Annotated in this window: 56 protein-coding genes and 1 riboswitch (2 of these 57 running past the window's edge); of the genes, 45 read left to right on the top strand and 11 right to left on the bottom strand. The window is 42.2% G+C overall.

Annotated features, from left to right (window positions below):
- From lacD to LFUMFP_RS06410, 4 genes are all read left to right on the top strand, one after another.
- On the top strand, positions 1-228 hold the 3' end of the coding sequence (lacD, locus tag LFUMFP_RS06425; RefSeq protein WP_025082444.1) for a tagatose-bisphosphate aldolase. The gene continues 750 nt to the left of window position 1, outside the view; only the last 228 of its 978 coding nucleotides appear in the window; the start codon falls outside the window, past its left edge; the stop codon is at positions 226-228.
- Between the two features lie 92 nt (positions 229-320).
- The gene (locus LFUMFP_RS06420; protein WP_025082443.1) at positions 321-998 is read left to right on the top strand and encodes a DUF4867 family protein; all 678 of its coding nucleotides are present in this window, start codon (positions 321-323) and stop codon (positions 996-998) included.
- 20 nt (positions 999-1,018) lie between these two features.
- Positions 1,019-1,882, top strand: a complete 864-nt coding sequence (locus LFUMFP_RS06415; protein ID WP_025082442.1) for an aldose 1-epimerase family protein — start codon at positions 1,019-1,021, stop codon at positions 1,880-1,882.
- A gap of 109 nt (positions 1,883-1,991) precedes the next feature.
- A complete protein-coding gene (locus tag LFUMFP_RS06410) occupies positions 1,992-4,061 on the top strand; it encodes a DNA topoisomerase 3 (protein ID WP_106483278.1) in 2,070 nt (689 codons plus the stop codon).
- A gap of 43 nt (positions 4,062-4,104) precedes the next feature.
- Here the strand turns inward: LFUMFP_RS06410 and LFUMFP_RS06405 are convergent, their stop codons facing one another.
- Positions 4,105-5,097 carry a LacI family DNA-binding transcriptional regulator gene (locus LFUMFP_RS06405; RefSeq protein ID WP_025082440.1) on the bottom strand — a complete coding sequence of 331 codons (993 nt, stop codon included), beginning with the start codon at positions 5,095-5,097 and terminating at the stop codon, positions 4,105-4,107.
- Positions 5,098-5,236: 139 nt separating this feature from the next.
- On the opposite strand from LFUMFP_RS06405, the gene LFUMFP_RS06400 reads away from it, so the two are divergent.
- The 7 genes from LFUMFP_RS06400 (at position 5,237) to LFUMFP_RS06370 (ending at position 13,459) form a co-directional block, all read left to right on the top strand.
- Positions 5,237-6,403, top strand: a complete 1,167-nt coding sequence (locus LFUMFP_RS06400) for a galactokinase (RefSeq protein WP_025082439.1) — start codon at positions 5,237-5,239, stop codon at positions 6,401-6,403.
- Positions 6,404-6,421: 18 nt separating this feature from the next.
- Entirely contained in the window at positions 6,422-7,414 is a 993-nt protein-coding gene (gene galE, locus LFUMFP_RS06395) for a UDP-glucose 4-epimerase GalE (RefSeq protein ID WP_025082438.1), read from the top strand.
- A gap of 10 nt (positions 7,415-7,424) precedes the next feature.
- On the top strand, positions 7,425-8,912 hold the full coding sequence (gene galT / locus LFUMFP_RS06390) for a UDP-glucose--hexose-1-phosphate uridylyltransferase (protein WP_025082437.1): 1,488 nt from the start codon (positions 7,425-7,427) through the stop codon (positions 8,910-8,912).
- Between the two features lie 12 nt (positions 8,913-8,924).
- On the top strand, positions 8,925-9,965 hold the full coding sequence (locus LFUMFP_RS06385) for an aldose epimerase family protein (protein WP_025082436.1): 1,041 nt from the start codon (positions 8,925-8,927) through the stop codon (positions 9,963-9,965).
- Between the two features lie 98 nt (positions 9,966-10,063).
- Positions 10,064-10,264: a cold-shock protein gene (locus LFUMFP_RS06380; protein WP_025082435.1), complete on the top strand. Its 201-nt coding sequence runs from the start codon at positions 10,064-10,066 to the stop codon at positions 10,262-10,264.
- A gap of 343 nt (positions 10,265-10,607) precedes the next feature.
- Positions 10,608-11,867: a tyrosine--tRNA ligase gene (gene tyrS, locus LFUMFP_RS06375; protein WP_025082434.1), complete on the top strand. Its 1,260-nt coding sequence runs from the start codon at positions 10,608-10,610 to the stop codon at positions 11,865-11,867.
- Positions 11,868-12,013: 146 nt separating this feature from the next.
- Positions 12,014-13,459, top strand: a complete 1,446-nt coding sequence (locus tag LFUMFP_RS06370) for an MFS transporter (RefSeq protein ID WP_025082433.1) — start codon at positions 12,014-12,016, stop codon at positions 13,457-13,459.
- Positions 13,460-13,540: 81 nt separating this feature from the next.
- On the opposite strand, the gene LFUMFP_RS06365 is transcribed toward LFUMFP_RS06370, so the two are convergent.
- Both LFUMFP_RS06365 and LFUMFP_RS06360 read right to left on the bottom strand, forming a co-directional pair.
- Positions 13,541-14,746, bottom strand: a complete 1,206-nt coding sequence (locus tag LFUMFP_RS06365; RefSeq protein ID WP_025082432.1) for a toxic anion resistance protein — start codon at positions 14,744-14,746, stop codon at positions 13,541-13,543.
- Positions 14,730-15,416, bottom strand: coding sequence for a 5-bromo-4-chloroindolyl phosphate hydrolysis family protein (locus LFUMFP_RS06360; RefSeq protein ID WP_106483277.1), 687 nt, complete (start codon positions 15,414-15,416; stop codon positions 14,730-14,732). Before LFUMFP_RS06360 ends, LFUMFP_RS06365 begins: the two co-directional genes overlap by 17 nt.
- Positions 15,417-15,600: 184 nt before the next feature.
- On the opposite strand from LFUMFP_RS06360, the gene LFUMFP_RS06355 reads away from it, so the two are divergent.
- From LFUMFP_RS06355 to LFUMFP_RS06335, 5 genes are all read left to right on the top strand, one after another.
- Complete coding sequence (locus LFUMFP_RS06355; RefSeq protein ID WP_025082430.1) at positions 15,601-16,143, top strand: NUDIX hydrolase; 543 nt, start codon at positions 15,601-15,603, stop codon at positions 16,141-16,143.
- A gap of 12 nt (positions 16,144-16,155) precedes the next feature.
- A complete protein-coding gene (locus tag LFUMFP_RS06350) occupies positions 16,156-16,443 on the top strand; it encodes a hypothetical protein (RefSeq protein WP_025082429.1) in 288 nt (95 codons plus the stop codon).
- 33 nt (positions 16,444-16,476) lie between these two features.
- Positions 16,477-17,166, top strand: a complete 690-nt coding sequence (locus LFUMFP_RS06345) for a 5'-methylthioadenosine/adenosylhomocysteine nucleosidase (protein ID WP_025082428.1) — start codon at positions 16,477-16,479, stop codon at positions 17,164-17,166.
- Positions 17,167-17,182: 16 nt separating this feature from the next.
- On the top strand, positions 17,183-17,449 hold the full coding sequence (locus tag LFUMFP_RS06340) for a zinc ribbon domain-containing protein (protein WP_025082427.1): 267 nt from the start codon (positions 17,183-17,185) through the stop codon (positions 17,447-17,449).
- 118 nt (positions 17,450-17,567) lie between these two features.
- Positions 17,568-18,035, top strand: coding sequence for an ASCH domain-containing protein (locus LFUMFP_RS06335; protein ID WP_025082426.1), 468 nt, complete (start codon positions 17,568-17,570; stop codon positions 18,033-18,035).
- 164 nt (positions 18,036-18,199) lie between these two features.
- Here the strand turns inward: LFUMFP_RS06335 and LFUMFP_RS06330 are convergent, their stop codons facing one another.
- From LFUMFP_RS06330 to LFUMFP_RS06315, 4 genes are all read right to left on the bottom strand, one after another.
- Positions 18,200-18,925, bottom strand: a complete 726-nt coding sequence (locus tag LFUMFP_RS06330; protein WP_025082425.1) for an energy-coupling factor ABC transporter ATP-binding protein — start codon at positions 18,923-18,925, stop codon at positions 18,200-18,202.
- Entirely contained in the window at positions 18,925-19,734 is an 810-nt protein-coding gene (locus LFUMFP_RS06325) for an energy-coupling factor transporter transmembrane component T (protein ID WP_025082424.1), read from the bottom strand. The genes LFUMFP_RS06330 and LFUMFP_RS06325 overlap by 1 nt, the downstream gene beginning before the upstream one ends.
- Complete coding sequence (cbiM, locus tag LFUMFP_RS06320; protein ID WP_106483276.1) at positions 19,715-20,722, bottom strand: cobalt transporter CbiM; 1,008 nt, start codon at positions 20,720-20,722, stop codon at positions 19,715-19,717. The genes LFUMFP_RS06325 and cbiM overlap by 20 nt, the downstream gene beginning before the upstream one ends.
- 95 nt (positions 20,723-20,817) lie before the next feature.
- A complete protein-coding gene (locus tag LFUMFP_RS06315) occupies positions 20,818-21,483 on the bottom strand; it encodes a Crp/Fnr family transcriptional regulator (RefSeq protein ID WP_056950754.1) in 666 nt (221 codons plus the stop codon).
- A gap of 228 nt (positions 21,484-21,711) precedes the next feature.
- Between LFUMFP_RS06315 and larA the strand changes: the two genes are divergently transcribed.
- The 17 genes from larA to LFUMFP_RS06230 all read left to right on the top strand — a co-directional run bounded on the left by larA (position 21,712) and on the right by LFUMFP_RS06230 (position 39,589).
- Entirely contained in the window at positions 21,712-22,986 is a 1,275-nt protein-coding gene (gene larA / locus LFUMFP_RS06310; RefSeq protein ID WP_025082422.1) for a nickel-dependent lactate racemase, read from the top strand.
- 22 nt (positions 22,987-23,008) lie between these two features.
- Positions 23,009-23,779 carry a nickel pincer cofactor biosynthesis protein LarB gene (gene larB, locus LFUMFP_RS06305; protein WP_025082421.1) on the top strand — a complete coding sequence of 257 codons (771 nt, stop codon included), beginning with the start codon at positions 23,009-23,011 and terminating at the stop codon, positions 23,777-23,779.
- Positions 23,779-24,582: a nickel pincer cofactor biosynthesis protein LarC gene (gene larC / locus LFUMFP_RS06300; protein WP_025082420.1), complete on the top strand. Its 804-nt coding sequence runs from the start codon at positions 23,779-23,781 to the stop codon at positions 24,580-24,582. Before larB ends, larC begins: the two co-directional genes overlap by 1 nt.
- Positions 24,564-25,034 (top strand): nickel pincer cofactor biosynthesis protein LarC2, encoded by a 471-nt coding sequence (gene larC2 / locus LFUMFP_RS06295; protein WP_106483275.1) that lies wholly within the window; start codon positions 24,564-24,566, stop codon positions 25,032-25,034. Before larC ends, larC2 begins: the two co-directional genes overlap by 19 nt.
- Before the next feature lie 22 nt (positions 25,035-25,056).
- Positions 25,057-25,770 (top strand): D/L-lactic acid transporter LarD, encoded by a 714-nt coding sequence (gene larD, locus LFUMFP_RS06290; RefSeq protein ID WP_025082418.1) that lies wholly within the window; start codon positions 25,057-25,059, stop codon positions 25,768-25,770.
- 14 nt (positions 25,771-25,784) lie between these two features.
- A complete protein-coding gene (locus LFUMFP_RS06285; protein WP_106483274.1) occupies positions 25,785-26,090 on the top strand; it encodes a hypothetical protein in 306 nt (101 codons plus the stop codon).
- 16 nt (positions 26,091-26,106) lie between these two features.
- Positions 26,107-26,943 (top strand): ATP-dependent sacrificial sulfur transferase LarE, encoded by an 837-nt coding sequence (gene larE / locus LFUMFP_RS06280; protein ID WP_025082416.1) that lies wholly within the window; start codon positions 26,107-26,109, stop codon positions 26,941-26,943.
- A 266-nt stretch (positions 26,944-27,209) separates the two neighbouring features.
- Positions 27,210-28,376: a cysteine desulfurase family protein gene (locus LFUMFP_RS06275; protein ID WP_025082415.1), complete on the top strand. Its 1,167-nt coding sequence runs from the start codon at positions 27,210-27,212 to the stop codon at positions 28,374-28,376.
- A 61-nt stretch (positions 28,377-28,437) separates the two neighbouring features.
- The gene (locus LFUMFP_RS06270; protein WP_025082414.1) at positions 28,438-28,779 is read left to right on the top strand and encodes a DUF1831 domain-containing protein; all 342 of its coding nucleotides are present in this window, start codon (positions 28,438-28,440) and stop codon (positions 28,777-28,779) included.
- Positions 28,780-29,127: 348 nt separating this feature from the next.
- Positions 29,128-30,273 carry a tRNA 2-thiouridine(34) synthase MnmA gene (mnmA, locus tag LFUMFP_RS06265; protein ID WP_025082413.1) on the top strand — a complete coding sequence of 382 codons (1,146 nt, stop codon included), beginning with the start codon at positions 29,128-29,130 and terminating at the stop codon, positions 30,271-30,273.
- 254 nt (positions 30,274-30,527) lie between these two features.
- Positions 30,528-31,283, top strand: a complete 756-nt coding sequence (locus LFUMFP_RS06260; protein ID WP_025082412.1) for an ABC transporter ATP-binding protein — start codon at positions 30,528-30,530, stop codon at positions 31,281-31,283.
- On the top strand, positions 31,284-32,903 hold the full coding sequence (locus LFUMFP_RS06255) for a hypothetical protein (protein ID WP_106483273.1): 1,620 nt from the start codon (positions 31,284-31,286) through the stop codon (positions 32,901-32,903).
- Positions 32,904-33,030: 127 nt separating this feature from the next.
- On the top strand, positions 33,031-34,365 hold the full coding sequence (locus LFUMFP_RS06250) for an FAD-dependent oxidoreductase (protein WP_106483272.1): 1,335 nt from the start codon (positions 33,031-33,033) through the stop codon (positions 34,363-34,365).
- Positions 34,366-34,476: 111 nt separating this feature from the next.
- Positions 34,477-35,136, top strand: a complete 660-nt coding sequence (locus tag LFUMFP_RS06245; RefSeq protein ID WP_106483271.1) for a histidine phosphatase family protein — start codon at positions 34,477-34,479, stop codon at positions 35,134-35,136.
- Between the two features lie 11 nt (positions 35,137-35,147).
- Entirely contained in the window at positions 35,148-35,807 is a 660-nt protein-coding gene (locus LFUMFP_RS06240; protein WP_106483270.1) for a tetratricopeptide repeat protein, read from the top strand.
- Between the two features lie 5 nt (positions 35,808-35,812).
- Positions 35,813-38,329, top strand: coding sequence for an SF1B family DNA helicase RecD2 (gene recD2, locus LFUMFP_RS06235; RefSeq protein ID WP_106483269.1), 2,517 nt, complete (start codon positions 35,813-35,815; stop codon positions 38,327-38,329).
- Positions 38,330-38,377: 48 nt separating this feature from the next.
- Positions 38,378-39,589: a GNAT family N-acetyltransferase gene (locus tag LFUMFP_RS06230; protein WP_408609864.1), complete on the top strand. Its 1,212-nt coding sequence runs from the start codon at positions 38,378-38,380 to the stop codon at positions 39,587-39,589.
- Positions 39,590-39,645: 56 nt separating this feature from the next.
- On the opposite strand, the gene LFUMFP_RS06225 is transcribed toward LFUMFP_RS06230, so the two are convergent.
- The 3 genes from LFUMFP_RS06225 to LFUMFP_RS06215 form a co-directional block, all read right to left on the bottom strand.
- On the bottom strand, positions 39,646-40,611 hold the full coding sequence (locus tag LFUMFP_RS06225; RefSeq protein ID WP_025082405.1) for a diacylglycerol/lipid kinase family protein: 966 nt from the start codon (positions 40,609-40,611) through the stop codon (positions 39,646-39,648).
- A 273-nt stretch (positions 40,612-40,884) separates the two neighbouring features.
- Positions 40,885-42,573 (bottom strand): ribonuclease J1, encoded by a 1,689-nt coding sequence (gene rnjA, locus LFUMFP_RS06220; RefSeq protein WP_025082404.1) that lies wholly within the window; start codon positions 42,571-42,573, stop codon positions 40,885-40,887.
- Between the two features lie 3 nt (positions 42,574-42,576).
- Positions 42,577-42,789, bottom strand: a complete 213-nt coding sequence (locus LFUMFP_RS06215; RefSeq protein WP_025082403.1) for a DNA-directed RNA polymerase subunit epsilon — start codon at positions 42,787-42,789, stop codon at positions 42,577-42,579.
- A 197-nt stretch (positions 42,790-42,986) separates the two neighbouring features.
- Here LFUMFP_RS06215 and LFUMFP_RS06210 point away from each other — a divergent pair, with 197 nt between their 5' ends.
- The 3 genes from LFUMFP_RS06210 to LFUMFP_RS06200 are packed head-to-tail and all read left to right on the top strand — an operon-like array spanning position 42,987 to position 46,986.
- Complete coding sequence (locus LFUMFP_RS06210) at positions 42,987-43,466, top strand: hypothetical protein (protein WP_025082402.1); 480 nt, start codon at positions 42,987-42,989, stop codon at positions 43,464-43,466.
- Positions 43,467-43,502: 36 nt separating this feature from the next.
- On the top strand, positions 43,503-45,242 hold the full coding sequence (locus LFUMFP_RS06205; RefSeq protein WP_025082401.1) for an ABC transporter ATP-binding protein: 1,740 nt from the start codon (positions 43,503-43,505) through the stop codon (positions 45,240-45,242).
- Entirely contained in the window at positions 45,229-46,986 is a 1,758-nt protein-coding gene (locus LFUMFP_RS06200) for an ABC transporter ATP-binding protein (RefSeq protein ID WP_025082400.1), read from the top strand. The genes LFUMFP_RS06205 and LFUMFP_RS06200 overlap by 14 nt, the downstream gene beginning before the upstream one ends.
- A 53-nt stretch (positions 46,987-47,039) precedes the next feature.
- On the opposite strand, the gene def is transcribed toward LFUMFP_RS06200, so the two are convergent.
- Positions 47,040-47,594, bottom strand: a complete 555-nt coding sequence (def, locus tag LFUMFP_RS06195; protein ID WP_025082399.1) for a peptide deformylase — start codon at positions 47,592-47,594, stop codon at positions 47,040-47,042.
- 116 nt (positions 47,595-47,710) lie between these two features.
- Positions 47,711-47,876, top strand: a riboswitch (M-box (ykoK) riboswitch).
- A 223-nt stretch (positions 47,877-48,099) separates the two neighbouring features.
- On the opposite strand from def, the gene LFUMFP_RS06190 reads away from it, so the two are divergent.
- The 9 genes from LFUMFP_RS06190 to LFUMFP_RS06150 all read left to right on the top strand — a co-directional run.
- Positions 48,100-48,777: a hypothetical protein gene (locus LFUMFP_RS06190; protein WP_025082398.1), complete on the top strand. Its 678-nt coding sequence runs from the start codon at positions 48,100-48,102 to the stop codon at positions 48,775-48,777.
- A gap of 295 nt (positions 48,778-49,072) precedes the next feature.
- Entirely contained in the window at positions 49,073-50,182 is a 1,110-nt protein-coding gene (gene pdhA, locus LFUMFP_RS06185; RefSeq protein ID WP_025082397.1) for a pyruvate dehydrogenase (acetyl-transferring) E1 component subunit alpha, read from the top strand.
- 1 nt (position 50,183) lies between these two features.
- Positions 50,184-51,161 carry an alpha-ketoacid dehydrogenase subunit beta gene (locus LFUMFP_RS06180; RefSeq protein ID WP_025082396.1) on the top strand — a complete coding sequence of 326 codons (978 nt, stop codon included), beginning with the start codon at positions 50,184-50,186 and terminating at the stop codon, positions 51,159-51,161.
- Positions 51,162-51,191: 30 nt separating this feature from the next.
- Positions 51,192-52,802: a dihydrolipoyllysine-residue acetyltransferase gene (locus LFUMFP_RS06175; RefSeq protein WP_025082395.1), complete on the top strand. Its 1,611-nt coding sequence runs from the start codon at positions 51,192-51,194 to the stop codon at positions 52,800-52,802.
- A 7-nt stretch (positions 52,803-52,809) separates the two neighbouring features.
- Complete coding sequence (gene lpdA, locus LFUMFP_RS06170; protein ID WP_025082394.1) at positions 52,810-54,216, top strand: dihydrolipoyl dehydrogenase; 1,407 nt, start codon at positions 52,810-52,812, stop codon at positions 54,214-54,216.
- A 154-nt stretch (positions 54,217-54,370) separates the two neighbouring features.
- Entirely contained in the window at positions 54,371-54,652 is a 282-nt protein-coding gene (locus LFUMFP_RS06165; protein WP_025082393.1) for a UPF0223 family protein, read from the top strand.
- Between the two features lie 19 nt (positions 54,653-54,671).
- Positions 54,672-55,457, top strand: coding sequence for an inositol monophosphatase family protein (locus LFUMFP_RS06160; RefSeq protein WP_025082392.1), 786 nt, complete (start codon positions 54,672-54,674; stop codon positions 55,455-55,457).
- Between the two features lie 156 nt (positions 55,458-55,613).
- Positions 55,614-57,449, top strand: coding sequence for a translational GTPase TypA (gene typA / locus LFUMFP_RS06155; protein ID WP_025082391.1), 1,836 nt, complete (start codon positions 55,614-55,616; stop codon positions 57,447-57,449).
- A 134-nt stretch (positions 57,450-57,583) separates the two neighbouring features.
- Positions 57,584-57,671, top strand: the 5' end (the start) of a protein-coding gene (locus tag LFUMFP_RS06150) for a DUF1507 family protein (protein WP_025082390.1). 191 nt of this gene lie beyond the right edge of the window; only the first 88 of its 279 coding nucleotides appear in the window; its start codon is at positions 57,584-57,586; the stop codon falls past the right edge of the window.

The raw sequence follows: 57,671 nt of genomic DNA, 5'->3' as shown, positions 1-57,671 counted from the left end.
GTGACCGCCGCATTATTCCAAGCAACACTTGAATTGGCGCACGAAGCAGATGCACAGTTTAATGGGGTGCTTTGTGGACGAGCAACTTGGAAAAATGGCATTGAACCTTTTGCCAGTAGTGAAGCAGCAGGCCGTCAATGGTTGCAAACCACTGGTAAGCAGAATATTGAAACGTTAAATTCAGTTTTAAATAGAACGGCAACATCTTGGTTTAGTAAAGTGCAATAAGGACAGTTAATTGTCACTAAAAACGGCACCTTGATAGGTCAAAGGCGTCGTTTTTTAGTGAAGTAATTGTTTGAGAAAGGGATGCGTTGGACATGACATTAGCGGCTTTAAAACAAATTAATCCAGATTATCAGATTTTAAGCATCAATGATCCGCGCTTCGCTCAATTTGGACTTGTTTATTCTCAATATGATTTAACTGAAATTGAACAATGGATGGGCCAAAATGTGCGGGTTGATCCGCAAGATAATCAATATGTGCCGAGCAATCCAGCATTAGAATCATTAGCGATGATTCAGCAAATTGGTCGGGATGTCTTTGCGGGGATGCCGATTGAAGCGGGTGAATGTACGGGCCAGACAAGCGACTTTTCAGCGATTGAATACCATCAAGGTAGTGAGGTTAACGTTATATTGACTGATGTCGTGATGGTGTTAGGCAAACGGGCTTCTTTGGAAAAAACGGGTCAATTTAACCCACGACAAGAAGGACTCCTGTTTTATATTCCGGCGGGCACCGTTGTTGAATTTTATAGCGATACGCTACATTACAGTCCAATCAAAGTCTGGTCAACGGGATTTAAGATGATTGTAATGTTACTGGCAGGGACCAACCAACCGTTCGAACAATCGTTAAACACGACCAACCAGCGAATCGTTAAACAAAATAAATTTCAATTGGTTCATGCGTCGCGGACTGATAAAATTAAACAAGGCATTCAAGTGGGCGTCGTTGGTGAATTGATTCGACTAAACCCATTAAAAATATAGAGATTAAGAGGATAAGTAATATGTTAAAAATTGAATCTGATCATTTTTTGGTCACCATCAATCCTAAAGGCGCTGAGTTAACGCAAATTACGGATAAGAAGAAAGAACTCGATTATTTGTGGCAAGGAACGGCTTGGAAAAGACACGCGCCCATTTTATTTCCATCAATTGGGCGCTCAAACGATGATCATTATTTGATTGATCAAAAAGAATGGCCAATGCCCCAACACGGTTTTGCACGCGATTACGATTGGACGGTTGTTGAACAAACCGCGACTGAAATCACGCTAAGTTTTGTTGGTAATCATGAGACGGCGACCCTTTTCCCCTTTAAATATACGTTGCAGGTCACTTATGCGTTAACGGCGACCGGTTTAAATTGTCACTATGAAGTGATTAATAATGATCAACAAGCGATTAGTTTTGCGTTGGGCAGTCATCCTGGCTTTAACGTGCCATTAGTGCCAGATACTAAATTTGACGATTATTATTTAGATTTTGGGGAAGCGGCTGAATTAGCGACGTATTTAATTGATCCAGCACCATTCAGATCCGGCCAACGGGGGCGTCTAGCACTTGAAGCGGGCCAACTCGCGTTGAATCATCGGTTGTTTGATAATGGTTTGATTTTATTTGATCGCCCTAGTACAACTGTGACGCTTAGAAATCGGAAGACGACCGATAGTATCAGTTTAAAAACAGCTGATTTTCCTTACATGGCCTTATGGACGTTGGAAAATCAGACTGAGGATTTCTTATGTATTGAACCGTTTGCCGGTTTGCCAGATCAATATGGGCAACAACAAGCGATTAATACCAAATTAGGCAATCAGACGGTTGAAGTCGGTCAGCGCCAGCAGTTCGACTATCAAATGATTTTTTAATGATAATACTAAAGCGTACCGCTATCTGGTGAATCAGATGGCGGTACTTTTTTAGTGGAAATAGGCTATACTAGTAAAGAATAAATCAATAACGATGAGGATTTTATGCATGACTAAAAAATTAGTAATTACCGAAAAACCGAGTGTGGCCAAAGACCTAGCCAAAGTGTTGGGGACTACACAAAAAACTAAAACATATTATGAAGGCAATCAATACGTGATCACGTGGGCGTATGGTCACTTATTATCCCTTAAATTACCGGAAGACATCAAAAAAGAATGGCAACAATGGCAGTTAGAAACTTTGCCGATTATTCCCAAACAAATTGGGCTAAAACCACTCCCTAAAACGACGGGCCAATTAAAGGCAATCAGTCATTTGGCTAATCGCAAAGATATTAGTGGCGCAATCATCGCGACGGATGCGGGACGCGAGGGGGAAGCTGTTGCCCGCTATATTTTGGAATGGATCAAGTTTGATAAACCGGTCGAACGGCTTTGGATTTCATCGCAAACTAATAAGGCGATTCAGGATGGTTTTGCCCATTTGAAACCAGCTAAACAATTTGATAACCTCTACGCTTCAGCGCTAGCACGGGGGAAAGCCGATTGGTTAATCGGTTTGAACGTGACGCGCGCGTTGACCACTAAATATGAAGATAGCTTATCGGCGGGCCGGGTTCAAACACCGACGCTGGCTTTTGTGCGCGAAACTGAGGACCAAATTAACCGGTTTAAACCGCAAACCTACTATACAATTCAGTTGAACTATCAAGGTCAGAACGCGACATTGCAATTGGCTAATCCCCAACAATTAACGAGTCGGGAACAGGCTGATCAATTAGTTACAGAATTAATGCAACAACCAGGCCAAGTGATGGCCGTTCAAACTAAAAAACAATCACAAAGTGCACCGTTACCCTATGATTTAACTGAATTACAACAAGTGGCTAATGCCAAATATGGTTTGTCCGCTAAAAAGACGTTGTCATTGGTTCAATCTCTGTATGAAATGCACAAAGCCGTCAGTTATCCGCGGACTGATTCCAAATACCTCTCAACGGACATCAAGGCGACTTTGAAGGACCGTTTATCGGCACTCGTTAAATTTGACCCACGTGCGAAACACTATTTAGGCCAAGGGGCTAAAGTGTTACAACCAGCGGTTTTTAATGATCAAAAAGTCACCGATCATTACGCGTTGATTCCAACTGAAGAACCAGCCCGGGTCGCTAAACTATCAAACGATGAATTAAAAGTTTATCGGTTAATCGTCGAACGATTCTTAGGCTTATTCGCAGCACCCCACGTTACCGCGGTCACCAAAGCGACGGTTCAATTTGGCAAGCACACATTTAACTTCAAACAAACTCAAATCATCGAAGCCGGTTGGAAGGCCACTGAAGAAACGCCAACTAAACCTTTTGATTGGTCAAAAGGTGCGACGATTCCTGGTCAATTTAAGATTAAGGAACAGCTGACGAGTGCGCCTAAGCCACTGACCGAAGGAACTTTACTCGGTAAAATGGAGAAATATAGTTTAGGGACACCAGCAACGCGGGCAGAAATTATCGAAAAATTGGTGAAGACTGAATTGGTGACCCGTAATGGCAATCACTTAGCGACGACCCCTAAAGGCCAACAGTTATTAAAATTGGTCAATAAAAGCCTGGTATCGCCTGAATTAACGGGTCAGTGGGAACAATCACTCGAAGCGATTGCCCACGGTCAGAAGAAACCTGAGGCCTTTATTCAAGAGATTGAAACGGCGACGAAACAACTAGTTACGGAAATTAAGACGAGTCAAACTGAATATCACGATTTTGCGTTGACCAATAAAAAATGTCCGGAATGTGATCATCCACTAAAGGAACGCAATACCCGCGATGGCAAGATTTATGTTTGTACCAATTGTCATTATCGACGCCGCAAAGATCCGAAGATTTCCAATCATCGTTGTCCACAATGTCATAAGAAAATGGCGATTGTTGAAGGCAAAAATGGTGCCTTCTTCCGCTGCTTAACGTGTGGGACGACAGAAAAAATGATGGATAAGAAAGATCGTAAAAAGAAAATTTCAAAACACGAAGAACAACGTTTATTGAAACAGGTTAATCAAGAAGATGAGCCTGCTGAAAGTCCGTTAGCAGCCGCATTGCGGAAAGCGATGGAGAAGTAAAAAATAGCACGCCACCAGAAATATATCTGGCGGCGTGCTATTTTTATTTCGAACTATTGCGCAAGGTTAACGTTGTGCCAATCGTAATCACTTGGGGAATGACTTGGTCGGCGTTGAGTTGTTTGATTAACAATTCAGCGGCGGCTTGGCCCATTTGATCGGTGTAGACTTTTACCGAGCTTAAAGTCGGGAAGGTGTATTGGCAAATTGACGTATCGTTAAAGCTAATCAAACTGAGTTGTTCTGGAACTTGAATCCCAGATTCATGTAAAGCGCGGAGGGTCCCGACAGCCATCGCATCGTTAGCGATAAATAGGGCTTCAGGTAAACTAGCCGCATGTTCCTTTAAAAGCTGCATCGTTAATTGATAACCAGATTCCGGTGTGAAATCGCCCGTTAGAATCCATTCGGGATGATACAGGTTTTTAGTGGTTAAATAAGTTTCAAAATGGGTTAGTCGTGGATCGACACCGAGTTGAACTTGATCGGCGGTACTTTCTTGACCGGTCAGCATGCCAATTTTAGTGATTTTTTGAGCGATGAAATGGTCAAGCACACTTTTTATCGGTGATTTAAAATCGGTCATGATACAGCTGATTTCATAATCCAAGGTATTCATATCAACAAAAACCAAATTAGGGTTTAATTTCTTTAAACGTTGGATTTGAGCTGGGCTGTATTTACCAATCACAATCACGCCGAGCGCGTCAGAAAGGGTGTTGAAGGGGTCGTTTTGGAAGAAACGGGTGACTTCATAACCCAATTCCTGTAATTTAGTTTCGACGCCTAAGCGAATCGACAAATAATAGAGATCTTCCAACTCTTCTTTGGCGGTATACCATTCAACGATGGCAATCCGACCGTGTTGCGGATTATTTTTTTTAGGACTCTTCGTGTAATTTAATTGTTCCGCCGCTTCAAAAATACGTTGGCGCGTTTCGTCGCCAACTGATAAAGTTTGATCATAATTTAAGACGCGAGAAACAGTTGCGTTCGAAACGTTGGCTAATTGGGCGATATCTTTAATGGTTGCCACAGGCGCACCTCTCAATTCGTTGTTTACCTATCTAGTTTAGCATATTAAAACCAATTAAAACGTTCTTTTTAAAAAAATAGTTTGATTTTTTAGTAAATGTTTAGTAAAATGAAAGCGATTAATAAAGGAGGAAATTACGATGAACATGACAGACTTGAAAAACGCATTTAAAGAAACTTATAAAACTGACGCTGAGGCCAGCTATTTTGCACCCGGCCGAATTAATTTGATTGGTGAACATACTGATTACAACGGTGGCCACGTTTTTCCAACGGCGATTACCTTAGGGACTTACGCAACGGTTGCGAAACGCGACGATCAAACTTTTAACTTAATTTCCGGTAACTTTGAAGAAGCCGGTGTGATTTCATTTGATTTAAGTGATCTTTCTTATCAAAAAGCGCATAACTGGGCGAATTATCCAAAAGGGATGATTGTTTATCTTCAAGAACAAGGCTATACAATCAATCACGGCTTGGATATTTATTTAAAGGGTAACATTCCCAATGGTGCTGGTTTATCATCATCAGCCTCAATCGAATTATTAATGGGTGTGATTCTTGAAGATCAATTTAACTTAGACATTGATCGCGTTGATTTAGTTAAGACTGGTGTGATGGTCGAAAACAAATTTATCGGCGTTAACTCTGGCATTATGGATCAATTCGCAGTTGGGATGGGCAAAGCCAACCACGCAATTTTATTAGATACGAATACGTTAGATTATGATTTGGTCCCAATTGATTTACAAGACAACGTGATTGTCATCATGAATACCAACAAACGCCGTGAGTTAGCGGATTCCAAATATAACGAACGTCGTAGTGAATGTGAAGCTGCACTTGCGATTTTACAAACTAAAAATGATATTCAATCATTAGGCGAACTCGATAATGAATCATTCGATTTACAAGCTTATCTGTTACAAAACGAAACGTTATTGAAACGGGCGCGGCATGCTGTTTCTGAAAATCAACGGACGATGAAGGCCCGTGAAGCCTTGAAAGATAACGACCTTGAACGTTTTGGTAAATTAGTCAACGCTTCACACGTGTCATTGCAATTTGATTATGAAGTAACCGGTATTGAATTGGATACCTTAGTTCAAACCGCATGGGAACAACCTGGTGTCTTGGGTGCCCGGATGACTGGTGCTGGTTTTGGTGGTTGTGCAATTGCGATTGTAGCTAAAGATCAAGTTGAAAATTTTGAAGCCAACGTTGCGAAAGTTTACACCGCTAAAATTGGTTACGCACCAAGCTTCTACATCGCAGAAATTGCGGATGGCGCAAAGAAATTAGATTAATTTAAGGGGGAATCTTTAATGTCAATTTTAGTTTTAGGTGGGGCCGGTTATATCGGTTCACACACCGTCGATCAATTAATCAACCAAGGTTTCGATGTCGCCGTTGTCGATAGCTTAATCACTGGCCACCGTGCTGCGGTTAATACCCAAGCCCGTTTCTACGAAGGCGATATTCGCGATAAAGATTTTATGCGGACCGTCTTCGACCAAGAAGACGTTGAAGGTGTGATTCATTTCGCGGCTTTCTCAATCGTCCCAGAATCCATGAAATCACCGCTTAAATATTTCGACAACAACACTTATGGCATGACCGCTCTGCTTGAAGTCATGACCGAATTCGATGTCAAGAAGATTGTCTTCTCATCGACTGCGGCGACTTATGGCGAACCGAAAACCATTCCAATCAAAGAAACTGATCCACAAATCCCCACCAATCCTTACGGCGAAAGTAAGTTGATGATGGAAACGATGATGCGTTGGGCCGACAAAGCTTACGGTATCAAGTTCGTCGCATTGCGTTACTTCAACGTCGCTGGCGCTAAAGCGGACGGTTCAATTGGTGAAGATCACCATCCTGAAACCCATTTATTACCCATCGTCTTACAAGTCGCTGCCGGCGACCGTGACGAACTCTCAATTTTCGGCGACGATTACGATACACCAGATGGTACCAACGTCCGCGATTACGTCCACGTGTTGGACCTCGCTGACGCGCACATCTTGGCCTTCAAGTATTTGGCAGCCGGTAACGGCAGTAACGCCTTCAACTTAGGGTCATCAACTGGTTTTTCAAACATGGAAATCGTTAAAGCAGCTCGTAAAGTGACTGGCAAAGCGATTCCAACACAGATTGCACCTCGCCGAGCTGGCGATCCCAGCACCTTGATTGCCGCTAGCGACAAAGCCCGTGGCACATTAGGTTGGCAACCCCAATATGACAATATCGAAGCGATTATCGAAACTGCTTGGAACTGGCATTTAAGCCATCCAAACGGGTATCAAGACAAATAGAGGGCAAATTATGCAAGCAAGAGAATTGATTCAAACGTTTATTGAAAGAGTACTCGCTTTTCCAGCGACTGATTACACAAAAGACGATCAACAATATTTATTTAACGTGGTACTAGACCTGGTCGGTGAAGCGGATGCCGCAGCAATTACACCAGCGAGTCAGCAGTTAATTGATTTAAAAGAAGCGTTACTTCAATTAGCAATCGCCAATCACCAAATTAACGATTTAGCGGCTGAACAAGACATTTTAGGTGCTAAGTTGATGGATTTGGTGACACCACTCCCGAGTGCGGTTAACCGCAATTTCTGGACGTTATATGCGACTGATCCGCAAAAGGCGTTGGCTTATTTCTATGAATTAAGTCAAGCTAATGATTACATTAAAGTTGCGGCAATCGCTAAGAATATCGCGTACGATGTTGATACACCGTACGGTTCCTTGGAAATTACGATTAATCTGTCTAAACCGGAAAAAGATCCCAAACAAATTGCGTTGGCTAAAACGATGAAACAAACCGGTTATCCCAAATGCCAACTCTGTTTGGAAAACGAAGGGTATGCGGGCCGCTTAGATTTTCCAGCCCGGCGTAATCACCGGATTGTCCGGTTTGAAATTGACCACCAAACATGGGGTTTCCAGTATTCACCTTATGCTTATTTCAACGAACACGCGATTTTCTTGGACGGCAAACACGAACCAATGGTGATTAGTGCCAAGACGTTCAGCGATTTATTAGGAATCGTCAAACAATTCCCCGGCTATTTTGCGGGGAGTAACGCTGATCTACCCATTGTTGGGGGCTCGATTTTGACCCATGAACACTATCAAGGTGGTCGCCATGATTTTCCAATGGCCAAAGCCGTGATTGATACGCCGGTTCAATTTAAAGGTTACGCAGATATCAAAGCCGGCATTGTTAATTGGCCGATGTCAGTTATCCGTTTAACCGGTGATGATGGGACTCAAATGGCCGCCTTAGCAACAACGATTTTAGACCGGTGGCAACACTATAGTGATCCTGAGGTCCAAGTTTTAGCTCAGGACGCTGATGGCACACCGCACCATACGATTACGCCAATTGCGCGGATGCGCGGGACGCAATTCGAATTAGATTTGGTTTTACGTGACAATCAAACGTCAGCCGAATTTCCAGACGGTCTCTACCATCCGCACGCTGATGTGCAGCACATAAAAAAAGAAAACATCGGTTTAATTGAAGTCATGGGCTTGGCTATTTTGCCACCCCGGCTTAAAACTGAAATGGCCGAAGTTGAAAAGTATTTGTGCGACCAACCCAACGAGATGGCGGCCTATCATCAAACGTGGGCTGACCATATTAAACGGGCACAAACAGTGACGCGTGCAAATGTCACCGAAGTTGTTCAAACGGCAATCGGTAAAGTCTTTAAACGCGTGTTAGAAGATGCTGGTGTCTATAAACGGAATCCACAAGGTCAAGCGGCTTTCCAACGGTTTATTCAAAATATTAATCAATAGGAGGCAACAATCATGAAATATTGGCGTCAGGAATTTGGCACGATTGATGGTCAAACGATTTGGCAGCACTGGCTAGAAAATAGTCAGGGTTACCAAATGGCGGTCATTGATTACGGGGCCACGATTACTAATTTAGTGTTACCCGATCAAGCTGGTCAGTTCAAAAATGTGGTGATTGGTTATGATAATTTAGCGGATTATATCAAACAGGATGCTTATTTTGGTGCAACGGTTGGCCGCGTGGCAGGGCGGATTGCGCAAGGGACTTTTAAGCTGGATGATCAGACTTATCACGCGCCAATTAACAATGGCGTCAATACCAATCATGGTGGTCCGAATAGTTTCGAATCACAAATCTGGCAAGCGACCGTCACTGAAAAATCCGACGCGATTAGTGTCAGCTTTGCGTTGACTAGTCCGGATGGGGCTAACGGTTTTCCTGGTAACTTGCAAGTGACGACGACCTATACGTTGACTGAAACCAACGATTGGCTCGTTGATTATGCGGCCACGACGGATAAAAAGACGTTGTTTAACCCAACTTGTCACGTTTATTTAAATTTAACTGGTGATTTTGACCAAACCGTCGACAATCACCAGTTATTGATCAACAGCGATTATTATGGTGAAATTCAACCTGATGGTCTCCCAACTGGCCGACTAGCGTTGGTTGAAAATACGGCTTTTGATTTAAACCATGCGCGGCCATTAGCCGATGCGTTTAATAGCCAAGCTGAGCAAAATCAATTGGTCAACGGTTATGACCATCCATTCTTATTAACTAAAAAGAATGCCAATGTGGATGCCCAATTGACCGAACCCACCAGCGGTCGTTCAATTACGATTACCACTGAAGGGAACGCGATTGTGATCTATACGGCCAACGGATTCGGCAGTGAACCGAACTTAACCAATCAACCGATTAAACCACACGAAGCCGTTGCGATTGAAGCCCAGATGATGCCTGATGCGATTCATCATCCGGACTTTGGCAACATCGTTTTAGACGTCGATCAAGCTTATCATCGTCAAACGAAATATCACTTAAATTAAAATTAGTTTTCAGATTGCATGCGGTTTCAAAATCGCGTATAATAGTGTTTGTCTAGAAGATGACTAGATAATATAGTGAATTTTAAAGGAGCAACATCATGGAAAAAGGTACAGTAAAATGGTTTAACAATGAAAAAGGTTTCGGCTTTATCTCGGTCGAAGGTCAAGAAGATATCTTTGTACATTTCAGTGCAATTCAAGACGAAGGCTTTAAATCATTAGAAGAAGGCCAAGCTGTTGAATTTGATATCGTTGAAGGCAACCGTGGACCACAAGCGGCTAACGTTTCAAAACTATAATTGATAATTAGGGGCTACTTGGAATCTTTTCTGAGTAGCTTTTTTAGTTGACAATTAAGGTCATATCGGATAACGTGTAAGTATCATCTAAATACTAACGATTGCACTGACAGTAGAGATTGGGCAAATTATTAACAGAAACCTAGATTGCTGAGAACTAGGAATGATGCCGATGTCGAATTACACAGCGCGCAAAAAATCGACGTGTGATTGACGTGCCAATCAATGAGTGATGTTGTTTCGGCAACATAATTCGGGTGGTACCGCGACTTAAACTAATAATTCGTCCCAATTAACTTTCAATTGAAGGTTAGTTGGGACTTTTTTTATAGGAGGAAAAAACATGCAAAAAAATATTATTGATGAATTAACTTGGCGGGATGCTGTCAATCAACAAACGGATGCCGAAGGGTTACGGGAATTAGTTGAGCATAAAAGTATTTCGTTATACTGTGGGGTCGATCCAACCGGTGATAGTATGCATATCGGGCATTTGATTCCGTTTATGATGATGAAACGATTCCAATTGGCTGGGCATCATCCCTACATCGTGATTGGTGGCGGGACGGGTTCCATTGGTGATCCCAGTGGTCGTAAATCAGAACGTCAGTTACAAACAATGGCGATGGTTGAACATAATGTTGAAGCCCTTTCTGGTCAAATGCGTCAATTGTTTGGCGCCGATGCTAATGTGTCAATGGTCAACAACTACGACTGGTTATCTAAGATTTCATTGTTAGATTTCTTACGTGATTACGGTAAGCTCTTTAATATCAATACGATGCTCGCTAAGGATGTTGTCGCAAGTCGTTTAGACGTCGGCATCTCGTTTACTGAATTCACCTACCAAATCTTACAATCAGTCGATTTCATGCACCTGCACGATGCGCATGACGTTCAATTACAAATTGGTGGCGCCGATCAATGGGGCAATATCACGTCTGGGATTGATATGATTCATAAGATTGAGGGTAGTGAAACTGAAGTTTACGGTTTAACGATTCCGTTGATGTTAAAAGCGGATGGGACTAAGTTTGGTAAAACCGCTGGTGGCGCTATCTGGTTAGATCCTGAAAAGACATCACCATACGAATTCTACCAATTCTGGTTAAACCAAGATGACCGCGATGTTGTTAGATATTTGAAATTCTTTACGTTCTTAGAAGAATCTGAAATTGATGAATTAGCACAAAAAATGGCGACAGCCCCTGAAAAACGGGAAGCACAACGTCGTTTGGCTGAAGAAGTCACACGCTTTGTGCATGGCCAACATGAATTAGAAGGGGCCCAACGGATTACCGAAGTCTTGTTCTCAGGCGATATCAAAGTCTTAGACGTCAACGAAGCGGAACAAGCTTTCCAAAAAGCGCCAACCGTTGAAATTACGAACGAGGTCAAAAACATCGTTGATTTCTTAGTCGATGCCAAAATTGAATCGTCAAAACGCCAAGCGCGTGAAGATGTTCAAAATGGTGCGATTACCGTTAATGGTGATCGGATTCGGGAAACGACGGCTGAAATTAATCCGGCCGCTAATTTCGATGGTAAGTTTGTGATTGTCCGTCGTGGCAAGAAGAAGTATTTCTTAGCACGCGTTAAATAGCACAAAAATAGCTCATCCAAATCAAGGTTTTGATTTGGATGAGCTATTTTAAATGATTTAGTCAGCGGATTAACTATATTTTATTTTCTGAAAATAGCGTATAATAATCAAGATTGAATTTTATTAAAATGAAAGAAAGTGACTAAATGGCATTAAGTTACGCAGATAATCCGAAAGTTCAAAAGAATCGCTGGTGGATTCTGACCGCCGTGGGCTTGTTTACATTCATGGCAACTTTAGATGGTAGTATCGTTAATATCGCGCTACCAGTGATGAGTAAAGATTTAAAAATCCCGATGAACCAATCTGAATGGATCGTCTCGATCTATTTAATTGTCATCTGTTCGTTATTACTATTATTTGGTAAGGTTGGCGATGCCTTTGGTAAAGTCAAAGTCTTTAAGATTGGGACCGTCTTGTTTGTTTTTGGTTCATTATTATGTGGTTTCAATAGTGGTTTAACTGTTCTATTGATTGCGCGGGCGATTCAAGCGCTAGGCGCATCAATGACGATGAGTAATAATAACGGGATTATCACCGAAGTTTTCCCGATTAAAGAACGGGGGCGGGCGTTAGGCTTAACCGGATCGTTTGTCGCGTTAGGCAGTATCGCTGGCCCCGGAATTGGCGGCTTAATCCTATCCCACTTTAGTTGGGGGTATATTTTCTGGATTAACGTACCGATTGGGATTTTAACGATTATCTTTGGTCAATTTGTCTTACCCAAAGATATTATTAAAACCCATGAGAAAATCGATTATTTTGGATTCGCTGGTTTTGCATTATTAATTGTCAGCTTGTTCTTAGGCGTTTTCATTGGCCAACAAGTTGGGTTCACGCAACCAGGCGTCTTAGCGTTATTCGCACTTGCGATTATCAGTGCGGCCGCCTTTGTCTGGATTGAAAACCATGTTGAAAAGCCATTGTTATCATTCCGTTTATTTAAGAATATTGATTTCAGTTTAAGTTTATTATGTGCGTTTCTAATCTTCATCGTGACGTTCTTCTTCAACGTGATTGCACCATTCTATCTTGAAAATGCACGTGGGTTCGAACCGAGTACCGCGGGCTATATCTTGATGATTTTCCCAATTGTCCAAGTGATCGCCGCACCGATTGCCGGCACGATTTCGGATAAAATTGGTCCAGAACTATTAACTTTTGTTGGATTAGTTTTGATTTGTATCAGTCAAATCGGTTATATGACGATGAATTTACAGACACCAGTCTGGTTGTTCATGTTCTTCGTTGGGCTCGTTGGTTTAGGCAATGGGATTTTCCAAGCCCCTAATAATACGATTGTCATGAGTTCTGTTGATGTCAAAGATTTAGGAATTGCCGGCGGGATCAACGCCTTAGCGCGAAATCTGGGTATGATTTTCGGGATTTCATGTGCGACGACCGTTTTATTCTCAGCAATGAGTCGTGAATATGGTCATAAAGTGACGACTTATTTACCAGGACATGCGGACGTCTTCATCGCTGGGATGCACGATGCCTTTATGGTTGCCTTAGTGATTTGCTTAGTGGCGACTGCATTAACGGGTTGGCGTCTCTTGAAACACCGTCAACAAGCTAAAGCGGCGCGTTAGAATAGCGTTATTAGCTAAATCAAAAATGGCCTCATCCAAAGTCGGATGAGGCCATTTTTAGTTGACGCAGCTTATTGCACCTTAATTAACGTTCTTAGGACCGTTATTGTGAGTCATTTGATCCGTTTGACCTTGTGTATAGGCCAGTAGGTGATCGCGTAAATCATTTTCCATGTGGTTTAATTCTTTTTCAGCGACCTGGCGTTTTTCATGACCTTCTTGTTGGATTTTCAAGGTTTCTTGAAGGGTTTCAACCAAATCATTTTGCGTCTTCTGAAGGGTTTCAATGTCGACGACGCCACGTTCATTTTCCTTGGCGGTTTCAATTGAAGAAATCTTCAACATGGCACTGTTTTTCTTCAAAAGATCATTGGTGGTTTCGGAAACTTGGCGTTGCGCAGTGACCGCGTCTTTTTGACGCAAAAGGGTTAAGGCAATCGCCACCTGGTTTTTCCAAAGTGGAATGGCTGTATTGATTGACGCTTGAATTTTTTCAGCCAAGGCTTGATTGGTATTTTGAATTAAACGAATTTGGGGTGCTTGTTGTAACGTGATTTGGCGGGCTAATTCTAAATCATAAGTCCGTTTTTCTAACCGATTCTTGAATTGATTTAAATCATTGACTTCTTGGACGATCATTTGATTGTTATCATTTTCAGCCTTGGCCATCGCAGCCGGAATTTCAGTTGTTTCAAGGGCTTCAATCTTTAATTGGGCCGCGGCGATGTAGATGTTTAAGGCGTCAAAATAGGCTTTATTTTTATCGTACAAGGTTTCTAAAGTCGTATTATCACGCATCAAGGCATTTTTTTCTTTATCGAGTTTAACGGCAATCCCATCAATTTGGGCGCCAATTTTTTGGTACTTCGCGGTAATTTCATAAACTGATTTCTTAATCTTACCAAACATCCGTTTAAAGACGTTGTGGTCCTCAGCGCGTAATTCATCGGGATCGGCTTCGTTTAAGCGATACATCAATGACGTCAGTGCGTCACCAATTTCACCGGTTTCTTGGCTTTGAACTTGATTGAGCATTGTTTGTGAGAATTCGCCTAATTTTTTCTGGGCGTGAGCGCCATAGTTTAAAACGGCTTGTTGATCGGTGCTATCGAGTTGTTCCGCCATTTGTTGGGCTTGTTGTTGTTGTTCAGGTGATAGCTTGGCTAGGAGTTCTTCACCATTGGCTTTTGGTTGATTGGCTTGCGTTGTGGTGGGAGTGCTTTGATCAAATGGATCGTTTAGTAAATCGGCCATTAAATCCGTTTGTTGGTTAGTCGTTTCGGTCATCGTTTTGCTCCTTAGTTAATTGTTGATTAGCGACGGATACTTCTGTGTCGAGATCTTCTAGATCATCGGCCACAAATTCAGTATAGTCGGTTTGAATTTGTTGACTTAAAGCGGCAATTGCTTCAGCGGATTTATCGAGAACGGCATAGGTATCGGCCGTCTTAACGTCGTGTTGGCTAATTTCAATAAATTTACGACTCAGTTCGGTTAATGAGGGCAGATGCCGGTATAAAAAGTCGCTGGCGTTGTGCAATTTTTGCGGTTCTTTGACGATGGCTTTAAAAAGCGCTTGGGTCGTTTTAACCGTGTCGTGGTTTAAGTCGATGGCGCGTAATTTAGGGAGTGCTTGTAGATTAGTAGCGACTTCTTTGACTTGACCTTCAGCCAGTTGCATCGTTTCACGGAAAAAATTAATCTCTTCATTGCTCATGCCAGCCGCTTGGTAGTGGGCTAACATGTTATCCGAAATTTTTTGTTGAATCTTAGGTTGGCGATTTCGAAGTAATTGGCGATAACTTAAGAAAATATAGACAAACGCCATCAAAGTACCAAGTACTAGCCACATTGGGTTATTCGGGATATCGAAATAGTTGAATATTCCAAAAAAGAGCCATGTGGTGGCCACGAAGACTAAAAAACTAATAAGCCATATTTTTAATTGTTTAAGCATTTTCTTCAGCTCCTACGTTCATATTGTTGATTTCATTCTAACAGTAATCGGCACAAAAGAGTATCCGCCTAAGGATGGATATTTAAATCCGTCTTAGTTGTTAACTTTACTTTAGAAGGGTGCGACGATTTCTAAAAGCGCGTATAATAAACGAGACATCATTCCAAGTAAGGTGGTTATCCAAATGACGTATACTGAAAAAGTCTTATCTGAAGAATCGATTTTTAAAGGACAAATCATTGATTTGGCGGTCCAACAAGTAGAACTGCCCAATGGTCAAACGGCGCGGCGTGAAATTGTCTATCACAATGGCGCGGTCGGAATCATTCCGATTACCGCTGACGGGCGTTTAATCGTTGTGCGACAATGGCGGGCGCCCATGCAACGGGAGACGTTAGAAATTCCTGCGGGTAAGATTGATTTGGGTGAAACCCAACTTGAATCTGTCGCGTTGCGGGAATTAAATGAAGAAACGGGTATGATGACCACCGCATTAAAGGGCGTCGCTAAGTTTTTTTCATCACCTGGTTTTTCGAACGAATTGATGACGTTGTTTTACGCCGATCAACTAACGCCGGTAGTTCATAAACGGCCACTTGATGCGGATGAATTTTTAAATGTTGAAAAATTAACGTTGGCAGAAGCACAAGCAGCCGTTGCCAGCGGGTTAATCTGCGATGCCAAAACGATTATGGCGCTCTATTATTGGCAACTACAAACGAATTAGGAGTAGATAGCGATGACACAAGAACCTAAGACGCGCGAAGCTTATCGGCAACAAAAAGAAGCTGAGGACCAAGCGTTTAAACAACGTGATCAAGAACGACTCAAAACGGAACGTGACTATTCACGCGAAAAACAAAAAGCCGCTTTTAAAGCCGTCACCGAAGAAGAAGAACCGACCACTCGTCGGGGTAAAAAAGTTGATTTGCCAGCGGTTAAACGTTTAAAAAAACGGTTGAACTGGGCAATCATCATCACAATTTTATTGATTATTATCGTTTACTTGATTCTTTTTTTCCTATAAAATAGTAATGGTTAAGAAATGGAGCGAACAAAAATGAAAATTAGTGTTATTTGTGCAATGGAAGAAGAAATGCGGACATTGCTCGCTAAATTAGAAGACGTCACCAATCATGAGGTTGCCGGCAATACCTTTTATAAAGGGCAGCTGTACGGTCATGAAGTGACATTGGTCGAATCAGGGATTGGTAAAGTCCAAGCCGGGATGACGACCGCCATTTTATTGGCTGAAGAACAACCTGACGTAGTGATTAATACCGGTTCAGCTGGTGGGATTGGTGCGGACCTTAAAGTGGGCGATGTCGTGATTTCGAATCAAGTTGCGTATCATGACGCGGATGCAACGGCGTTTGGTTACCTGTTGGGTCAATTACCCCAACAACCACAAAAATTTGACGCGGACGTTAATTACGTTGAAAAGATTGCGGCGGCAGCAACTGCCGTTGACCTTCCCTCAAAAGTGGGCTTAATCGTGACTGGTGATCAATTTGTGGCGAGTCAAGATAAGATTGCCCAAATTAAAAAAATCTATCCTGAGGCCCTTTCTTGCGAAATGGAAGGCGCAGCAATCGGTCAAGTGGCCACACAATTTAAGACGCCGTTTGTCGTGATTCGTGCGATGAGTGATGTTGGTGATGAAGATGCCGGTGTGACGTTTGACGAATTTATCATTCAAGCGGGCCAAAAGTCGGCCGCCATGCTATTAAATTTCTTAAAAAACATCTAATTTAAGGAGACCAACGATGGAAAAATTTTGCCAAAGTTGTGGGATGCCACTAACAACTGCCAATCAAGGCACTCAAAAGGACGGAACCGCTGCGCAACAATATTGTCATCTGTGTTATCAAGCCGGTGAATGGACTGAACCGACTGCGACTTTTGAACAGATGTTAGCCAAAGGGATTGCCGGCATCCAAGCGGATTCAACCACCGGTCGCTTTAAAAAATGGTTTTTAGTTAAGAGCTATCCAATGATGTTGAAAAAAGTTAGTCGTTGGCAAGCTAAATAAATAATTAAAACGTTAAAATTAGCTGTTGAAAGCTGATTTTAACGTTTTTTGATTGCATAAATAGGAGTGGGTCGCTACACTAGTTAATAAAGTCACTAACTGATGTGGAGGGTTTAAAATGCAAAAAGCGATTCAAGATTATTGGCAACAATTTGTCACGCAACAACAATTATCAACACAACAACCCGTTCAAATATACGCTTTTGGCGATAACCCAGCCATGGCTGACGAATTAGCCCAATTAGTGATTAGCGGCCAAAAGACGGCAACGACTTCCGCAATTGCACTCTATACCAAGGATGAACCGGTGCCGCAGGTCGGTGATTACAACATTATTCTAGATGGTCAGGGTCAACCCGTTGCAATCACCCAAACCAGCCGGTGTGACATCGTTGATTATCAAGATGTGACTGAAGAACACGCCTATTTAGAAGGCGAAGGCAACCGGACGTTAGCGTATTGGCGTTCAGTTCACGAACCATTTTTCAAAGCGGAATACGAAGCGAGTCATCAGCTGTTTTCACCAACGATGCCTTGTTTATGTGAACAATTTATTCTGTTGAAAGCTAAAAAAAACAAGCTGTGACAGAACTCGGTTATCAATTGAGTATCAAGTCTAAAAACCAGCCTATTCTGAATTAAGAATAGGCTGGTTTTTGATTTGAACGGAAATTGATGAGTTCTGGCGCGCGTGAAAGAAGTGCATTCGTTTAACATCAGGATACTAAGACGTACGTCGCAGCTTGTTTTTTATAGTGTTTGGAGTTGAGTCACTTTTGCTGGTGACTTCAAAATGGTCTGTAGCGGTAAATCAAAATCAATTTGGTGGTGTTCATTGAAGACGACGACCCGTTGCGCAATTTGTTTGACTTGTTCGAATTGATGACTGGCGATTAGAATCGTTTTGCCGGCTTGATGGAGGGCTAGTAAAACTTGGCTAATCAAAGTTTGATAGGCCGTCGATAGGCCGTTAAAGGGTTCGTCGAGAACGATCACTTCAGGATTCATCGTCAAGACGCAGGCAATCGCAACCAATTTCTTTTCACCACCGGAAAGTTGGTAGGGGACGCGGTCAGCGAGGTGTTCAATGTGTAACAGTTGCAGGCAGTCGTGCACGCGTTGCTGAACTTCAGTGTTCGATAACCCCATCTGCTGAGGACCGAATGTTAATTCAGCTAAGACCGTTTCGTTGAACAGTTGCACGTCGCTGTTTTGAAAGACGAAACCAATCGATTGGTGTAATTGGGTGTTTAGCGTAGCCGATTTTAAAAAGGCGTGATCAACGCGCTGAGTTTTAAACTCAAAATAACCGCTGGTCGGTTCAATTAACCCGTTGATGAGTTTAAAAAGGGTCGATTTACCAGAACCATTCGGTCCCATGAAAGCGACGAATTCACCGGCATCAATCGTTAAATTGATATCGACTAAACTAGCGGTTTGACCATAAGCGTAATGAATTTGGTTAAGTTTTAACATTAATTGGACCTCCGAATAAAGAATAATAAGCCGAATAGTCCGACATTGCAGATTAGTGATTGCCAATCGCGCCAACTAAACTGCGCTTTTTTGGGTACGACTGGTTGGCCAGTATAGCCGCGTAGCAGCATTGCTTGATAGAGTTCATTGATGTAGCTTTTAGCGCTCAGGTATAATCGTCCAATCAAAGAACCGACTAACTGTTTGGTTTGGCGGCTTGTCCGTAATTGAATCGCCCAGAGGGACTCTTGTAAGAATTGAGCCAAGACGTGACTATATTTTAAAGTAATATCAAACGTCAGGATCAGTAAATTCGGTAAATGCAATTGGCGTAATCCCAATAGTAGTTCGGGTCCCGACGTTGTTTGGAGAAAATAGGCGAGATTGCAGACTAATACGGCTGTCCGGCACATGAAAAAAAGGGTGGTGGCCAGTTGACCGATGACTAGATTCGGCAAAATTAGACAGAGGGCAATTCCACCCATGGTCAGTGCCCGTTTGACTAAGGGCCGCAGTGCTTGGACTGGCAATCGACAAAGTTTGAAGAGGGTTAGAATCGTCAATAGCCATAGAAACAGCCATTGGTGGGTCGAAACAATCAGGATGACGGTTAGCAATAAGTTAATGAGTTGGAGTCCCGGCAATTGTTTTTGGTGCGCAACGACGGTTGACGGTTGTGTTAAACGGCTCAGTAATTGTTGAACGAGTGCTAGATTTTTAATTAAAAAGCGGTTGGGCTGGCCTGCAACGAGCGCCGCCTGGTCAGTAGTTTGTAACCAAGCGGGTAGTTTAGGCGCGGTTTGTGTCATGACTAATCACCAGTTTTCCAAGTAAATAACAAATTAATAATGCGGTCAATGCGGATAGGATATAACCGATTGAAACGGGTAATCCGTGAATGGCATAGTCGCTGAAGAGGGCGTTAAAATGTAAGCCGTGAGCCATGCCAGTCGGCAGTTTTTGCCCGAGATGCGCCCGTTTGAGTTGGGCTAATAATTGAGCAGCGTCCCACTCACCCCAAGCAGTGCCGTGGGCGAGTAACCCAAGCGGACTGAGAATCGCTAGTAATCCTAAACAGCCATAACAATAATGACGCAATTGATGGCTTTTTTGAAGATCAGGCGTGAGTTGTTTGGGCGTGTAAAGTTCCGTGGGCGCAACACGTTGTACAAATTGAAAAACAGCAAAGGTCACGCCGGCTTCCACCCAGCCAGCGATTAATAAATGCCCAAACAGCATCGCTGGAATGGTCATGTGCAGTGGATAGGGGGCGTATAGTGGTTGACCGGCGGCGTTGTGCGCTACTAGCGGTTGTAACCCGAGTTCAATACTGGCGACCAACGCAGCCATATTGATCCCGACGTAAGCGCCTAAGATGACGCCTAATTTTTCGTGATGCCATTTCTGTGCGAGCCGGTAAAGACCGTAACCGACAAACGGCATGATGCAAGCCATATTGATGATATTGGCGCCTAAGGCTAATATTCCGCCGTCACCGAATAGAAAAGCCTGCATGACTAACGCCATCGTGACGGCCAAACAGGCAGCATACGGTCCAACCAGAATTGCTAATAGCGTCGCGCCAACAGCGTGGGCGGTTGTGCCACCTGGAATTGGGACGTTAAACATCATAATCAGAAAAGATAAAGAAGCGGAGATGCCGAGCATCGGGACCGTTTCTTTTTTTTCGGCAATTTGAATTTTAACTTTTTTCAAGGAAAGCGCAATCACGGGGACCGCAGCGGTAAAGAGCACCGCACAGGTTTGTGGACTTAAATAATTATCAGGAATATGCATAAAAATAAAACCTCCGATGAGTTTATCACTACCATTAAGCTTACGCGTCTCATAGGGGTTTTCAAACACGTTTCATGTTTACAAATGGTAACAAATCAGTTGGCGATGTTGTCTAGTAAATAGCTGACATCTTGGATCAAAAACTTATGATCGACCGTTTTTAACACGCCATCTTTTTTAAGTTGATTGAGCATTCGATTGACACTGCTGCGGGAACTGATGCCACAGAAACCGGCGATATCTTCATTAGTGACGATAAAATCAATCAGAATTCCATCCCGTTGTTTCTTACCAAATAATTCAATTAAACTGTATAAAAATGAGCAAAGGCCACCGTGTTTACCGTTCATCATCATTTTTTGTAGCCGATAAATATTTTCGGATAATTTTTTGCGATAATAATTTTTAACGTAGTTTTGGAGTTCAGGTGTCGCGTTAACGTAATTCCAAAACGTCACCCGGTCAATCTGATAGAACTTAGCTTCATCAGATTCAACGCGCACGTTGAATGGTTGGTCGGTATATTTAGAAACTTCATCGCGCAACAATGAAATCACATCTGGTTGGGTAATATAGGATAAATTAAATTCACGACCATCTTGGAGAATAATCGAGTTTTTAATCACTCCGTTTTTCAAGATATAAGTGTAATGCTCTTCAAGACCATGATAGGTCAAGTAGGTGTGCCGTTTTTTGGTAATAATCGGCACGTGGCGTTCTTCTAAAAAACTAATTAAAAACTCAACATCGTTAAGAACCATAAGGATTTGCCTACCTTGGATCGTTATTTTGAATTACTTATAGATGGATAAATACTGTAAACCATTATACGCGATTTATTTTAATATAATGTTACCATTTGTTGCAAACATTTCAGACGATGATTTGTTGTTCTTAAAGTGGCTCGCACTGTTTTCAGAAACTCGGTATAACTATAACCGTAGCTTTTTTAAGCCAGCAACTCGGAATAGAGAAAGGGAGTCTCAAGTTTGGTAGCCATTAAATTACCTTACGATCAAAAAACGATTACCGCGCACATTGCAGATACCAATTTTGCCGGTCAACTCGTTTCTAAAGCAGCAACATATCAAAATCCAATCAGTGAACAAGCAACGGTTGAAGCATCACTCGACCAACCCATCGACAGTCCCAAGTTGGAAGAACTCGCAAAAGGCAAAAAGAATATCGTCATTATTAGTTCTGATCATACCCGTCCAGTGCCGTCACACATTATCACCCCGATTTTATTACGGCGGATTCGTTCGGTGGCACCTGACGCGCGTATTCGGATTTTAGTGGCCACTGGTTTTCATCGCCCATCAACTCACGAAGAATTGGTTAACAAATATGGCGAAGACATCGTCAACAATGAAGAAATTGTCATGCACATTTCGACTGATGATAGTTCGGTCGTTAAAATTGGCCAATTACCTTCAGGTGGCGATTGTCTCATCAATAAAATTGCCGTTGGCGCTGATTTATTAATTTCAGAAGGCTTTATTGAATCACATTTCTTCGCCGGATTTTCCGGGGGACGTAAATCGGTTTTACCTGGGGTTGCGTCATATCGGACGATTATGGCCAATCATTCTGGTGAATTTATTGATTCGCATTATTCGCGAACGGGTAATTTAAACCATAATCCAGTTCATAAGGATATGGTTTATGCCGCTAAAACGGCTGGTTTGAAATTTATTTTAAACGTTGTTTTAGATGAAGATAAGAAGATTATTGGTTCTTTCGCCGGTAATTTGGAAACGGCCCATAAAACTGGTTGTGACTTTGTCGAAAGCCTTTCACAGGTGGCAAAAATTGATTGCGACATCGCCATTTCAACCAACGGTGGTTATCCACTCGATCAAAATATCTACCAAGCCGTTAAAGGGATGACCGCGGCCGAAGCAACGAACAAAGAAGGCGGCGTCATCGTGATGGTCGCCGGTGCACGTGATGGTCATGGTGGCGATGGTTTCTACCATAATATCGCTGATGTGAACGATCCTAATGAATTCTTGGAAGCCGCGATTCATACACCCCGGTTAGAAACGGTTCCCGATCAATGGACATCTCAAATTTTGGCACGGATCTTAGTCCATCACCATGTGATCTTCGTGTCAGATTTAGTCGATCCTCAACTCATTACCGATATGCATATGGAATTAGCGACGACCTTGGAACAAGCAATGGCTCGGGCCTATGAAATTGAAGGGCAAGCGGCTAAAGTCACTGTTATTCCGGATGGTTTAGGGGTCATTGTTAAATAATTAATAGAAAGAATTGACTAGTTTGAAAACAACGGATGAATTACAGCAATTACTAACCGCCGTCGCCCATCAAGAGATTGGCGTTGATCAAGCGGCCCAACAACTGCAACAACAACAGACAATCGATGATTTAGGTTTTGCCAAAGTCGATTTGAGCCGGCAACGGCGCAATGGTTATCCGGAAGTGATTTATGGCGCGGGCAAAACCGCTGAACAAATTATCGGGATTATCGGTTCTTTAAAACAACATGCGGAAAATATTTTATGTACGCGGGTTTCACCGGTCAAGTTTGCGCTTATTCAACAAGTTGAACCGACCGCTCAGTACCATGAAATGGCACAATGTGTTGTTTTAACGGTTAAAGCGATTCCGCAAACAACGACCACGATTGCGGTGGTCACCGCGGGGACGTCTGATATGGCCGTGGCCGAAGAAGCGGCGTTGACCGCGGAAGTCTACGGCAATCGGGTTAATCGGATTTACGATGTCGGCGTGGCTGGGATTCATCGGTTGTTTGAACATCTAGATGAGATTCGCCAAGCGCAAGTGGTGATTGTCGTTGCGGGGATGGAAGGCGCGCTGGCTAGCGTTGTTGGTGGTTTAATCAATCGACCGCTGATTGCCGTGCCCACGAGCATTGGTTACGGGACTAATTTTGGTGGACTGACCGCTTTAATGACCATGTTAAACAGTTGTGCTTCCGGGATTACCGTCGTCAATATTGATAATGGTTTTGGTGCTGGGTATGCGGCGAGCATGATGAACCATTTAAATTCAGGGGAGAAAAATTAATGAAGACACTTTATTTAGACGCTTTTTCAGGAATTAGTGGTGACATGTTTGTTGGTGCGTTGTTAGATTTAGGCGTGGATTTCAACCAGTTTGAAACTGAATTGGCCAAGCTGAACGTCACGGGCTATCACTTACAGGCAACCCGAATTGCTAAGAGTAGTATTTATGGCACCGATTTTGATGTTCAATTAACGGCTGTTCAAAAAGATACGGGTTTTGTTGAACACCATCACGATCATCCGCATACAACTCATGAGCACGATCATCATCATCAAAACGCGCGCCATTTAAGTGAAATCTTAACGTTGATTGATAATAGTGACTTAAGTGATTACGTCAAAAAGAACGCTAAACAAGTTTTTACCGAAATTGCGCAAGCCGAGGCGGTCGTTCATCAAGTCCCCGTTGCCGAAATTCATTTTCACGAAGTTGGTGCGCTCGATTCAATTGTCGATATTGTCGGTGTATTTGTCGCACTAGAGTTGTTAGGCGTTGGTCAAGTTTATTCGTCTGAATTAACAGATGGCAGTGGCTTTATTCACGTGGCCCACGGCATGATGCCAGTTCCCGTACCAGCCGTGATGCAAATGCGGGTCAATAGTCAGGTGCCGATTAAACAGAATCCCGAAATTCAGACTGAATTAATTACACCGACTGGGATGGGAATCGTCAAAACAATCGTCAACCAATTTACGGCCATTCCTGCTGATCAAACGATTTTGAAAGTCGGTTATGGTTTTGGTAAACGGGAGACTAACCAGTTAAATGCGTTACGCGTTTTATTGTGCGAAAAAAAAAACTAAGCCAACAAATTGTGCAACAATCAGCAGATCAAATTCAGATGTTGGCAGCCAACATTGATGACCAGTCGGCTGAAAGTGTGGCACCGGTAATTGAGTTATTGATGGATGCCGGGGCGCTTGATGCGTTTTTTACCCCAATCCAGATGAAGAAGAACCGGCCTGCGACCCAGTTGACGGTCATGTGTCATCCTGCTGACCAACAAAAGATGACTTATCTGATGTTGAAACATACGAGCACAGTCGGGGTGCGCTATCAAATTTGGCAACGCACTGTGATGCCGCGCGATTTTATCACCGTCACCACTGAATACGGCGATGTGCGGGTGAAGGTCGTGACTTATCAGGATATTCAGAAATACAGCCCAGAGTTTGCGGATTGTTTAGCAATTGCTAAAGCGCAAAATCTGGCATTAAATCAAGTTTATATCGCTGTTTATCAGCAATTAAAATAGTTATTATATGGAGGAAATTATTGTGATTCATCAGTTATTAGCAGAATTTATGGGCACCGCTCTTATGATTGTTTTTGGGGTTGGGGTCCACAGTGACGAAGTTTTAAAAGGATCAAAATATCGTGGGTCTGGCCATTTATTTTCGATTACGACGTGGGGTTTTGGGATTACCGTCGCCCTCTTTATCTTTGGCGACGTGTCCATTAACCCAGCCATGGTCTTAGCCCAATGTGTGTTAGGCAACATTCCATGGATGATGTTTATTCCTTATTCCGTTGCCGAAGTCCTCGGTGGGGTTGTCGGTGCAATCATCGTTTATATTATGTATACCGATGAATTTAAAGCCTCAGAGGGCAATATCGATCCAGTCGCTGTTCGCAATATTTTCTCAACGGCCCCTGGTATCCGCAATTTACCTCGGAATTTCTTTGTCGAATTTTTTGCAACCTTTGTCTTTATTGCGTCAATCATTGCGATTACACAAATTAAAACACCTGGGATTGCGCCAATCGCCGTTGGTCTGCTCGTTTGGGCCATCGGGATGGGGATGGGCGGCCCAACCGGTTTCGCGATGAACCTAGCGCGGGATATGGGACCACGGATTGCCCATGCCATTTTACCCATTAAAAATAAAGCTGATTCAGATTGGCAATACGGGATTATTGTTCCAGGAATCGCCCCATTTGTTGGTGGCTTATGTGCGGCACTCTTTATGCACGGATTCTTTGGCTATTAAGGGAGGCTTGACCAATGACAGAACAATATCAACAAACTAAAAGTATGATGTTGGCACTTTTTGATGTCGCCGCACACGCCTCACAAACTGAGACGATTTCAACGAGTTTAATCGAGGCCCAACAAGCATTATTATCCATTGAACAACTATTTAGTGGTTTGACTGAACAACAACAAGTGACTGAACAACCGCAGTATCACCAATTAATTGGGGCTGCTTCAGATTTAAATTTAACGTTGATCAAAAGTTTAGACCATAATAATTTAACTTATGCGGATCAAATTCAAACCGAATTAACCGCACTTGAACAACTAATATAGGAAGAAGTCATTAATCATGAAGACATTATCAGAAAAACAAGCAAGTTTGGTCGCTAATTTAAAACAAATGAATAAAGTCATTGTCGCCTTTTCTGGTGGGATTGATAGCACACTCGTCTTAAAAGCAGCACTTGATACATTAGGTAAAGCTAACGTATTAGCCGTTGTTGCGAATTCAGAATTATTTACCGATGAAGAATTTAATAAAGCCGTTGATTTGGCTGAAGCATTGGGTGCGAACGTTTTAACGACTGAATTAAACTATTTAGCCAATTCAGAAATTGCCAATAATACTCCTAAGACTTGGTACTACAGCAAACAATTATTCTATCAACGGTTAAATCAAATTGCAGCCGACAAGGGTTTTGACCATGTTTTAGATGGCATGATTATGGATGACAATTCAGATTTCCGGCCAGGTTTACGGGCGCGGGATGAAGCCGGGGCTGAAAGTGTCTTACAAGCCGCTGGTTTCTATAAGATTGACGTCCGTCAATTAGCAAAAAAATTAGATTTAAACAACTGGAACAAAGTCGCTAGTTGTTCGGTCTCATCGCGCTTCCCATACAACACTGAATTAACATTAGCCAAGATTAACCAAGTCATGACCTCTGAAAGATTCTTGCGTGATTTAGGCTTTCCAACGGTGCGCGTACGTTATCATGAAGCAATCGCCAGAGTTGAAGTGCCAGAAGCACAAATCGCTGAATTTTTAACGCATAGTGTTCAAGTCAACCAAGCTTTACAACAAGCTGGTTTTGAATTTGTCACGGTCGATTTAGCCGGTTTCAAGAGTGGTCGGATGAACGAGACCTTAACTGAAACGCAAAAAGCAGCGTTGATGACAGCTTAATGTTGATCAAGCTGTGACAGAACTCGGTTATCAATTGAGTATCAAATTAAAAAAGCGAGTTATCCTGAACTTGAACTTAAGGATAACTCGCTTTTTTGACTTGAACGGAAATTGATGAGTGATGACACGCGTTTAAGAAATGTATAAATCCCTAAAATTATCACAGTGCGCTATTTTTATTTAATTGTGATTAAGTGTTTTGGGCGTAACTTTCGGATAATCTATGCTAAACTAAATAAGATACTTTTTAAAATGAGGCGAAAAAATTGGAACATATCTATTTAGACAACGCAGCAACCACTCCGATGGCCCCTGAGGTCATTCAAACGATGACCGACCAAATGGTCAACGATTTCGGAAATGCGTCGAGTACGCATTATTTTGGACGTCAGGCGCATACTGTTTTAGATAACAGTCGACATATTTTAGCGCAAAGCATTCAGGCCAAGGATAACGAAATTATTCTGACCAGTGGTGCGACAGAAAGTAATAATACTGCGATTTTAAAAACCGCGATGCAACGCGCCGGTGAAGGCAAACGCCTGATTACGACGGCGATTGAACACCATTCAGTTTTAAAACCAATGGCTTATTTAGAAACGCAAGGTTTTGATGTCGTTTACTTACCCGTGAACGAACAAGGCGTGATTAATTTAGCGGATCTAAAAGCGGCTTTAACGCCAGACACGATCTTAGTGTCAATCATGATGGGTAACAATGAAGTCGGCAGTCATATGCCAATTCATGAAATTGGTCAATTGGTACATGAATCGAACGCTTGGTTCCACACCGATGCCACCCAGACTTATGGTTTATTGGACATCGACGTGCAAGCGGATCAGATTGATTTCTTATCGGTTTCGGCCCATAAAATCAACGGGCCCAAGCAGATTGGGTTCTTGTACGTCAACGACGCAATTCATTTGCCATCTTTATTATTGGGGGGCGAACAAGAAAAGAAACGCCGCGCTGGGACGGAAAATATTCCGGCCGTCGCTGGTTTTGCCAAGGCGGTTGAATTATTAACACCCGCGGTCAAGGCTGAACACCAGGCTCAATATACGGCCTTCAAGCAACAAGTTTTAGAGACATTGAAGGCTAACCAGGTCGCTTTTGAAGTCAATGGTGGCTTAGGTGCGGATCGTGTTCAGCACGTTTTGAATTTGTGGATTAAAGGCGTTTCGACCTATGTCTTACAAATGAACCTTGATTTAGCTGGTTTTGCCGTTTCCGGTGGCTCAGCTTGTACCGCTGGTGATTTGGAACCGTCACACGTGCTAATCGCGATGTATGGGAAAGAAAGTCCCCGTGTCGCCGAAAGTGTTCGAATCAGTTTTGGTAAGGATACGACGGCAGCGCAACTCGACGCCTTTTGTGCAACGTTAACTAAAATCGTTGAGAAGAATTTAGCAAAGCAACACGCTAAAGACTAGGCAGCGCTTACTAGCTTATGCTAAAATAGAACTTGAGAACGATTTAATGGAGGTTATTCAAATGGTTTTATTAAAAGAAGCAGCAACGGTTTTGGGCGATTCGACAACTTATCGATTAAATCCGGCCGTTAAGAAGTATACCTTACGGGATGTTGGGTTTGTGCCCACTAATAACGGCAATTTCCAATTGGAACGCCCATTAGATCCTAAATCACCGTTCAATGCAGCGATTAAATTAAAAATCACGATTGAAAAAGAACTAAAGACTTTTAAAATGTCAATTACGTCACCAGACGGGTTGCACGCGGTTGATATTTTTAAAAACGAACAAAATGCGGCGAATGTTGAACAATTTAATTTTATTATTCAACATCTAATGGATCGGGATATTTTAGTTAAATAAGTAAGTGCTAACGCAAGTTGGTCAGACTTTGAGGATTAACCTAGAAATCAGCGTTATGATTTTGTAGTTAACCGGAAAAGGCTACTTGAGGAGCACGTTAAATAAATGAGTGTGTTGGGTTGCGGTCAGCAACTGAGCATTAACAAGAAATTCCCAGTTATCTTGGTTTTTAAGATAATTGGGAATTTTAGGTTAAGCGGAGGTTGTCCGTTTCCTGAAACTGTTTACTTATGAAAAGTCAGTGTAATAATTTGAAAATTTTGCTGTGATTGTTATAATAGAGTTTACTGGAATTCACGACCTTCAACTCGTAGAAAACTAGAATCTATTTGAAATGATGGTGATATTGTGGAAGACCACAGTCATACACGTGTAGTCGTCGGCATGAGCGGCGGCGTGGATTCATCCGTTACAGCCCTCGTATTAAAGCAACAGGGGTACGATGTAATTGGTGTGTTCATGAAAAATTGGGACGATACGGATGAAAATGGTGTCTGTACCGCGACTGAAGATTATGAGGATGTCGCGAAAGTTGCGGCCAAAATTGGCATTCCTTATTATTCAGTTAACTTCGAAAAAGAATATTGGGACCGGGTGTTTGAATATTTCTTAGACGAATATAAACATGGTCGGACGCCTAATCCGGATGTCATGTGTAACAAAGAGGTTAAATTCAAAGCCTTCTTAGATTATGCAATGGAACTGGATGCTGATTTTATTGCGATGGGGCATTATGCCCAAATCGAGCGCGATGCTCAAGGGATTGCGCACATGTTGCGCGGTGGCGATAGCAATAAGGATCAAACTTATTTCTTGAGTGCGTTATCGCAAGATCAATTACAAAAAGCAATGTTTCCGATTGGCCATATGCAAAAATCAGAAGTGCGGCGTTTAGCTGAAGAAGCTGGTTTGGCAACGGCTAAAAAGAAGGATTCAATGGGAATTTGTTTTATCGGCGAACGGAATTTCAAACAATTCTTAGGTGAATATTTACCCGCACAACCCGGTAAAATGTTGACTGTAGATGGTGTTGAAAAAGGCACCCATGATGGTTTGATGTATTATACAATCGGCCAACGTTCCGGTCTTGGTATCGGTGGCGGTGGTGATTCCAATGACCCTTGGTTTGTCGTGGGCAAAGATTTAGCCCAAAATATTTTATATGTCGGCCAAGGTTACCACAACCCGTTGTTGTATGCGGATAAGTTAGATGCTGCTAATATTTCTTGGATCACACCGATTGATCACGGCACCGATTTCCACGTGACCGCGAAGTTCCGTTATCGTCAGCAAGACGTTGGCGTGACCGTCCACATGACTTCTGAAACGACCGCAACGGTGGTCTTTGACGAACCAGTGCGTGCGATTACACCGGGTCAAGCCGTTGTGTTCTACGACGGTGCTGAATGTCTAGGTGGCGGCACGATTGATATTGCTTACAAAAATGTTCAAATCGACAACCAAGTCGAAAGTACTGTTTTACAATATATCTAAATCAGTAGTGTGTTGAGGTGTGGGTAGCAACTCAACAGCACATTGTTAATTGGACTAAAGCCTTTCAAGTTAATATAAGAATATGTACTAGAAATAGTCTCACACCAGGTTTCATCGGTGTGAGACTATTTTTTTGATTAGAAATGTCAGGCAGAGTACAATTTTTTGAGAATACCCTAATAGTAACGAAATGTGAAAGCGCTATTCTCTTGTGCTATAATGAAAAAAATAATATGACCAGTTGGGGGAAAAAGATGAAACTAACTTTAACAAATGTGACTAAAAAATTTGATCAACAAACCATTATTGATGACGCTTCTTTTACGTTTGAAAAGGGTAAAATATATGGTTTATTAGGGCGTAATGGTTCAGGGAAGACGACGCTCTTTAATTGTATTTCACGCAACTTACCGTTAGATGGTGGCCAAATTGCGTTTGATGAAGAGGGCGTATCGCGCCAGAATTATGAAAATACCGACGTGGGGTTTGTCTATGCAACTTCGCATTTACCAGGTTTTTTAACCGGTTATGAGTTTGTTAAATTTTTTATCGAGGTCAATCAAGCCCGCATTCAAGGGATTCAAGATCCCAGTGTTTATTTGTTAGAGGCGGGGATTGAAGAAAAAGATCATCATCGTCTTTTAAGAGACTACTCGTATGGCATGCATAATAAAGTACAAATGCTAGTCACAATGATGGTTCATGCCGATGTTTTATTATTAGATGAACCGTTGACGTCGTTTGATGTCGTCGCCGCCCATGAAATGAAAAAATTGATTATCGCACAGAAAGAAAATTCAGTGGTTATTTTCTCGACGCATATTTTACAATTGGCCCAGGATTTATGTGATGAGATTGTTCTTTTACACGACGGTAAATTAACTAGTATTTCAGCTGAACGAATTCATGATGCTAATTTTGAAGAGGAAATTATCGCTTTACTTTCAACAAATTCTGAAAAACAGCAAATGGTTTCAAAAACGGTTGTTCCAAATGAAGCAGGTGAGTAAATGGCAGAATTTATGCATCTCATTCAACTTTATAGCTTCATGCAGCGAATTCAGTTAACCCGTAAAATTAACGGTTTATTATATTACATACGCAAAATACCGCTCATTGGGAAACGAATTCCGGCAACCATTTTTCAATACTATGACATTAAGCACGGTTTATTCATTCTTGGCGCAATCGTATCGATTCTATTTAAATTACTATTGAAATTTATTTGGATTGCCGTCGGAGTTGGTATTATGATTCTGATTAAAAGTATCACTAATTTTAGCGGACTCAATGGCCCAATGGTTGCCGGACTCATTTTATGGTTTGGGGCTGTGCCTTTGTTATCGAGAGCAATCGAAGGCTTCATGCAATCATTTTATCAGTCTGAACTGGATTTTATTAACTATTTTCAGATTGCCCCTAGAGATGTGCTTTGCATGAAGACTTTTGTCGAACCGCTAAGGGAAAGTTTATTTTATCTGCCTGTATTTGTCGTATCGGCGTTTATTCTTGGCAATTTTTGGATCGTACCTGTCGGATTATTAGGTTATTTAGGTTTTGCAGCCTTTTTCTTTTATCAGGCGCGACTTATTCGGATGCTTGCTAAGTGGCCGCGTTTCGTACTCTCAGGGTCTGTTTATGGGGCAATCATCGCAGCGCTTGGATTGATTTTATGGCAGAATTATTTTTCAATAATGTATCAAGTGCTCTTTAGTTTTTGGGGCTGTTTAGGGTTGCTACTATTCGTGGTTGGGGCCAGTTTATTATTGATTCATGATGATCAAGAAAGTTACAGTCGAGTGCTAATGCGTACGACTGGTTTATTTTCGGAATCCAAAAAAACAAAACGTGAAACAAATGCCTATTTTGGAGAAGGCTTACGGATTCAAAAAGAACTGCAATTTGTAGAAGGTGAAAAAAGTCAGCTAAAAGGGAATCACTATTTAAATGCACTTTTATTCACACGATATCGTGCGGCTTTAAATAAAAGTTTAAAGTGGCGCTTGTTATGGATTTTCGTGGGTGGTGTGGGTTTAACGATTCTAATGTATTTCTTACCGAAAAGTGCGGATAATGAAAAAATATTTATTAATCAGTTACCCGTATTATTTTTTTTGATGTATCTTTTAGGCTTTGGGAAAAAGATCGTTCAAATATTATTTATTAACTGTGATGCGGCATTATTGTTTTATCCGTTTTATCGTAAACCAAAAACAATTTTGCAAGGTTTCTATTATCGTTTTTGGAAGACTTTTTATTATAATGGGATTCTCTCAGTTAGTATTTTGGCGATGTTTTTACTGGTGAATATTGTTAATGGTTTCTTTTTAGGAGGTCTTTTCTTTGGCCTACTGGTTTTCTTACTGGTCAGCCTGTCATTTTTATTGTCTTTTCATGAGTTGTTTGTGTATTATATCTTACAGCCGTTTTCGAGTGATTTGGCGGTGGTCAATCCAGCCTACAAAATTATAAGTGGCGTTTTCTATTGGGTGGCTTACATGAGTCTTCAAATCAAATCATCTGGTCTGATTTATTGTCTGCTGGTTTCCGGCGTTAGTTTAATGCATGTCGCCATTGGGGTCATCGTTATCTGGAAAAAAGCGCCCCAGACCTTTAAGTTTAAAGGGTAGTATTTATTGTAAAGGCCTCTTTGTTGACATTCGGAAACTATATAGCGTACAATACAATTATGCACAGATGTGTAATGATTCACAAACTAATAACATTAAGTGGTTTAACTAAATAGGAGGCTCTATCATGAAAGTAGCAGTAATTGGTTGTACACACGCAGGAACATTTGCAGCACAGGAAACATTGACTAACCATCCAGATTGGGATGTCACGGTTTACGAAAGTCATGATAACTTATCATTCTTGTCATGTGGGATTGCTTTATGGGTCGGCGGCCACGTTGCCCATCCAGAAAAAATGTTTTATGCGACGCCAGATACTTTGGCGCAATTAGGCGCACACATGAAGATGCAACACACTGTTTTAGAAACGAATTTAGCTGATAAAACCTTAAAAGTTAAAAATTTAGTGACTGGTGATGAATCAGTTGAACAATTTGATAAAATTATCGTTACAACGGGTTCATCGCCTGTGATTCCACCAATCGAAGGGATTGATAATCCGCGGGTTAAACTTTGCAAGAATTGGAACCATGCTAATGAATTAAAGAAGAGTGCGGCTGACGTTAAGAGCGTCGTTGTGATTGGTTCTGGTTATATCGGTGCTGAATTGGCGGAAGCCTATGCGACAATCGGTAAAGAAGTGACATTGGTCGATGCACTACCTCACGCTTTGGGTAAAAACTTTGACACCAATATCTCTGAAATTGTGGAACAAGATTATCGTGATCATGGTGTCACACTAGCTTTGAATGAAAAAGTGGTTAGCTTTAATGGAACTGATCAAGTAACGGTTAAAACGGACAAAGGCGCTTATACGGCTGACATTGCCGTCTTATGTGTCGGATTCAAACCGAATACTGGTTTGTTCAAAGGCCAAGTTGAGATGTTAGGCAATGGGGCCATTATCACCGATGAATACATGCAAACGTCCGTTAAAGATGTTTATGCAGCAGGGGATTCTTCAACTGTCTTCTACAACCCAACTCAAAAACCAGATTATATTCCATTGGCAACCAATGCGGTTCGCCAAGGACTCTTGATCGGTCGGAATATTGAAACACCAACTGAGAAATATATGGGGACTCAAGCAACAAGTGCCGTTGAATTGTTCGGTCGGACTTATTCAGGAACTGGTTTAACGGTCGAAGGGGCTAAGGTTCGCGGCATTGAAGTGGCGACAACAACGCTCGAACAAGATTACCGTCCTGACTTTATGCCTTCAACAACTTCGGTTCTAATGAACCTGATGTGGAGTCCAGAGACACGCCAAGTTTTAGGGGCGTCATTTACAAGTCAATATGATATTGCGCAAGCGGCGAACGTCGTATCAATGGCGATTCAAACTAAGATGACGATTGATCAATTAGCGATGGTTGATATGTTCTTCCAACCTAACTATGACCAACCCGTTAATTACGTTAACGCGATTGCCATGCAAGCTGTTGCTGAAAGTAAATAAATTAAAAGCGTAAGAATTTAATTTCTTACGCTTTTTTAGTGCCGCGCGACTTGAATTTATGGCAGGACTCTTTCATAATGAAAGGTAAGTTATTTTTGAGGAGCAGTGGCGATGACAACTTTATATTTTGTGCGACATGGTAAGACGGAATGGAATTTAGAGGGGCGTTATCAAGGCGCTCACGGGGATTCACCATTATTACCGACGAGTTATACTGAAATAGCTGAATTAGCCGCTTATTTAAAGGCGATTCAATTCACACATTTATATACGAGTCCGTTGAAACGCGCGCAAGTAACGTCTGAAACGTTGAAAAAAGCGTTAAAACAACCTTTTCCGGTGACGATTGTTGACGATTTACATGAATTTGATTTAGGACAGATGGAAGGGATGGCATTCACGGATGTTTTTAAACAATTTCCGCAAGAAATCGCGGCCTTTCGTGAAGCCCCAGCTGACTATGATCCAACAACGATTAACGGTGAAACCTTTGCATCTGTGATTCAACGGACGAATGCGGCAGTTCAAACCATCGTGACAGCGGCCCAACCAACCGATAATATTCTAATTGTCAGTCACGGTGCGGCAATGGTTGCGATGATTCAAGCCTTATTAAAAACCCCGATTGCTGACATTCGTAAAGATGGCGGATTGACTAATTCATCGGTCACGACTTTAGAGACGTTGGATGGTGGGATTTCGTATCAATTATTAGACTGGAATGAAACGTGCTTTTTGAAACGCACGTTATCAGCTTCAGATACAATCTAGGAGATGATTAAATGGAAGCGGCAATTTTAAAACAATGGTCAGATGGCCAACATGAAGAAGCGGTCCAAGCGTTAGTGGATTATTTAAAAAAAACACCGGCTGATATTGAAGCTTATGTGACGTTAGCGACTTTTTTGACCACTCTCCAAGATTTTGAACAAGCGGAAGTATTGTTGCAAAAAGCATTGACCAAATTTCCTGATCAACCAGCGCTCTCATACGCGTTAGGCACGTTGTATTACCAAGCCGAATCGTATCAACAGGCTGAGGCCATTTTTATGGAGTTGGTTAAAAATTCGCAGTCGGTTGATGCCCAATATATGTTGGCGCAAACGTATCATCAGATGGAACAAAATCCACGAGCATTAGTTTTTGCGTTAACGGCGCAAGAACAACAACCACAGGAATTAGATACGAATATTTTGGTGGGTAATATTTTAATTAGTTTGGGTGATTTTGACCAAGCCCAAAGTTATCTTAAAAAGGCGCTTAAAATTAATGCGCAAAATGGTGAGGCCCTCTTTAAATACGGGTTAACCCAACTCGTGTTAGACCAGCCGAGTGCGACTTATTTTGAACGAGCTAAAAAAGTCGCACCGGATTATTTTGAAAAAAATAAGCAACAATTAATGGATATTGAAGGTTTTATGCAAGCTAAAGATCATCAATAGTAGGGATGGCGATTTTGGAAACAACGACAGAAGTAATTAGCAAACCAACCGTAACCGGAACAGTGCAGAGTATTTTTTATGAAAGTCCCGAGAACTTCTTTAAAATCCTATTAATCAAAGTGGCGCATAAAACGATTGACTGGCCCGAACCTGAAATCGTAGTCACTGGGAGTTTTGGTGATATTAAAGAAGATGAACAATACACCTTTTATGGGAAATTGATTACGCATCCTAAATATGGTAAACAATTTCAAGCCGATAATTATCAGGTCAACCAACCAACGACGAAGGCCGGGTTGGTGGCTTATTTGTCGGGTGAGAAATTTGCGGGGATTGGTCAAAAAACGGCCGAAAAAATTGTTGATACCTTAGGGTTAGAGGCCATCGATACGATTTTAGCCGATCCGAAAGTATTGGCCCCTTTAGGCTTAAACGAGCAAAAACAAACGACTTTAGTCGATACTTTGACGATTAATAATGGGATGGAACAAATCATTATTGGTTTAAATAGTTATGGGTTTGGGAGTTCGATGGCCTATACGATTTATCAGAATTATCAAGAAGATACATTAAAGGTCATTCAAGAAAATCCCTATCGATTAGTGGCCGATATTACTGGTGTTGGGTTCAAACGCGCGGATAATTTAGCCGAAAAATTAGGCTTTGCCGCTGATTCACCGGCCCGATTGCAAGGCGCTTTGATGCAGGCACTCAATGAATTAACGAATCAAGCGGGCGACACTTATACGCAAGCGAAGCCATTACTCGCGACAAGTATTCATTTGATGGAACAAGCCCGTAATGTGGCAATTGACCCGAATGCGGTCGCTGAACAGCTAATGGTGCTAGCGCATGATGGCAAGGTCGTTGGCGAAGATGACCGTATTTATCCGAATGGGTTATATAATGCGGAATGGCAAATTGCCGATCATCTGATGCGAATTGAAAATGAACGGGATCAAATCAGTTATCCCAAACACGATTTAGACCAAGAGATTCGCCAGTTAGAAAAACAATTCAAAATCGATTACGACGATGTTCAACAAGAAGCGATTAAATTAGCGTTGACGCACCGGGCTTTCCTATTAACCGGGGGACCGGGGACCGGTAAAACCACGATTATCAACGGGATTGTCACGCTGTTTGCGGCTTTGAATGATTTTTCGTTAGACATCAATGATTATAAAGATAAACCATTTCCAATTTTGCTAGCAGCACCGACTGGTCGTGCAGCTAAACGAATCAGTGAAACGACTGGGTTACCGGCGAGCACGATTCACCGCTTACTAGGGATTACCGGTCGGGAAAATAATCCCGATATTTCGAGTAAAGAATTAGACGGCGGTTTATTGATTATCGATGAAATGTCGATGGTTGATACCTATCTATTCCGATCACTAATTCGGGCAGTCCCGAGTCATATGCAAGTTGTTTTGGTCGGCGATAAGGATCAATTACCCTCCGTTGGCGCGGGGCAGGTCTTCTTTGATTTATTGCAGAGTCAGGTGATTCCAGCCATCGAACTGCAACAGATTCACCGGCAAGATGACGATTCAACGATTATTCAGTTGGCGCATGATATTAATCAGGGTAAATTACCCGATAATCTGGTGCAACCGCAAAAAGATCGTAGCTTTATTCAGTGTAGTCCGTATCAAATTGAATCGGTGATTCAACAAGTCGTGACTAAAGCCAAGGCGCGGGGCTTTGAAACTCGCGATATTCAAGTGTTGGCGCCGATGTACCGGGGTGCCGCTGGGATTGATCAACTCAATCCGATGATTCAAGAAATTATGAATCCAAAACTGGATGATCGAAAAAAACAGGTTACGATTGGCAATGTCCATTACCGAATCGGGGACAAAGTTTTACATCTGGTCAATAGTCCTGAACAAAACGTGTTTAATGGTGAAATTGGACAGATTACCGGGATTACGTATGCTAAAAACAGTGCTGATAAGATGGATGAATTAATCATCGCGTTTGACAGCACCGAAGTGACGTATAAACGGACTGAATGGTCGAAGATTACGTTGGCCTATTGTACGTCGATTCATAAAGCGCAGGGTTCAGAATTTGAAATGGTGATTCTACCGCTAGTTGGTCAGTACCAACGAATGCTGAAACGGAATCTATTGTATACGGCGGTCACGCGGGCTAAATCGTTATTGATTTTAATTGGCGAACCGCGTGCGTTTGAAACGGCGACTAAGGAATTATCAGCTAATCGCCAAACAACACTAAAAGAACGCATTATCAGTACTTTTGGTGGCAAACAACCAGCTAGAGCCGTTAAAATGGCGAGTGTTGGTCAAACCGAAGCCAAAACGCTTGCGCCAACGCCCACTGAATCTAAGCAGCCGGCAGAAACGACCACCCAATTGGACCTATCGGTTGAAACGGTTGAAGAGGCACCAGCTGACTATCGATTAACACCAGACGCATTAAGCAACCGTCAGATTGATCCGATGATTGGCATGACAGGGATTACACCGTATACGTATATGCCAGTTGCCAAATAGTGTATAATGAATTAACGATTGAATAATGAAAATAAATGAGGCGAAATGATGGTTGACCAGCGAGCCAATTTAGAGATTAGACCCGTGACAATTGAATATTTAGAACAGTTTAATGATTTATTACGATATGTTTTTCAAGTGACTGATCAGGAAGTTTCTGATAGCGGTTATGAAGAGGGCGAACTAGAACGGGCTAAACGGCCGGTGCTAGAAAAATCGGACGTCATTGGCTGGTTTAACGGGGACGAATTAATTTCGCAATTAGCGATTTATCCGTGCGAAGTTAATATTCACGGACAGCTATTCAAGATGGCGGGCTTAACTGGGGTCGGGACGTATCCAGAATTTGCCGGACACGGTTTGATGCACGATTTAATCAAGGTTGGTTTAGATCGAATGCGAGCTAATCAACAATGGATCTCATATCTTTATCCCTATAACATTCCTTTTTACCGTAAAAAAGGTTGGGAAATCATGTCTGATCAACTAACTTACGATATTCGTGATAGCCAATTGCCGAAACAACGACCGGTTGCCGGCCATGTTGAACGGTTAGATATCGATGATCCAGATGTGATTGAAACCTATAACCGATTTGCCCATCAAAATCACGGCGCGATGATTCGTAACGAATTGAATTGGGATGAATATTGGCGTTGGGAAAATGAAGAAGAACGGATTGCCGGTGTTTATTATGATCAGAATGAACAACCGATGGGCTATGTCTTGTACTGGATTGCTAACGAAGTTTTCCATGTAAAAGAGATGATTTATCTCAATCAAGAAGCACGGATTGGTCTGTGGAATTTTATCAGTGCCCATTATTCAATGGTCGATCACGTAAAAGGCCATTTATATCAAGATGAACCAATTTCTTTCCTGTTAGATGATGGCGATATTGAACAAACCATTCAACCTTATTTTATGGCGCGGATTGTGGATGTTCAGGAATTTCTGAAGGCCTATCCGTTTGAAACGGACGGGCACGCGTTCCACTTTGTATTGACAGATCCACTAGCGGATTGGAATAATGGGACTTTTGGTGTTTATTGGAACGACCAAGGCAAAGTCCACATTACCAAACGGCCGGTTGGCGATCCGGTTGAATGCGATATTCAAACGTTGACGACGATGTTAATGAGTTATCGACGGCCATCCTATCTAGCGAAGATTGAACGCTTGAAGGCTGATCGAAAAACGTTAAAAAATCTAGAAAATATTATTCCAATGGAACAACCGTATTTCTCAGATTATTTCTAAGTAGCACAAAAAACACCAAGCATGCCCTAAAAATCGGGGAGGCTTGGTGTTTTTGATTAGACTTTATTTTTAGGGCTTAAATCGCTGAGCCAAAAAAGTTGCTGACTGACGTTGAATTGGGCGTTGAAAGTCCGACTCCCGAGTTCTTCACCGTCCATTTGGCCAAACTCAAGCGTTTTAGTTTGGATGTTAATCTGACTCGCTTGATAATGATGAACGGCCTTAAAACGCGTGTGCTTGCCAAATAACATCATTAGAAACAAGAAACAAAAGGCAAGTGAATTAATTTTTTCAATCAGGACTAAATCGAGCAATTGATCATTGACGACCGCGGCCGGCATAATCGGTACGCCACCACCAAAATAGGGATGGTTAGTTGTGGTCGCCAAGAAAGTGTGTTTGAATGTTTCAGTTTGGCCGTCAATAGTGATGGTGGTTTCAAAATCATCCTGGTGGATGAAGGCTTTGACCAAGGAACTGACGTAAGCTAGGGAACCGAGATGGTATTTATTCAGCATTATTTTACTGTTCGAATGGTTAGTCATACTAACGACCGCGGCATCAAATCCGATACCGACGTTATTGGCAAAGTAGCGATGTTCTTCCTTAATCGCATCGTGATACTCCCCTAAATCAATTAATTGCGCTTCGGTAGTTCCTAACACCTGGTTTAAAGCAGTTAATGGATCACGGCTGAGACCAATTCCGCGCGCAAAGTCGTTACCAGAACCGCAGGGGAGATAAGCGATGGGGATGGTTGTATTATTGGCTTTTTTCAAACCATTGATGGCTTGGTTCAGCGAACCGTCGCCACCGATAACCATCAGAATCTGGTCAGTGTGTTTAAACTTAGCAAACTGAAATGCGAGTTGAGTAGTGTGACCAGCGTAATTGGAGATGTGCAATGTAAAGGGGATTTGTTTTTGGTTAAGGACGGATTCGATCTTGGGCCAAACTTGTTCGGCTTGACCGGCACCAGCCATTTTATTTAAAATAATGTAAAAATCAGGTCGAGTGGCCAAAATGCACCTCTCCTTTCAGAAAATTCAATCTGATATTTATTATAGCGGTTTAAGTTAGCTATTGACAACTTAAATTTTTTAAAATTCAAAAAAAGGGGCTGTGACATAGGTTTTAGTATCCTGATATTAAACGAACGGTCTCCTTTGACGCGCGCCAGAACTCATCAATTTCCGTTTAAATCAAAAATGCCGGTTATCCTTAGTTCGGGATAACCAGCATTTTCACCTTGATACTCAATTGATAACCGAGTTCAGGCGCAGCTTGTTTAATATTTATTCGTTACTTTGAATAATCATCGGTAGAATCATTGGACGCCGTTCAGTTTTCTCGAATAAGAAATCTTGTAAGCCGTCGATAATGGCTTCACGGACTTGATTTTCAGTCACTTTATCATTGGCGTTGAACGTGTTGACGATCATTCTGAAAACACGTCGTTGGGCTTCACTGATTAATTCACCCGATTCACGCATATAAACGAAACCACGTGATAGGATATCAGGACCAGCCAAAATGTTTTTCTGACCGAAATTAATTGTAGCAACCACCACGACTAAGCCTTCTTCAGAAAGCATTTTACGATCGCGTAAAACGACGTTGCCAATGTCACCGACACCATTACCATCGACATACACGTCTTCAGCACTGAAATGGCCAGCAACACGTGCTGAATCAGCGGTTAGTGCTAAAACATCACCATTTTCAAGGATGAAACAATTGTCTGGTTCAACACCACATTGTTGCGCTAATTCAGTATGAATTTTTTGCATCCGGTATTCACCATGACAAGGCATGAAATACTTAGGTTTCATTAAGCGGAGCATTAATTTTTGTTCTTCTTGACCACCATGACCTGAAGTATGGATGTTGTTGACTTTACCATGAATGACTTCGGCGCCGGCTTCTGATAATTTATTGATGACGTGGTTGACGCTCATCGTATTACCAGGGATTGGGTTACTTGAGAAAATCACGGTATCGCCAGGTTGAATTGAAATCTGACGGTGAGTCCCATTGGCGATCCGGCTTAAAGCCGCCATTGGTTCACCTTGAGAACCGGTACAGATGATCATGACCTTATCAGCGGGCATCGAATTTAATTGATTTGCATCGATTAAGGCTTCGTCAGGGATGTTCAAATAGCCTAGTTCACGCCCATTGACGACAGCTGCTTCCATACTCCGACCAAAAACAGCAATTTTACGGCCGTTAGCGAGTGCGGCATCAACCGCTTGGGAAACCCGAGAAATGTTCGAAGCGAAGGTGGCAAAGATAATCCGACCTTCAATCCGTTCAACGATGTGCCGGATTGAGTTTCCGACAAACCGTTCAGATTTACTGAAATTAGGAACTTCGGCGTTGGTACTATCTGACATTAAACAAAGAACGCCTTCTTCACCTAAACGCGCCATTTTTTGTAAGTTAGGGGAAGGTTGATTACCAACTGGTGTTAAATCAAACTTGAAATCACCCGTCTGGACAATCACACCTTGTGGGGTATGCACGGCGACGCCTAGTGTATCTGGAATTGAATGGGTAGTCCGGAAAAAGTCGACACTGGTTTTACGGAATTTAAGGACGGTATCTTCGCGAATTTCGTGTAGGTCAGTTGACTTTAAGAGACCATGTTCTTCTAATTTGCCCCGAATTAAAGCGAGTGCTAAAGGACCCGCATAAACTGGAATGTTGGGCACTTGTTTTAAGAAATAAGGGAGACCACCAATATGATCTTCATGACCATGGGTGATGACCAAAGCTTTAATCTTTTGTTGATTTTTTTCGAGATATTGATAATCAGAAATGACATAGTCAATCCCTAATAATTCATCTTCAGGAAACTTGATGCCGGCATCAATCACGATAATTTCATCTTGGAATTGAACACCATACATGTTCTTACCAATTTCGCCAAGACCCCCTACGGCAAAAATAGCAGTTTCGTTGTTTTTAATATTGAGTTTCATTCATTAAAACTCCGTTAGTTTGAAATCTTCTGATTCTTGTTCGAAAGTTAAATGTTCGCCGCTTAATTCTTGCACAAATTCAATATTGTAGGGTGTATTGTCTTCGACAAGTTGACGAGCTGCAACGGCGCTCTTAGCTTCAAGATAGAGTGATTTAGTCGCCTCACGACGAGGGCTTTGTGTTTTGTCTGCTTGGTATAATACTTTATAAATCAATTGTAAAACTCCTTTATGATGTTTGAATTTTTAAACGAAAGTTTAACCGTCCAGTGGTTGATTACTCAACATTTAAGAATATTTTAGCATATCTTTAAGTTAAAGTATACATTTCTGATAGGCGCTGCAATGGCGAGTTACCGACAATTCAGTTATACTATTGATTAGGAATACTTGAATGAGGATGGGTGATTAGCATGATACCTTGGGTCATTGCATTATTAACAGTGATATTATTAATTGGCTTAGTGAGCTGGATTCGACGGTTGAAACGACGGCGAGCCATGCGAATTCTACAAAAAAGTAGCCAAACAACGGTGGACGAACTCGTCAATATCGGTTACCAACGAGTCAGTACCAAGCGACCTCAATTCTATGCTTCTCCGATTCCGTTAAGGGCGAATTTACCGACGGAAGTTTGGGGCGGCAATGTGATGGTCTTTGAGTACCAAGTACCAATCGTGACGCCAGTTGACCAATTAGAGGCGATCTCAACGGAACTTGAGGAAACGCTGAACGCAGTCGCCTATGAACGCCGAATTGCGTCAGTCAGTCCACGGTATCCAGCGTTGATGATTACGGATGCTTGGTTATTGGATCAACAGTATCATTTTGACGTGGCTTTTATTGTTAATCGTGAGACGATTGAATATGTAAAGGATATGGCCCGCGTGTAAGTTAAACATTCTAAAGATAAAAGAGGTCTTGAATCGATGAAATTAATGTGGCGGTATACCATTCGCTATAAGAAGTTACTATTTTGGAATTTTATTTGTGTGTTTGGTTTTGTATTGATCGAACTAGGGTTGCCGACGCTTTTGGGGCAAATCATTGATAAAGGCATCAACCGACATACCTTTGGGCCAGTTTGGCAATTTGGTTTATTAATGGTGGTTATTTGTTTAATCGGGCTAGTCGGTTTAATCGGCTTAGCGTATACCGGTAGTCGGATTACGACACTCCTTATTCGGGATATGCGCAACGATATTTTTAAACAAACGATGCAGTTTTCGCATCAAGAATATGGTGAATTTGGGGTCTCGTCATTGATTACCAGAACCACTAATGATGCGTTTCAAGTGATGCAATTCATGTCGATGGTCTTGCGAACCGGCTTCATGACGCCGATGATGATTGTCGCGAGTGCGTTTATGATTGTTCGCACGAGTCGGTCATTATCTTGGATTGTCTTTGCAGCGATTCCGATTCTATTGATTGGCGTTTTCATTATCGGCCGACTATCTGAACCGATGTCTGAAAAACAACAGCAAAATTTAGACGGCATTAATTTAAATCTGCGTGAGAATTTAACCGGGATTCGAGTGATTCGGGCTTTTGTCCGTGAAAAATTTCAACAGAGTCGGTTTAAAAAAGTCAATGAAGCTTACAGTCAAAGCTCAATCAAATTATTCACATTGATGGCGGTCGCTCAACCGGGCTTTTCGTTCATCTTTAACATTGTTTTTGTACTGATTATTTGGCAAGGTGCGGTTCAAATTAACGCCGGTCATTTGGCTGTCGGGACTTTGATTGCCTTCATTGAATATATTTTTCACGTTCTTTTCTCGTTTATGTTATTTGCCAGCGTCTTTATGATGTACCCACGGGCGGCGGTTTCGGCGGAACGGATTGAAGAATTACTCGCCAAAAAATCGGATATGACCAATGCAGAAGATGGGATTACAACCACTGAAACCCATGGTGAATTAGTGTTTGATAATGTGTCTTTTGCGTATCCTGGTCCTACTGAAAGTCCCGTTATCCGGGATGTGTCGTTCCAAGCACATCCGGGTGAAACGGTGGCCTTTATTGGCAGTACTGGTAGTGGTAAATCGACTTTAATTCAGTTGATTCCGCGTTTCTTTGATGTGACGCGCGGACAAGTGATGTTGGATGGATATGACGTGCGTGATTATCGGATGAAAGCTTTGCGTCAAAAAATTGGTTTCATTCCCCAAAAAGCGGTGCTCTTCACCGGAACAATTGCGGATAATTTACGTTATGGCAATCCTGAGGCGACTGATGAACAGTTGTGGGAAGCCTTAACAATTGCGCAATCGAAAACCTTTGTCTCTGAAAAACCGGAAGGATTGCAAACCTATTTAGCAGAGGGTGGCAGTAATTTATCGGGTGGTCAAAAGCAACGACTTGCGATTGCTCGGGCGATTGTCCGCCGACCTGATATTTATATCTTTGATGATAGTTTTTCAGCGTTGGATTACAAAACCGATGCGGCGTTAAGAGCTGCTTTAAAACCAATTACAAAACAAGCGACCGTCTTAATCGTCGCACAACGGGTCGGGACGATTATGAATGCAGATAAAATTGTAGTCTTGAATGAAGGTCGAGTGGTCGGCATAGGGACGCATCGCGAATTATTGGCGTCTAACGAAATTTATCGGGCAATTGCGGCATCACAATTATCAGAGGAGGAGCTCAATGAAAAATCTTAAAATCTTAAAACGACTCATGCGCTACATTGGGCCTTACCGACTGACTTTTTGGGCAGCAATTGTCGCAACCGTGATTTCAGTTTTTGCGAATGCACTATGGCCTGTCATTATGGGGCTAGCGGTGACCGAAATTGGCAGTAATCTAGCACAACACGTTGCGATTAATTTCCAATATATTTCTAAAGTGATCGCAATGATTCTCAGTTTTGCGATTTTGTATCAAGTTTCAATGTTTCTGGGCTCATTCTTGATGACCCGAGCGGTGCAACGCGCCATGCGTGATTTACGGCGTGATATTGATTTGCAAATCAATGAATTACCGGTCCGGTACTTTGATTCCCAACAACAAGGGAATATTTTATCGCGGGTCACTAATGATGTGGACGCAATCACTAATGCGCTCCAACAAAGTCTGATTCAAGTCATTACCTCGATTCTGGGGATTGTGATGGCGGTGATCATGATGGTCGCAATCAATATTTGGATGGCGTTACTATCGTTGATTATGATTCCGGCGTCGTTATTGATTTCACAAAAAATTATTCAAAAATCGCAACCGTATTTCCAAGGTCAACAAAACACCTTGGGGGAATTGAACGGATTTGTGCAAGAAAATTATGGTGGATTCAGTATTTTGAAACTATACGGTCAAGAAGACCGGGCCTACACCGAATTCGAAACGATTACTGACCGGCTAACGGATTTCGGATTTAAAGCCGCTTTTGTTTCTGGTTTAATGATGCCACTTGTTGGGTTAACCACTAACTTAACTTACGCAGGGATGGCGACCTTAGGTGGTTACTATGTCTTGCACGGTGTGATTACGGTTGGTAATTTACAGGCGTTCATTCAATATATCTGGCAAATTAATCAACCGATTTCACAAATTACCCAATTATCAGGCGTGATGCAATCCGCTGCCGCGGCGACGAAACGGGTATTTGAAATTTTAGATGAACCGGTTGAAACGACCGAGCACGAGACGGCGGAATTGCCTGCCAACCCGCAAGGCCAGGTGGTCTTTAAGAATGTTTCCTTTAGTTATGACGCTCAAAAACCTTTGATTAAACATTTAAGTTTTACGGCCAATCCTGGCGATAAAATTGCGATTGTTGGGCCAACGGGTGCTGGTAAGACAACCATGATTAACCTATTGATGCGTTTTTACGACGTTGACAGCGGCGCGATTGAAATTGATGGGGTTAACACGCAACAAATCGCTAAACAAAAGGTCCGTTCATTGTTTGGGATGGTCTTGCAAGATGCGTGGTTGTATCATACGACGATTACCGAAAATATTCGGTTTGGTAAATTAGCGGCAACCGAATATGAAGTGGTTGATGCCGCTAAAACGGCGAATGTTGATCACTTTATCCATACGTTGCCTAACGGTTATCAAATGGCGATTGACGAAGAAGCGAGTAACGTTTCATTAGGCCAGAAACAACTATTGACGATTGCCCGGGCGGTGATTGCCGATCCTAAGATTCTGATTTTGGATGAAGCGACTAGTTCGGTTGATACGCGTTTGGAAGGCTTATTGCAAAAAGCGATGGAAAAAGTCATGCAAGGGCGAACCAGTTTCGTGATTGCCCATCGACTATCAACGATTCGCGATGCTAATTTAATTTTGGTGATGGATCACGGTCAGATTGTTGAACAAGGGACTCACGAGAGTTTGCTAGCGGCCGAGGGTGTTTATGCGAACCTCTATAATAGTCAATTTGCCGATAGTCAAAAATAATGGTATAAAAAAGGCGAGTCCACATAGGTGGGCCCGCCTTTTTGAATGCGATGCTATTCGATAATCAATAAATCATCATCTGCTTGGAAAGGATGTTCCATGTTGATGTGATCAAAGAACAAGATGCCATTTAAATGGTCAATTTCGTGTTGGCAAACGATTGCCGGATAGTTCTTTAAACGAAGTTTGTGGCTCGTACCGTCGACATCTTGATAACGCAAGGTAATCCGGTCATGACGAGGAACGTAGCCGGGAATATCGCGATCGACTGAGAGGCAACCTTCGCCTTCAGCAAGTGCGGCATTTTGGACAGAATGGCTAATAATCTTTGGATTAATAATCACGTCTTTAAAGATGGGTTCGTCATCTGGGCCGGGAACTAAGACGGCTGACATTTGTTTTGAAACGTCCACTTGAGGGGCGGCTAAACCGACACCGGCGCGTAAATGGTATTTCTCGGCTAATTCAGCATCTTGGCTATTCTCTAAGAATGCCATCATATCAGCTGCTAATTGTTGTTCTTCAGCAGACAATGGGAATGTAACGGGTTGTGCAATTGCTCTAAGTGTGGGGTTTCCCTCACGGATAATATCTTTCATTAATATCACAGTTCAGACCTCCGATTAATTCATCACTTATCTATTCTAGCATAATTTAAGAAGAAGCGAAATAAATCGCTTGACGGGGCTAACAATAACCAGTAAAATTAAATGTATAAGAGATATTGCTTTTCCGTTAGGTGAGGCTCCTATATGAACAGACGCTGCTACTCAGAAACATCGAGAGATGCCAATTGAGTCAACAGAAATTGCCAATTAAGGCTCTTTCTAACGTAGCTGAACAAGGTTTCTACGTCATATAGTGCTAAAACTGAACGATTGGGAACGCCAGCTTTTTTCGGTGACGCTCAATTGTTGTGCGTCTTTTTTTGTACACGGGATTCAATCAACTTAATTCAAATTAGAAAGTCTGGTGAGTAGAATGATGCAAACAGCTGAAGGTCCTAGTAGTAGTGATAACGATCATCCGAGGTGGTCTGTCATTTTACTGCCAGCAATAACCGGCTAGCAGTGTTACGACGACTTCCTCTAAAGGGAAGGAGTGTCGAACGAGATGCTAAAAAAATTAAAACCAAACATGACAATTCAAGGCATTAGTAGCTTAGAAATGCTAATGCGGGTCTTATTAACACGTCCTAGTGGTTTGACGGGCGCCGAAGTGGCTAAACGCACAGCGGTGGCACCGGAAAAAACACAATTGGTGACGGTGATGCGAGACGGCTTCTTAAGAGAAGTTAGTGCCGGCCAACTAGTGATTGGCGATATTCTAGTATTAGCAACGGTTGAAAAAGCACCAGTTGCGGTCGTTGAATTAAACGCCAACATGACGGTGGTGGCACCAGAAACGACACCAGTTAATGATTTACACGGTGTGGTGGTAGATCCACGTTTTTTAACGGTTAACCAAGTGGCTAAGGTGAAAGTGGTGCGGTCATTGATGACGGCTTTCACAGCTATGATGACTTTTAGTGGGTTATTAATGGTTAGCCCAGTCGCATTCGCTGCGGTAGCAGTAATGACGATTGCAGTAATGTTAGTTTCAATGGTTAAATTAGTTCAAATGATTAAAACCGGGCACTTTTTACGCGTCAATGGTGGTCATTCAACTTTAATGATGGTTGAATTACACCACTTGATGCAACATTTACAAGTTGAACCGGGACACAAGGCCGTTGTTCAGTCTTTGATTCACGCTGGCAACGCTGAGATACCCCAACCGATTTTTGCATAGCAGTACCCCAACAAAAAAAGCATTCACGATCGTTGTGAATGCTTTTTTTGGCTTTTAAAAACAATTATTATACAACAGATGGTTATTTTATAATAATACAGCGGTAATACAGTTACGTTTTAGTGATTGAATTCACATATATCAATCATTGCTAACGATGCTAGTATTCTCGCTCAATCATTGTTAAGCGCTTGCATTGTGTGCAATAAAATGCTAAATTAAAGGTGTTGAATCAGTAGAATAATACAGATGTATGTTATGATTAAAACAGTTAGTATTGAAGGGATGGATAATGATGGCAAACAAACACGCTGCAGTTGATTTTGACAAACTGCTTAATTCAGAAAGCCAAGAATTTAAGACGGTTCAAATTCTTGATGAAACAGGAAAAGTTGTTAATCCTGAAATAATGCCGGATCTGAGCGATGAAGAATTAGTTGATTTAATGAAACAGATGGTTTGGTCACGGGTATTAGATCAACGAGCAACGGCTTTAAATCGACAAGGCCGGTTGGGCTTTTATGCACCAACTGCCGGTCAAGAAGCTAGCCAATTAGCCAGTAATTTTGCGATGACGAAGGATGATTTTTTATTCCCAGGTTATCGCGATGTCCCACAATTAGTGCAACACGGGCTACCGTTATCACAAGCTTTCTTGTGGTCGCGTGGTCACATTGATGGTAATAAATATCCGGAATCATTAAAAGCGATGCCACCTCAAATTATTATTGGTGCGCAATACATCCAAGCGATGGGTGTGGCCGTTGGGATGAAAAAACGGCACTCTGAAAATGCCGTTTACGTCTATACCGGTGATGGTGGTACTTCACAAGGTGATTTCTATGAAGGACTCAACTTTGCGGGTGCCTTTAAAGCCCCAGCCATTTTCGTCGTTCAAAATAACGGTTTTGCGATTTCGGTCCCACGTGAAAAACAAACCGCAGCAGTCACGTTAGCTCAAAAAGGGGTTGCGGCCGGTATTCCAGCCATTCAAGTGGATGGGATGGACGCTTTAGCCGTTTATGAAGTGATGAAAGAAGCACGCGATTACGCAACTGCCGGCAATGGACCGGTTTTAATTGAAACTTTAACTTATCGTTATGGACCACATACACTGTCTGGGGATGATCCAACCCGTTACCGGACGAAGGAAACTGACGATATTTGGTTGAAACGGGATCCATTAACGCGAATGCGTCAATTTTTAACGGATAAAGGCCTTTGGTCACAAGCGCAAGAAGATACGTTGATTGATCAAGTTAAAGCAGACATTAAACAAGCGATTAATGAAGCAGACGCTGCTCCTAAACAAAAGGTAACGGACTTTTTGAAAGTTACTTTTGAAGATCAACCGCAAAATATTCAAGAACAACTCGCTGAATACACTGCAAAGGAGTCCAATTAAGATGGCACAAAAAACGATGATTCAAGCAATTACAAATGCGTTAGATTTAGAATTAGGCCAAGATGAGAATGTCTTAATTTTTGGTGAAGACGTTGGTAAAAACGGCGGGGTTTTCCGGGCAACGGAAGGCTTACAAGCCAAACATGGTGAGGACCGCGTTTTCGATACACCATTGGCTGAATCCGGCATTGGTGGTTTATCAATCGGTTTGGCCTTAGAAGGTTTTCGACCAGTCCCCGAAATTCAATTCTTTGGTTTTATTTTTGAAACCATGGATTCAATTGCCGGGCAAATGTCACGGACGCGCTATCGGATGGGCAACACCCGCAATATGCCAATCACGATTCGGGCACCTTTTGGGGGCGGTGTGCATACCCCAGAAATGCATTCAGATAATTTTGAAGGGATGATTACGCAGATTCCCGGCATTCGGGTGGTTGTACCTAGTAATCCCTATGATGCCAAAGGGCTGTTGATTTCAGCGATTCGTTCTAACGATCCGGTTCTATATTTGGAACATATGAAGTTGTACCGGTCGTTCCGGGGTGAAGTGCCAGACGAAAGTTATACGGTCCCCCTTGATAAAGCGGGAATTACGAAAGCCGGAACTGACGTGACCATCGTGACTTATGGTGCGATGGTTCGCGAAGCTCAAAAAGCGGCTGAGAATTTAGCGAAAGCCCAAATTGATGCTGAAATTATTGATTTAAGAACGATTGCGCCTTTAGATATGGCGACGATTATTACGTCGGTTAAGAAAACGGGCCACGTTGTTGTTGTTCAAGAAGCTCAAAAACAAGCAGGGGTTGGGGCGCAAGTCGCCGCTGAAATTGCTGAACGTGCGATTTTATCCTTAGAAGCACCGATTGGTCGTGTAGCAGCGCCGGATACACCATTTCCATTTGGACAAGCGGAAGCAACTTGGCTACCAAATGCAACGGATATTGAAAATAAAGTCAAAGAAATTATCAACTTTTAAAAGCTGATTAGAGAAGGGACGATTAAAAGCATGGCATATCAATTTAAGTTACCCGATATTGGCGAAGGCATTGCTGAAGGTGAAATCCAAAAATGGGCAGTGGCTGAAGGTGATGTAATCGCTGAAGATGATACGTTGTTAGAAGTTCAAAATGATAAATCAGTTGAAGAAATCCCATCACCCGTTAGTGGGAAGATTGTTAAGATTCTAGTCGCTGAAGGTGAAGTTGCAACGGTTGGTCAAGTCTTAGTTGAAATCGATTCACCCGATGCTGAAACACCGGCTGATACCACTGAACCTGTACAAGCAGTTGCTGCGGTCGTTGAAGGTGGCCAAGGGGTTTATCAATTTAAGTTACCCGATATTGGTGAAGGGATTGCTGAAGGCGAAATCCAGAAATGGGCGGTCGCTGAAGGCGATACAATTGCCGAAGACGACACTTTATTAGAAGTTCAAAATGATAAATCGGTCGAAGAAATCCCATCACCCGTTAGTGGGAAAGTCGTTAAAATTTTGGTGGGTGAAGGCGAAGTCGCGACAGTCGGCCAAGTCTTAGTTGAAATTGATGCACCTGGTCATAATACCACTACGACAACGACGGCTTCGGTTGAACCGGCAGCAGTTGTTGCGCCGGCCACTGAACAACCTGCGTCGACGAATCCAACGGTCGTTGCCATCAGTGACCCTAATCGGGAAATTCTAGCAATGCCATCAGTTCGTCAATTTGCGCGTCAAAATGACGTTGATATTAGTCAAGTCACGGCGACTGGCAAACACGGTCGGATTACCAAGGCTGATGTTGAACAATTCATGCAAGGTGGACAAGTGGTAGCGACCGGTGCCAATGATGCCGTACCAGCTGCTGCTACTGCGCAAACACAAACAACGCAAACGGCTGTTGCAACGCCAGTTAAACCATTTGTATCCGATACGCCAGAGATGGAAACCCGTGAAAAGATGTCGCCAACTCGTAAAGCAATTGCGAAAGCGATGACGACTAGCAAACACACGGCACCACACGTGACGTTGTTTGATGACGTTGAAGTGTCAGCGTTAATGACCCATCGTAAGAAATTTAAGGAAGTCGCTGCTAAGAAAGACATCAAATTAACGTTCTTGCCATACATCGTCAAAGCGTTAGTGACCGTTCTACGCGATTTCCCAATGCTCAATGCGTCAATTGATGACACGACGAACGAAATTGTTTACAAACATTATTTAAACGTCGGCATTGCGACCGATACGGATCACGGTTTATACGTACCGAACATCAAAAATGCGGATGCGAAGAGTATCTTTGCAATCGCTAAAGAAATTACTGAAAACACCCAAAAAGCGCTTGATAATCAATTGAAACCAGCAGAAATGAATGGTGGTTCAATGACCATCAGTAATATCGGTTCAATCGGTGGCGGTTGGTTTACACCAGTCATTAACCATCCTGAAGTTGCGATTTTAGGGGTTGGTAAAATTGCGACGGAACCAGTCGTCAACGCGGACGGCGAACTCGCCGTTGGCAAAGTGATGAAATTATCATTATCGTTTGATCATCGTTTAATCGATGGTGGGACTGCACAACGGGCAATGAACGAATTAAAAGAACTATTAGCTGATCCAGAGCTATTATTGATGGAAGGATGACGAGATTATGGTAGTAGGTGACTTTGCAATTGAATTAGAAACAGTCGTGATTGGTTCTGGTCCTGGTGGCTATGTTGCTGCCATTCGCGCAGCCCAATTAGGTCAAAAAGTAACGGTGATTGAACGTGGCAACATCGGCGGGGTTTGTTTGAACGTCGGTTGTATTCCTTCAAAAGCGTTGATTTCTGCCGGCCATCGGTTCCAAGCCGCTCAACATTCTGATGTTTTTGGCGTCACGACGACGGGTGCGCAACTGGACTTCGCTAAAACGCAAGATTGGAAACAACATCAGGTCGTTGAAACCTTAACGGGTGGCGTTTCGATGTTATTTAAGAAACACCACATTGATGTGTTGGAAGGTTCGGCCTTTTTAGTCGATGAGCACAGCTTACGTGTCATCCATCCGGATAGTGCCCAAACTTACAGTTTTAAAAATTTAATTATCGCCACGGGCAGTCGGCCAATTGAAATTAAGGGCTTTAAATTTAGTCAACGGGTCATCGATTCGACCGGTGGATTAAACTTAACTGAAGTGCCTAAGGAATTGGTTGTGATTGGTGGGGGCTACATTGGCTCTGAATTAGCAGGCGCTTACGCCAATCTTGGCGCACACGTCACGATTCTTGAAGGAACGGATACCATTTTACCGAACTTTGAAAAAGATATGGTGCAGTTAGTGACGAAGAACTTCAAGGCCAAGGGTGTTGACGTGATTACTGGTGCGATGGCTAAAGAAGCCGTTGAAACCGATACAAACGTCACCGTCAAATATGAAGTTAGTGGCCAGGAACAAACGCTCGTCGCTGATTATGTGATGGTGACGGTTGGTCGCCGACCTAATACAGATGACATGGGAATCGCGCAAGCGGGTATCCAATTGACTGACCGTGGTTTGATCGAAGTTGATCAACAAGGCCAAACTAATGTGTCTGGTATTTATGCGATTGGGGATATCGTTCCCGGCGCTGCCTTGGCCCATAAAGCCAGCTACGAAGCTAAAATTGCGGCTGAAGCGATTGCGGGTCAAAAGTCAATCGTTGATTATCACGCAATGCCAGCCGTTTGCTACACTGATCCGGAACTCGCGACAACCGGTTTAACGTTGGCTGAAGCCAAAGTCAAGGGGATTGACGCTAAAGCGGCTAAATTCCCATTTGCGGCGAATGGCCGTGCGTTATCACTGGCTGATACAGATGGCTTTGTGCGGTTAGTCACCACTAAAGCAGATCATACTTTAATTGGGGCACAAGTCGCAGGTGCTGGTGCCAGTGATTTGATTTCCGAATTAACGTTAGCCGTTGAATCCGGGATGAATGCTGAAGATTTAGCATTGACGATTCATCCACATCCAACGCTCAGCGAAGCGATTATGGATGGTGCTGAACTAGCGTTAGGGATGCCAATTAATATCTAAATTGAGGGGCTAAAAAGATAATCGACAAGTGTCGATTATTTTTTTATGTTAAATCGGTCGCGTTTTTAGTTGCTAAATAAGGTATAATGTAAATCAGTTAACGACAAAATATGTAAACTATCTGAAGAGCTGGTTTTGAATAACAGGAGTTTTTATGCAAACAAATTATAGTTACCCATTAGAACCTGATTGGACCCCAGATGAAGTGGTTCAGGTCATGCATCTTTATAATTCAGTGGAACAGGCTTACGAATTTGGGGTCAAGGTCACTGATTTAAAATTGGCCTACCGGGCGTTTAAAACCGTTGTGCCAAGTAAGATGCAAGAAAAGCAGTTGGATAAGGCTTTAACTGAAGCTTGTGGTTATTCGATTTATCGATGCATGCAAGCGGCTCAAAAAACCGATCGAACGCAACTCAAGATGACGGCAAATTAATTAAAGGTAGATGAATAGGATGGAAAAAGAGGCGCTGTATCAGTTAAGCCAATCTTTACAAAAATGGGTTCTTGAGGCAGCCGCCTACACAAGAAGTCAGATTAAACAGCCTTTAGAAATTACCACAAAGTCTGGTCCCAATGACCTTGTGACCAACGTTGATCGTGCTAACCAAGTTTTTTTAGCAGCCAAAATCAAAGGCGATTATCCGCAAGCGATTTTAGTGGGCGAAGAAGGAACCGATGCTGTTCCCGACGATTGGGAATCTGGCTTGGCCTTTTTCATTGATCCGATTGACGGCACGATGAATTTTGTGAAGCAGAATGAGAATTTTGCGATCATGATTGGCGTTTACGACCACGGGCAACCGACATTAGGGATTATTTACGACGTGATGGCCGATCAACTTTATTGGGGTGGTCCTCAGCTAGGCGTTTTCCGAGACGAAGTACCGTTGTTGTTGACGGATAATCCACCGTTAACGAAGGGGTTAATCACGGTCAATACGAAGATGTTAGTGGCTGATGATTTGAATTTGCAACGGGTCTTTATGCACAGTTCAGGGGTCCGAATCTATGGGAGCGCCGGGATTGTCTTTGGTCAATTGTTGAAGGGTAATTTGTGCGCTTATATCTCTAAACTAGCACCGTGGGACATCGCTGCCGGTCGTGTTTTGGCCGAAAGTTTAGGTTTTCAAGTTCTGAAATTTAATGGTCAACCAATTTCCATGACCACTAAAGAAGGGATGGTCGTCGCACCAGCCCATGCTATGAATGAGATTTTAGCGATTATGCAACAGAAATAATCGTAGCAATAATTAGATTTTCATGAAAAAAACTTGCGGATTTTCAAAAATTCGTTAATATATAAAGCGTAACTGCAATTTTTATGGTAAAATATTAGCTTGTATACATTAGACAAACACACTAGTCAAGTCACTAGCGAGAGGAAGCGTAATCACTTGAAAAAAAGAGAAGACATTCGCAATATTGCGATTATTGCCCACGTTGACCACGGTAAAACAACTTTAGTTAACGAAATGTTAAAACAATCAGATACATTAGAAGGTCATTCAGAAATTTCTGACCGCGCCATGGATACCAACGATATTGAAAAAGAACGTGGTATCACCATTCTTTCAAAGAATACGGCTGTTAAGTATAATGGCAAACAAATTAATATCTTAGATACACCTGGACATGCCGATTTTGGTGGCGAAGTGGAACGTATCATGAAGATGGTTGATGGCGTATTATTAGTCGTTGATGCATTTGAAGGGACAATGCCACAAACCCGTTTCGTTTTGAAAAAAGCGTTAGATCAACATTTAACACCAATCGTTGTTATCAATAAGATTGATCGTCCTGGCTCACGTCCTGCTGAAGTCGTTGATGAAGTCTTAGAATTATTCATCGAATTAGGTGCTGATGAAGATCAATTGGAATTCCCAGTTGTCTACGCAAGTGCGATTAATGGGACTTCAAGTTATTCTGAAGAAATTGATTCACAAGAACATACAATGGTTCCTGTCTTTGATACAATCTTAAAGACAATCCCAGCCCCTATTGATAATAGTGACGAACCATTACAATTCCAAGTTGCCATGTTAGATTATAACGACTATGTTGGTCGTATCGGGATTGGCCGTGTTTCTCGTGGATCAATCAAGATTGGTGATCAAGTTGCCGTCTTGAAACTTGACGGTTCTGCTAAGAACTTCCGTGTCACAAAAATCTTTGGTTTCATCGGTTTAGACCGAGTTGAAATCCAAGAAGCACAAGCGGGTGATTTAATCGCCGTTTCCGGGATGGATGATATCTATGTCGGTGAAACTGTGACACCAGTTGATCATCAAGAAGCTTTACCTATTTTGCGGATTGACGAACCAACGTTACAAATGACGTTTGTTGCCAATGATTCACCATTTGTTGGTCGTGAAGGTGACTTTGTTACTGCTCGTAAGATTGAAGACCGTTTACGTCATCAATTGCATACCGATGTTTCTCTTCGCGTTGAAGATACAGACAAGTCTGGTGCTTGGGTTGTTTCTGGTCGTGGGGAATTACATTTATCAATCTTAGTTGAAGAAATGCGTCGTGAAGGTTTCGAATTACAATTATCACGTCCAGAAGTTATCTATCGTGATGTTGATGGTGTCATGAGCGAACCATTTGAAATGGTCCAAATCGATACACCTGACGAATATACTGGTTCAGTGATTGATACCATGTCACAACGTAAGGGCGAAATGAAAAACATGGAAAGTGATGCCAATGGTCAAACACGGATGACTTTCTTAGCCCCTTCACGTGGTTTAATTGGTTATTCAACAGAATTCTTAACCATGACCGGTGGTTACGGGATTATGAACCATACTTTCGAAGAATACTTGCCCGTTATTAAGAACTGGGAACCAGGCCGTCGTAATGGCGCCTTAGTTTCAATCAATGCAGGGACTTCAACGACTTATAGTTTACAATCCGTTGAAGACCGTGGCCAATTATTTATTGGTGCCGCCGTTGAAGTTTACGAAGGTATGATTATTGGTCAAAACAGTCGTGATGCTGATATCGCGGTTAACGTTACTAAGGGTAAAAACTTAACTAATACGCGTGCTTCAGGTAAAGATCATTCTGCAGCAATCAAGACACCAAAAGCAATGTCTCTTGAAGAATCAATCGAATTCTTGAACGATGATGAATATTGTGAAGTTACACCAACTTCAGTTCGTCTACGTAAAAAGATTCTTGATACGAATGCACGGACTAAAGCTGATAAGAAACGTAAAAAAGGTTAATTCATTAACTTAAAGTTAAAAGGTAGTTCCTAAACATTAGGGGCTACCTTTTTTGGTATAGTCGGGTAAAAGAAGTATGCTATAATACTGATTAGAGTGTTTCATAAAATAACGGATAAAATAGGGGTTTTAGCATGATTGAACAACAAACGGTCGGTTATTTAACATTAAAAGCAGATGCAGATAAGATTCAAAAGCTATTAACACAACAATTCAAAGCGC

It is taken from the genome of Latilactobacillus fuchuensis (assembly GCF_900258455.1).
In the GTDB taxonomy this organism is placed as follows: Bacteria; Bacillota; Bacilli; order Lactobacillales; family Lactobacillaceae; genus Latilactobacillus; species Latilactobacillus fuchuensis.
Note: the sequence above shows the minus strand (reverse complement) of the source record. Positions and strands in the feature narration are given on the sequence as shown.

Bases quoted from the DNA above. Each gene is read 5' to 3' on its own strand.
- larC (WP_025082420.1), top strand. From the start codon at position 23,779: ATGAAGACACTTTATTTAGACGCTTTTTCAGGAATTAGTGGTGACATG.
- larE (WP_025082416.1), top strand. From the start codon at position 26,107: ATGAAGACATTATCAGAAAAACAAGCAAGTTTGGTCGCTAATTTAAAA.
- LFUMFP_RS06255 (WP_106483273.1), top strand. From the start codon at position 31,284: ATGGCAGAATTTATGCATCTCATTCAACTTTATAGCTTCATGCAGCGA.
- LFUMFP_RS06190 (WP_025082398.1), top strand. From the start codon at position 48,100: ATGCTAAAAAAATTAAAACCAAACATGACAATTCAAGGCATTAGTAGC.
- LFUMFP_RS06385 (WP_025082436.1), top strand. From the start codon at position 8,925: ATGAAATATTGGCGTCAGGAATTTGGCACGATTGATGGTCAAACGATT.
- pdhA (WP_025082397.1), top strand. From the start codon at position 49,073: ATGGCAAACAAACACGCTGCAGTTGATTTTGACAAACTGCTTAATTCA.
- LFUMFP_RS06365 (WP_025082432.1), bottom strand. From the start codon at position 14,746: ATGACCGAAACGACTAACCAACAAACGGATTTAATGGCCGATTTACTA.
- LFUMFP_RS06260 (WP_025082412.1), top strand. From the start codon at position 30,528: ATGAAACTAACTTTAACAAATGTGACTAAAAAATTTGATCAACAAACC.
- LFUMFP_RS06420 (WP_025082443.1), top strand. From the start codon at position 321: ATGACATTAGCGGCTTTAAAACAAATTAATCCAGATTATCAGATTTTA.
- LFUMFP_RS06350 (WP_025082429.1), top strand. From the start codon at position 16,156: ATGACACAAGAACCTAAGACGCGCGAAGCTTATCGGCAACAAAAAGAA.
- LFUMFP_RS06175 (WP_025082395.1), top strand. From the start codon at position 51,192: ATGGCATATCAATTTAAGTTACCCGATATTGGCGAAGGCATTGCTGAA.
- recD2 (WP_106483269.1), top strand. From the start codon at position 35,813: ATGGCGATTTTGGAAACAACGACAGAAGTAATTAGCAAACCAACCGTA.
- LFUMFP_RS06200 (WP_025082400.1), top strand. From the start codon at position 45,229: ATGAAAAATCTTAAAATCTTAAAACGACTCATGCGCTACATTGGGCCT.
- LFUMFP_RS06205 (WP_025082401.1), top strand. From the start codon at position 43,503: ATGAAATTAATGTGGCGGTATACCATTCGCTATAAGAAGTTACTATTT.
- LFUMFP_RS06285 (WP_106483274.1), top strand. From the start codon at position 25,785: ATGACAGAACAATATCAACAAACTAAAAGTATGATGTTGGCACTTTTT.
- LFUMFP_RS06165 (WP_025082393.1), top strand. From the start codon at position 54,371: ATGCAAACAAATTATAGTTACCCATTAGAACCTGATTGGACCCCAGAT.
- LFUMFP_RS06160 (WP_025082392.1), top strand. From the start codon at position 54,672: ATGGAAAAAGAGGCGCTGTATCAGTTAAGCCAATCTTTACAAAAATGG.
- LFUMFP_RS06250 (WP_106483272.1), top strand. From the start codon at position 33,031: ATGAAAGTAGCAGTAATTGGTTGTACACACGCAGGAACATTTGCAGCA.
- rnjA (WP_025082404.1), bottom strand. From the start codon at position 42,573: ATGAAACTCAATATTAAAAACAACGAAACTGCTATTTTTGCCGTAGGG.
- LFUMFP_RS06340 (WP_025082427.1), top strand. From the start codon at position 17,183: ATGGAAAAATTTTGCCAAAGTTGTGGGATGCCACTAACAACTGCCAAT.
- tyrS (WP_025082434.1), top strand. From the start codon at position 10,608: ATGCAAAAAAATATTATTGATGAATTAACTTGGCGGGATGCTGTCAAT.
- galE (WP_025082438.1), top strand. From the start codon at position 6,422: ATGTCAATTTTAGTTTTAGGTGGGGCCGGTTATATCGGTTCACACACC.
- galT (WP_025082437.1), top strand. From the start codon at position 7,425: ATGCAAGCAAGAGAATTGATTCAAACGTTTATTGAAAGAGTACTCGCT.
- LFUMFP_RS06410 (WP_106483278.1), top strand. From the start codon at position 1,992: ATGACTAAAAAATTAGTAATTACCGAAAAACCGAGTGTGGCCAAAGAC.
- LFUMFP_RS06415 (WP_025082442.1), top strand. From the start codon at position 1,019: ATGTTAAAAATTGAATCTGATCATTTTTTGGTCACCATCAATCCTAAA.
- LFUMFP_RS06210 (WP_025082402.1), top strand. From the start codon at position 42,987: ATGATACCTTGGGTCATTGCATTATTAACAGTGATATTATTAATTGGC.
- LFUMFP_RS06270 (WP_025082414.1), top strand. From the start codon at position 28,438: ATGGTTTTATTAAAAGAAGCAGCAACGGTTTTGGGCGATTCGACAACT.
- LFUMFP_RS06345 (WP_025082428.1), top strand. From the start codon at position 16,477: ATGAAAATTAGTGTTATTTGTGCAATGGAAGAAGAAATGCGGACATTG.
- LFUMFP_RS06370 (WP_025082433.1), top strand. From the start codon at position 12,014: ATGGCATTAAGTTACGCAGATAATCCGAAAGTTCAAAAGAATCGCTGG.
- LFUMFP_RS06335 (WP_025082426.1), top strand. From the start codon at position 17,568: ATGCAAAAAGCGATTCAAGATTATTGGCAACAATTTGTCACGCAACAA.
- LFUMFP_RS06400 (WP_025082439.1), top strand. From the start codon at position 5,237: ATGAACATGACAGACTTGAAAAACGCATTTAAAGAAACTTATAAAACT.
- cbiM (WP_106483276.1), bottom strand. From the start codon at position 20,722: ATGCATATTCCTGATAATTATTTAAGTCCACAAACCTGTGCGGTGCTC.
- lpdA (WP_025082394.1), top strand. From the start codon at position 52,810: ATGGTAGTAGGTGACTTTGCAATTGAATTAGAAACAGTCGTGATTGGT.
- LFUMFP_RS06240 (WP_106483270.1), top strand. From the start codon at position 35,148: ATGGAAGCGGCAATTTTAAAACAATGGTCAGATGGCCAACATGAAGAA.
- LFUMFP_RS06325 (WP_025082424.1), bottom strand. From the start codon at position 19,734: ATGACACAAACCGCGCCTAAACTACCCGCTTGGTTACAAACTACTGAC.
- LFUMFP_RS06315 (WP_056950754.1), bottom strand. From the start codon at position 21,483: ATGGTTCTTAACGATGTTGAGTTTTTAATTAGTTTTTTAGAAGAACGC.
- LFUMFP_RS06180 (WP_025082396.1), top strand. From the start codon at position 50,184: ATGGCACAAAAAACGATGATTCAAGCAATTACAAATGCGTTAGATTTA.
- LFUMFP_RS06230 (WP_408609864.1), top strand. From the start codon at position 38,378: ATGGTTGACCAGCGAGCCAATTTAGAGATTAGACCCGTGACAATTGAA.
- LFUMFP_RS06380 (WP_025082435.1), top strand. From the start codon at position 10,064: ATGGAAAAAGGTACAGTAAAATGGTTTAACAATGAAAAAGGTTTCGGC.
- LFUMFP_RS06355 (WP_025082430.1), top strand. From the start codon at position 15,601: ATGACGTATACTGAAAAAGTCTTATCTGAAGAATCGATTTTTAAAGGA.
- LFUMFP_RS06245 (WP_106483271.1), top strand. From the start codon at position 34,477: ATGACAACTTTATATTTTGTGCGACATGGTAAGACGGAATGGAATTTA.
- LFUMFP_RS06330 (WP_025082425.1), bottom strand. From the start codon at position 18,925: ATGTTAAAACTTAACCAAATTCATTACGCTTATGGTCAAACCGCTAGT.
- LFUMFP_RS06360 (WP_106483277.1), bottom strand. From the start codon at position 15,416: ATGCTTAAACAATTAAAAATATGGCTTATTAGTTTTTTAGTCTTCGTG.